At 73.2% G+C, this 57099-nt stretch carries 50 protein-coding genes and 3 tRNA genes (1 of these 53 only partly in view); 24 read left to right on the top strand and 29 right to left on the bottom strand.

Features of this window, described 5'->3' with window-relative positions; genetic code table 11:
- The 3 genes from pgm to NJC10_RS07625 form a co-directional block, all read left to right on the top strand.
- Positions 1 to 591 carry the final stretch of a phosphoglucomutase (alpha-D-glucose-1,6-bisphosphate-dependent) gene (gene pgm, locus NJC10_RS07635; protein WP_319075671.1) on the top strand. It extends 1128 nt beyond the left edge of the window, so only the last 591 of its 1719 coding nucleotides appear in the window; its start codon lies off the left edge, out of view; its stop codon occupies positions 589 to 591.
- A 334-nt stretch (positions 592 to 925) separates the two neighbouring features.
- A complete protein-coding gene (locus tag NJC10_RS07630; protein ID WP_404466050.1) occupies positions 926 to 2335 on the top strand; it encodes an aldehyde dehydrogenase family protein in 1410 nt (469 codons plus the stop codon).
- 1 nt (position 2336) lies between these two features.
- Positions 2337 to 2891 carry a hypothetical protein gene (locus NJC10_RS07625; RefSeq protein WP_298710780.1) on the top strand — a complete coding sequence of 185 codons (555 nt, stop codon included), beginning with the start codon at positions 2337 to 2339 and terminating at the stop codon, positions 2889 to 2891.
- Between the two features lie 3 nt (positions 2892 to 2894).
- Here the strand turns inward: NJC10_RS07625 and NJC10_RS07620 are convergent, their stop codons facing one another.
- Positions 2895 to 3740: a glycerophosphodiester phosphodiesterase gene (locus NJC10_RS07620; RefSeq protein ID WP_319075808.1), complete on the bottom strand. Its 846-nt coding sequence runs from the start codon at positions 3738 to 3740 to the stop codon at positions 2895 to 2897.
- Between the two features lie 171 nt (positions 3741 to 3911).
- Here NJC10_RS07620 and NJC10_RS07615 point away from each other — a divergent pair, with 171 nt between their 5' ends.
- Both NJC10_RS07615 and NJC10_RS07610 read left to right on the top strand, forming a co-directional pair.
- Positions 3912 to 5024: a hypothetical protein gene (locus NJC10_RS07615; protein WP_319075668.1), complete on the top strand. Its 1113-nt coding sequence runs from the start codon at positions 3912 to 3914 to the stop codon at positions 5022 to 5024.
- A gap of 116 nt (positions 5025 to 5140) precedes the next feature.
- Entirely contained in the window at positions 5141 to 5689 is a 549-nt protein-coding gene (locus tag NJC10_RS07610; protein ID WP_248116655.1) for an NYN domain-containing protein, read from the top strand.
- An 18-nt stretch (positions 5690 to 5707) separates the two neighbouring features.
- Here the strand turns inward: NJC10_RS07610 and NJC10_RS07605 are convergent, their stop codons facing one another.
- Entirely contained in the window at positions 5708 to 6175 is a 468-nt protein-coding gene (locus tag NJC10_RS07605) for an Lrp/AsnC family transcriptional regulator (protein ID WP_319075666.1), read from the bottom strand.
- A gap of 120 nt (positions 6176 to 6295) precedes the next feature.
- On the opposite strand from NJC10_RS07605, the gene NJC10_RS07600 reads away from it, so the two are divergent.
- The 3 genes from NJC10_RS07600 to NJC10_RS07590 all read left to right on the top strand — a co-directional run bounded on the left by NJC10_RS07600 (position 6296) and on the right by NJC10_RS07590 (position 10481).
- The gene (locus tag NJC10_RS07600) at positions 6296 to 7726 is read left to right on the top strand and encodes a DUF6421 family protein (RefSeq protein WP_319075664.1); all 1431 of its coding nucleotides are present in this window, start codon (positions 6296 to 6298) and stop codon (positions 7724 to 7726) included.
- A gap of 40 nt (positions 7727 to 7766) precedes the next feature.
- Positions 7767 to 8840 (top strand): threonine aldolase family protein, encoded by a 1074-nt coding sequence (locus tag NJC10_RS07595; RefSeq protein WP_319075662.1) that lies wholly within the window; start codon positions 7767 to 7769, stop codon positions 8838 to 8840.
- A gap of 216 nt (positions 8841 to 9056) precedes the next feature.
- Positions 9057 to 10481, top strand: a complete 1425-nt coding sequence (locus tag NJC10_RS07590; RefSeq protein ID WP_248116820.1) for an amino acid permease — start codon at positions 9057 to 9059, stop codon at positions 10479 to 10481.
- Positions 10482 to 10521: 40 nt separating this feature from the next.
- Here the strand turns inward: NJC10_RS07590 and NJC10_RS07585 are convergent, their stop codons facing one another.
- The gene (locus NJC10_RS07585; RefSeq protein WP_319075660.1) at positions 10522 to 11367 is read right to left on the bottom strand and encodes an HAD-IIB family hydrolase; all 846 of its coding nucleotides are present in this window, start codon (positions 11365 to 11367) and stop codon (positions 10522 to 10524) included.
- Between the two features lie 57 nt (positions 11368 to 11424).
- Between NJC10_RS07585 and NJC10_RS07580 the strand changes: the two genes are divergently transcribed.
- Positions 11425 to 12507 carry a malate dehydrogenase gene (locus NJC10_RS07580; RefSeq protein WP_319075658.1) on the top strand — a complete coding sequence of 361 codons (1083 nt, stop codon included), beginning with the start codon at positions 11425 to 11427 and terminating at the stop codon, positions 12505 to 12507.
- Positions 12508 to 12689: 182 nt separating this feature from the next.
- On the opposite strand, the gene NJC10_RS07575 is transcribed toward NJC10_RS07580, so the two are convergent.
- Complete coding sequence (locus NJC10_RS07575) at positions 12690 to 13610, bottom strand: carbohydrate kinase family protein (protein ID WP_248116822.1); 921 nt, start codon at positions 13608 to 13610, stop codon at positions 12690 to 12692.
- A 106-nt stretch (positions 13611 to 13716) separates the two neighbouring features.
- Between NJC10_RS07575 and NJC10_RS07570 the strand changes: the two genes are divergently transcribed.
- Entirely contained in the window at positions 13717 to 15081 is a 1365-nt protein-coding gene (locus NJC10_RS07570; protein ID WP_319075656.1) for a uracil-xanthine permease family protein, read from the top strand.
- A 25-nt stretch (positions 15082 to 15106) separates the two neighbouring features.
- Here NJC10_RS07570 and NJC10_RS07565 read toward each other — a convergent pair whose 3' ends face one another.
- From NJC10_RS07565 to NJC10_RS07545, 5 genes are all read right to left on the bottom strand, one after another.
- The gene (locus NJC10_RS07565) at positions 15107 to 15928 is read right to left on the bottom strand and encodes a CPBP family intramembrane glutamic endopeptidase (RefSeq protein WP_319075654.1); all 822 of its coding nucleotides are present in this window, start codon (positions 15926 to 15928) and stop codon (positions 15107 to 15109) included.
- 143 nt (positions 15929 to 16071) lie between these two features.
- Positions 16072 to 16908, bottom strand: a complete 837-nt coding sequence (locus NJC10_RS07560) for a hypothetical protein (RefSeq protein ID WP_319075653.1) — start codon at positions 16906 to 16908, stop codon at positions 16072 to 16074.
- 137 nt (positions 16909 to 17045) lie between these two features.
- A complete protein-coding gene (locus NJC10_RS07555; RefSeq protein ID WP_319075651.1) occupies positions 17046 to 17771 on the bottom strand; it encodes a dienelactone hydrolase family protein in 726 nt (241 codons plus the stop codon).
- 164 nt (positions 17772 to 17935) lie between these two features.
- Complete coding sequence (locus NJC10_RS07550; RefSeq protein ID WP_298986784.1) at positions 17936 to 19909, bottom strand: AMP-dependent synthetase/ligase; 1974 nt, start codon at positions 19907 to 19909, stop codon at positions 17936 to 17938.
- Positions 19910 to 20070: 161 nt separating this feature from the next.
- Positions 20071 to 20607, bottom strand: coding sequence for a YceI family protein (locus tag NJC10_RS07545; RefSeq protein ID WP_248116665.1), 537 nt, complete (start codon positions 20605 to 20607; stop codon positions 20071 to 20073).
- Positions 20608 to 21005: 398 nt separating this feature from the next.
- On the opposite strand from NJC10_RS07545, the gene NJC10_RS07540 reads away from it, so the two are divergent.
- Positions 21006 to 21965, top strand: coding sequence for a CoA ester lyase (locus NJC10_RS07540; protein WP_319075647.1), 960 nt, complete (start codon positions 21006 to 21008; stop codon positions 21963 to 21965).
- A gap of 111 nt (positions 21966 to 22076) precedes the next feature.
- Here NJC10_RS07540 and tctA read toward each other — a convergent pair whose 3' ends face one another.
- From tctA to NJC10_RS07525, 3 genes are read right to left on the bottom strand one after another with little or no spacing between them, the layout of a single operon-like run.
- Entirely contained in the window at positions 22077 to 23582 is a 1506-nt protein-coding gene (gene tctA / locus NJC10_RS07535) for a tripartite tricarboxylate transporter permease TctA (RefSeq protein ID WP_319075805.1), read from the bottom strand.
- A gap of 1 nt (position 23583) precedes the next feature.
- On the bottom strand, positions 23584 to 24144 hold the full coding sequence (locus tag NJC10_RS07530; RefSeq protein ID WP_319075645.1) for a tripartite tricarboxylate transporter TctB family protein: 561 nt from the start codon (positions 24142 to 24144) through the stop codon (positions 23584 to 23586).
- On the bottom strand, positions 24141 to 25145 hold the full coding sequence (locus tag NJC10_RS07525) for a tripartite tricarboxylate transporter substrate binding protein (RefSeq protein WP_319075643.1): 1005 nt from the start codon (positions 25143 to 25145) through the stop codon (positions 24141 to 24143). The genes NJC10_RS07530 and NJC10_RS07525 overlap by 4 nt, the downstream gene beginning before the upstream one ends.
- A gap of 167 nt (positions 25146 to 25312) precedes the next feature.
- Here NJC10_RS07525 and NJC10_RS07520 point away from each other — a divergent pair, with 167 nt between their 5' ends.
- A complete protein-coding gene (locus NJC10_RS07520) occupies positions 25313 to 25663 on the top strand; it encodes a universal stress protein (protein WP_319075641.1) in 351 nt (116 codons plus the stop codon).
- 91 nt (positions 25664 to 25754) lie between these two features.
- Here NJC10_RS07520 and NJC10_RS07515 read toward each other — a convergent pair whose 3' ends face one another.
- A complete protein-coding gene (locus tag NJC10_RS07515; protein WP_319075638.1) occupies positions 25755 to 27035 on the bottom strand; it encodes a Glu/Leu/Phe/Val dehydrogenase in 1281 nt (426 codons plus the stop codon).
- A gap of 246 nt (positions 27036 to 27281) precedes the next feature.
- On the opposite strand from NJC10_RS07515, the gene NJC10_RS07510 reads away from it, so the two are divergent.
- Positions 27282 to 27689, top strand: a complete 408-nt coding sequence (locus NJC10_RS07510; protein WP_319075636.1) for a hypothetical protein — start codon at positions 27282 to 27284, stop codon at positions 27687 to 27689.
- 17 nt (positions 27690 to 27706) lie between these two features.
- On the opposite strand, the gene NJC10_RS07505 is transcribed toward NJC10_RS07510, so the two are convergent.
- Positions 27707 to 27793 (bottom strand) — tRNA-Leu (locus NJC10_RS07505).
- A 152-nt stretch (positions 27794 to 27945) separates the two neighbouring features.
- On the opposite strand from NJC10_RS07505, the gene NJC10_RS07500 reads away from it, so the two are divergent.
- Genes NJC10_RS07500 through pknB form a run of 7 tightly spaced genes read left to right on the top strand, consistent with a single transcriptional unit; the run spans position 27946 to position 38067 of the window.
- A complete protein-coding gene (locus NJC10_RS07500; RefSeq protein ID WP_319075634.1) occupies positions 27946 to 28782 on the top strand; it encodes a DUF3662 and FHA domain-containing protein in 837 nt (278 codons plus the stop codon).
- Entirely contained in the window at positions 28779 to 29369 is a 591-nt protein-coding gene (locus NJC10_RS07495) for an FHA domain-containing protein (protein ID WP_319075632.1), read from the top strand. The genes NJC10_RS07500 and NJC10_RS07495 overlap by 4 nt, the downstream gene beginning before the upstream one ends.
- Before the next feature lie 4 nt (positions 29370 to 29373).
- Positions 29374 to 30942, top strand: coding sequence for a PP2C family serine/threonine-protein phosphatase (locus NJC10_RS07490; protein ID WP_319075630.1), 1569 nt, complete (start codon positions 29374 to 29376; stop codon positions 30940 to 30942).
- Complete coding sequence (locus NJC10_RS07485; protein WP_319075628.1) at positions 30942 to 32378, top strand: FtsW/RodA/SpoVE family cell cycle protein; 1437 nt, start codon at positions 30942 to 30944, stop codon at positions 32376 to 32378. Before NJC10_RS07490 ends, NJC10_RS07485 begins: the two co-directional genes overlap by 1 nt.
- The gene (locus NJC10_RS07480; protein ID WP_248116692.1) at positions 32375 to 33820 is read left to right on the top strand and encodes a peptidoglycan D,D-transpeptidase FtsI family protein; all 1446 of its coding nucleotides are present in this window, start codon (positions 32375 to 32377) and stop codon (positions 33818 to 33820) included. The genes NJC10_RS07485 and NJC10_RS07480 overlap by 4 nt, the downstream gene beginning before the upstream one ends.
- On the top strand, positions 33817 to 35814 hold the full coding sequence (locus tag NJC10_RS07475; RefSeq protein WP_319075625.1) for a protein kinase domain-containing protein: 1998 nt from the start codon (positions 33817 to 33819) through the stop codon (positions 35812 to 35814). The genes NJC10_RS07480 and NJC10_RS07475 overlap by 4 nt, the downstream gene beginning before the upstream one ends.
- A 21-nt stretch (positions 35815 to 35835) precedes the next feature.
- Entirely contained in the window at positions 35836 to 38067 is a 2232-nt protein-coding gene (gene pknB / locus NJC10_RS07470; RefSeq protein WP_319075623.1) for a Stk1 family PASTA domain-containing Ser/Thr kinase, read from the top strand.
- A 48-nt stretch (positions 38068 to 38115) separates the two neighbouring features.
- On the opposite strand, the gene NJC10_RS07465 is transcribed toward pknB, so the two are convergent.
- Entirely contained in the window at positions 38116 to 38772 is a 657-nt protein-coding gene (locus NJC10_RS07465) for an aminodeoxychorismate/anthranilate synthase component II (RefSeq protein ID WP_319075620.1), read from the bottom strand.
- 164 nt (positions 38773 to 38936) lie between these two features.
- Here NJC10_RS07465 and NJC10_RS07460 point away from each other — a divergent pair, with 164 nt between their 5' ends.
- Positions 38937 to 39248, top strand: a complete 312-nt coding sequence (locus NJC10_RS07460) for a cell division protein CrgA (protein WP_248116700.1) — start codon at positions 38937 to 38939, stop codon at positions 39246 to 39248.
- Between the two features lie 195 nt (positions 39249 to 39443).
- Here the strand turns inward: NJC10_RS07460 and NJC10_RS07455 are convergent, their stop codons facing one another.
- Positions 39444 to 40307, bottom strand: a complete 864-nt coding sequence (locus NJC10_RS07455; RefSeq protein ID WP_319075617.1) for a rhomboid family intramembrane serine protease — start codon at positions 40305 to 40307, stop codon at positions 39444 to 39446.
- Positions 40308 to 40411: 104 nt separating this feature from the next.
- Positions 40412 to 40945: a peptidylprolyl isomerase gene (locus NJC10_RS07450; RefSeq protein ID WP_282442663.1), complete on the bottom strand. Its 534-nt coding sequence runs from the start codon at positions 40943 to 40945 to the stop codon at positions 40412 to 40414.
- A 207-nt stretch (positions 40946 to 41152) separates the two neighbouring features.
- On the opposite strand from NJC10_RS07450, the gene NJC10_RS07445 reads away from it, so the two are divergent.
- Positions 41153 to 42322, top strand: a complete 1170-nt coding sequence (locus NJC10_RS07445; RefSeq protein WP_319075614.1) for a hypothetical protein — start codon at positions 41153 to 41155, stop codon at positions 42320 to 42322.
- Positions 42323 to 42384: 62 nt separating this feature from the next.
- Here NJC10_RS07445 and NJC10_RS07440 read toward each other — a convergent pair whose 3' ends face one another.
- Positions 42385 to 42609, bottom strand: coding sequence for an amphi-Trp domain-containing protein (locus NJC10_RS07440; protein WP_248116708.1), 225 nt, complete (start codon positions 42607 to 42609; stop codon positions 42385 to 42387).
- Between the two features lie 55 nt (positions 42610 to 42664).
- On the opposite strand from NJC10_RS07440, the gene NJC10_RS07435 reads away from it, so the two are divergent.
- Positions 42665 to 43702 (top strand): nucleoside hydrolase, encoded by a 1038-nt coding sequence (locus tag NJC10_RS07435; protein WP_413466415.1) that lies wholly within the window; start codon positions 42665 to 42667, stop codon positions 43700 to 43702.
- Here NJC10_RS07435 and NJC10_RS07430 read toward each other — a convergent pair.
- The gene (locus tag NJC10_RS07430) at positions 43651 to 44418 is read right to left on the bottom strand and encodes a queuosine precursor transporter (RefSeq protein ID WP_319075610.1); all 768 of its coding nucleotides are present in this window, start codon (positions 44416 to 44418) and stop codon (positions 43651 to 43653) included. The genes NJC10_RS07435 and NJC10_RS07430 overlap by 52 nt on opposite strands.
- A 126-nt stretch (positions 44419 to 44544) precedes the next feature.
- Here NJC10_RS07430 and NJC10_RS07425 point away from each other — a divergent pair, with 126 nt between their 5' ends.
- Positions 44545 to 45132 carry a hypothetical protein gene (locus tag NJC10_RS07425; protein ID WP_319075608.1) on the top strand — a complete coding sequence of 196 codons (588 nt, stop codon included), beginning with the start codon at positions 44545 to 44547 and terminating at the stop codon, positions 45130 to 45132.
- Positions 45133 to 45143: 11 nt separating this feature from the next.
- Here NJC10_RS07425 and NJC10_RS07420 read toward each other — a convergent pair.
- The 10 genes from NJC10_RS07420 to dnaA form a co-directional block, all read right to left on the bottom strand.
- Positions 45144 to 45216: transfer RNA gene (locus tag NJC10_RS07420), tRNA-Ala, on the bottom strand.
- A gap of 25 nt (positions 45217 to 45241) precedes the next feature.
- Positions 45242 to 45415, bottom strand: coding sequence for a DLW-39 family protein (locus NJC10_RS07415; RefSeq protein WP_248116717.1), 174 nt, complete (start codon positions 45413 to 45415; stop codon positions 45242 to 45244).
- A gap of 56 nt (positions 45416 to 45471) precedes the next feature.
- Positions 45472 to 45545: transfer RNA gene (locus tag NJC10_RS07410), tRNA-Ile, on the bottom strand.
- 126 nt (positions 45546 to 45671) lie between these two features.
- A complete protein-coding gene (locus tag NJC10_RS07405; RefSeq protein ID WP_248116719.1) occupies positions 45672 to 46172 on the bottom strand; it encodes a DUF3566 domain-containing protein in 501 nt (166 codons plus the stop codon).
- Positions 46169 to 48862, bottom strand: a complete 2694-nt coding sequence (gene gyrA, locus NJC10_RS07400) for a DNA gyrase subunit A (protein WP_413466414.1) — start codon at positions 48860 to 48862, stop codon at positions 46169 to 46171. Before gyrA ends, NJC10_RS07405 begins: the two co-directional genes overlap by 4 nt.
- Positions 48863 to 49154: 292 nt before the next feature.
- Positions 49155 to 51296, bottom strand: coding sequence for a DNA topoisomerase (ATP-hydrolyzing) subunit B (gyrB, locus tag NJC10_RS07395; RefSeq protein WP_319075604.1), 2142 nt, complete (start codon positions 51294 to 51296; stop codon positions 49155 to 49157).
- A gap of 330 nt (positions 51297 to 51626) precedes the next feature.
- Positions 51627 to 52199 carry a DUF721 domain-containing protein gene (locus NJC10_RS07390; RefSeq protein ID WP_248116721.1) on the bottom strand — a complete coding sequence of 191 codons (573 nt, stop codon included), beginning with the start codon at positions 52197 to 52199 and terminating at the stop codon, positions 51627 to 51629.
- Entirely contained in the window at positions 52192 to 53403 is a 1212-nt protein-coding gene (gene recF, locus NJC10_RS07385) for a DNA replication/repair protein RecF (protein WP_319075603.1), read from the bottom strand. Before recF ends, NJC10_RS07390 begins: the two co-directional genes overlap by 8 nt.
- 19 nt (positions 53404 to 53422) lie before the next feature.
- Positions 53423 to 54538, bottom strand: a complete 1116-nt coding sequence (gene dnaN / locus NJC10_RS07380) for a DNA polymerase III subunit beta (RefSeq protein WP_319075602.1) — start codon at positions 54536 to 54538, stop codon at positions 53423 to 53425.
- A gap of 800 nt (positions 54539 to 55338) precedes the next feature.
- Positions 55339 to 56871 carry a chromosomal replication initiator protein DnaA gene (dnaA, locus tag NJC10_RS07375; protein WP_319075601.1) on the bottom strand — a complete coding sequence of 511 codons (1533 nt, stop codon included), beginning with the start codon at positions 56869 to 56871 and terminating at the stop codon, positions 55339 to 55341.
- Between the last annotated feature and the right edge of the window lie 228 nt (positions 56872 to 57099).

Genomic DNA, 57099 nt, shown 5'->3' with positions numbered 1-57099 from the left:
CTCGTCTCCTCGTCGATGATCGACCGCGTGGCGCGCGACCTCGGGCGCGACCTCGTGGAGGTGCCGGTGGGCTTCAAGTGGTTCGTGCCCGGCCTGCTGACCGGCACGGGCGTGTTCGGCGGCGAGGAGTCCGCGGGCGCGTCCTTCGTGACCTTCGACGGCGACGCCTGGTCCACGGACAAGGACGGCCTCCTGCTGTGCCTGCTGGCCGCGGAGATCATCGCGGTCACGGGCCAGTCCCCGTCCGAGCGCTACCGGGACCTCGTGGCCCTGCACGGCGCCCCGGCCTACGCGCGCATCGACGCCCCGGCCACCGCCGAGCAGAAGGCCCGCCTCAAGGAGCTCACCGCGGACGACATCACCGCCGAGACCGTGGGCGGCGAGCAGATCCTCCACGCCCTCACGACCGCCCCGGGCAACGGGGCGGCGATCGGCGGGCTCAAGGTGGTCACGCAGAACGCGTGGTTCGCCGCGCGCCCCTCCGGCACCGAGGACGTCTACAAGATCTACGCGGAGTCCTTCCTGGGCGAGGAGCACCTGGCGCAGGTGCAGCAGGACGCGCAGCGGCTGGTGGACGGCGTCATCGGCTGAGCGCGGAGGCGCACCCTGCCGCCGCCCAGCCCGCCTGGGTAGCGTGGGCTCCATGAGCAACGGCACCCCCGAGCAGCCCCGTCCCCGCCACGCGAGCGAGGAGCCGGACACGACCCGCACCGACGCCGCCTCCCCCCACGACGGCAACGTCACGGACACCGCGGACACCGCGGACGACGCAGCGGCGACCGGCACCCCGGCCCTCCTGACGACGGCCGGGGCCCTCCCGGAGGGCCTGGCCGCGGACGTCGGCTGGGACCTCGGCGAGGACGAGCCCGAGGAGGAGACCGCCGAGCCCCTGCGCGAGCCGCTGCCCACCGAGGCCCTGCCGATCATGCCTGCCGGCACCCGACCCGAGGAGCCGCACGCCGCCGTCGGGAGGCTGCGCGCCGCCGCCCGCCTGCGCGCCGCCCACCCCCGCACCGTGCGCCTGCACCAGCTGCGCGGGCTGAAGCGGATGCTCACGGAGCAGCAGGAGCGGTTCGTGAACGCCCTGGGCGAGGACCTCGGCAAGGCGCCCACGGAGGCGCTGATGACCGAGGTGATCTCGGTGCGCTCGGAGGTGGACCACGCGATCCTGCACCTGAGCGAGTGGATGGAGCCGCGGCCCGCGAAGCTGCCGCTGACCCTGCAGCCCGCGAGCGCCGAGGTGCGGCCACGGCCCAAGGGGCTCGTGCTGATCATCGGCGCGTGGAACTACCCCGTGCAGCTCACGCTCGCCCCGCTGGTGGGCGCGCTGGCGGCGGGCAACGCCGTGGTCATCAGCCCCTCGGAGAAGGCGCCCGCCACGGCCCGTGCCCTGCAGGAGCTGCTGCCTCAGTACCTGGACTCCGCGCTGATCTCCGTGGTGGCCGGCGGCAGGGACTGCAACACCGCGCTGCTCGCGGAGCCGTGGGACCACATCCTCTACACGGGCGGCGAGCGCGTGGGGCGGATCGTGTACGAGGCCGCGGCCAAGACGCTCTCCCCCGTCACGCTGGAGCTGGGCGGGAAGTCCCCGGCGGTGGTGACGCCCGCGCGCAACACGGGGGCGATGGCCCGCCGCCTCGCGTGGGCCAAGTTCACCAACGCGGGCCAGACGTGCGTGGCCCCGGACTACATCCTCGCCGTGGGCGAGGAGGCCCACGCGCAGGTGGTGGCCGAGCTGCCGAAGGCGATCCGCGAGTTCTACGGCGCGGAGCCGCGCGAGTCCAAGGACTACGGCCGCCTCATCTCCGCCGAGCACGCCCAGCGCCTCGCGGACATGGTGGAGAAGGACGTGGCTGCCGGCGCCGAGGTGCTCGTGGGCGGCGAGGTCGACCCGGCCGCGCGCTACATGGCGCCCACCGTGGTCACGGGCGTGCAGCCGGACGGTGCGCTCATGCAGGAGGAGCTGTTCGGCCCCGTCCTGCCCGTGTTGAAGGTGGGGGCGTTCCAGGACGCGCTGGACTTCATCGCCGACCGCCCGCACCCCCTCGCGGCGTACCTCTTCACGGACCGCCCGCGCCTGCACCGCGCGTTCGACGAGCAGGTCCAGGCCGGCGGCCTCGGCTACGACGTCGCCCTGCTGCACGCCGGCATCACCACGCTGCCCTTCGGCGGCATCGGATCCTCCGGCATGGGCGCCTACCACGGGCAGGCGGGCTTCGAGACGTTCTCCCACCTGCGCCCGTCCATCACGAAGTCGGACCAGGTGGACACGCTCAAGACCGCGTACCCGCCGTACGGCTGGATGAAGCGCAAGATGATCCCGAAGATGCTCTGACATGGACAGCCGGCTGCGCCGCCTGCCGCCGGCCCTGGTGATGACGGGCCTCCTCGCCGTCACCGGGTGCGGCGCCGGGCCGACGTCGGGAGGGTCATCGGAGGGTGCCGGCGCCGGGTCCCCGAGCGGGGCGACGCCGTCGCGCATCTCCGCCTCCGACCTCGCCGCGCCCGGCGCGGCTCGGGGCCGGGGCGGCGATCTGCCGGTCGGCACGCAGCCCCACGCGGTGACGTCCCTGGCCTGGGACGGGCGCCCCGTGGCGACGGGTCCGTGGACGAGCGTGGACGTCGACACGGGCGCGCCGTTCACGTTCACCGCTCGGGAACTGTGCGGGCAGCCGCGCGTGGACGTCCTGAGCGTGACGCCGGACGGGTGGCAGGCGCACCCGAGCGAGGGCCAGCCGGCCGTCGCGTGCCTGCCCGAGGACGAGACCGCCTCGGCAACCGAGGCGGTGCGTCGGCTCTTCGACGGCCCGGTGGCCGTGGACGAGGCGGAGGACGGCGCGCTCACCCTGACGCGGGCCGGCGTCGAGCTGGTGCTGGCGCCGCGACGGTGAGGCTCAGCGCTGCGGCCAGAGGCCGCGGCGCGTGAAGACCTCCGCGAGGACGTCGGCACGGTCGGTCATGACGCCGTCGACGCCGAGGTCCAGGAGCCGCTCGATCTCCTCGGCCTCGTCCACGACCCACACGTGCACGGGCAGGCCCGCAGCGTGGCAGCGGCGCACGAAGTCGGCCGTCACCACCCGGATGCGCCCGTTCCGGATCGGCACCTGCACGCAGTCGATGTCGAGGGCGTGGCGGCGCAGCCACCCCGTGAGGCCAAGCGGGCCGAGCAGGACGAGCGCGGCGATGGCGGCGGCCCCGCCCGACGTCGCGATGCGGTGCGGGCCGTGCGCGCGCTCGGCGTGGCCGAGGGCGGTGAGAGAACGCCGGAAGAGGCGGCGGCGGGAGTCGTGGAAGGACGCGACGAGCACGCGGTCCCACGCCTCGTGCTCGGCGAGCAGGTGGGCCATGGCGGGGGCGGCCGCGCGGTCCTTGAGGTCCACGTTGAGGCGGGCCTCGGGGAGTGCGGTGAGGAGGTCGGCGAAGCGCAGGAGCGGCTCGCCGCCGACCGTGACGGAGTGGAGCTGCTCCCACGTGACGTCGGAGATCCGGCCGCGGCCGGTGGTGACGCGGTCCAGGGTCTCGTCGTGGAAGACCACGAGCACGCCGTCCTTCGTGGTGCGCACGTCCAGCTCGAGGTAGGCGAAGCCCGCATCACAGGCCGACTGGAACGCCGCCAGCGAGTTCTCCCGCTCGTTCCCGGCGCCGCGGTGCGCGAAGCCGAGGGGCCGGCCGGCACGGCCGGGCAGGGAGTCCGCGAGGTAGGCGGGGGCGGGACGGGGTGTTGGCCGGGGCGCACGCAGGGAGCGCGCGGGACGGGCACGCGGGGACGGCGACGGGCCTGAGAACGGCACGGTTCGGCGGGTCACGGGGTCAGGGTAGCGGGCGCCCGGAAACCTCCCGTTACGAGTCCGACGGCGACGAGGGTGCTTCCTAGACTGGACCCACCTCGTCCCCGTCTTCAGGAGCCCTCCGTGCCCCGCACCTCGTCCCGCTCGCGTGGCCGGGCCGGGCCGTCCTCGCGCCCCGTCCACCACCGCTTGATCTGGGTCGACGTCGCCCGCGGGCTCGCCCTGATCAGCATGATGATCGCCCACACCGCGCCCACCGGCGGCCCCGGCGGTGTCCTCAACCTCACCGAGCACCTCACGGCGGCCCTGTTCGCGGCGCTCGTGGGCGTCTCCGCCCGCCTCGAGGTCCAGCACCTGGGCATCGGCCGCGCGGCGGCCCGCGCGGTCATCCGGGCGCTCGTCCTCGCGGCGTGCTCCTGGCTCGTCGGGTTCTTCGGCGCCCAGGTGCACGACATCCTGGGCCACCTCGCCGTCGTCGCCCTCCTCACGGGCCTGCTCGCCGCGCTCCCGCTCGCCGCGCAGCTCGTCCTCGCCCTCCTCTCGGGGTCCGGCGGCGTCGCCCTCGTGGCCCAGGGCACGACGGCGGCCGTCGCCGCACTCCTGCCGCTGGCCGACGCGGTGGGCCTGCCCGCGGACCGCCTCGCGACGGGCGTGGCCACGATGCTCACCGACGCGCCCTACCGCCTGCCCCTGCTGCTCGCGTGGGCGCTGCTCGGATCGGTCGTACTGCGCACCCTGCACGGGACCCGCGAGGACCCGGCCCGCCGCATGCGCGTGGACGCGGTGTGGTGGGCGGTCGGCGGGGCGGCCCTGGCCGGCGTCGTCCTCGCGTCCTCCCGCGCGAGGACCGGTGCGATGCCCGTCCCGTACTCCGGCACCGTGCCCGAGGTCCTCGTGGACACCGGCCTGGTGCTGCTGGTGCTGGGACTGTGCGCCGCCGTCGTGCCGAACCACGCGAACCCCGCCACCGAGCTGCTCTCCATCCCGGGAGCGATGACCCTGTCCGTGTACGTGGCGCACCACGCCTACCTCGGGTGGGTGGCGCACCTGGCGGGGCCCGGCCCGTGGCGCACTCCCGGCGGCGCGGACGACACGTGGTTCAACGTGGTCGTGCTGATCCTCGGCGCGATCGCGCTGCCGCTGCTGTGGCGCACGTACGTGCGGTCGCGGCCCTGGCGGGCGGGCCCGATCGAGGGCGTGGCGCGCCTCGTGACGGACCGGATCGGCGGCCGCTGATGGCCCGCCGCGCCGACCTTCCCGCGGGCTCGCTCGAGACGCCCGCCGTCGAGTTCCACCCCGCCACCGCCACCGCCCCGCGGACCGCGTCCGCCCCGCGGGGTAGCCTCGAGACCGTGAGCGAGCGAACCACCTACCTGCTGGTCGACGGCGAGAACATCGACGCGACCCTCGGCACGTCCATCCTCCAGCGGCGCCCCCAGTCCGACGAGCGGCCGCGCTGGAAGCGCCTGCTCCACTTCATGCAGGACCACTGGAACCAGCCCGTCAAGGGCCTGTTCTTCCTCGCCATCGACGGCGAGATCCCGATCCCCTTCGTGCAGGCGCTCACCGCACTCGGCTACCAGCCGATCATGCTGCGCGGCGAGGGCAAGGTCGTGGACCTCGGCATCCAGAAGACCATGGCCGCGCTCCAGGCACGCGAGGACGACGTCGTCCTCGTCAGCCACGACGCCGACTTCGCCCCACAGCTGGCCGACCTGGCCTCCACCCCGGGCCGCCGCACCGGCATCATCGGCTTCGAGGAGTTCCTCTCCGGCATCCTGCGGGCCATCCCGGGCGTGGAGTTCTTCGACCTCGAGTACAAGGTCGAGGCGTTCGACTCGTCCTTGCCGCGCCTGCGCGTCATCGACGTCGCCGAGTTCGATCCGCTCGAATTCCTCTGAGCCACCGGGCCCCGTGCGTCAGCGCACCGGGCCGGGCTCCTCGAGGGGTAGCATCGGGCGGTGCTCGTAGAAGGTCTGCAGCACCACGGTGGTCCGCGTGTTCACGGAGGCCACGTGGCGGATCTCGTTGACGAGCGCCTCGAGCCCGCGTGGCGAGCCCACCCGGACGAACAGCATGTACGCCGCGTCCCCGGCCACGGAGTGGCAGGCCTCGATCGCGGCGATCCCCTCCAGGAGCTGCGGCGCGTCGTCGGGCTGCCGGGGGTCCAGCGGCGTGATCTCGATGAAGGCCGCGAGCGGCTTGCCGACCGCCTCGGGGTCCAGCAGCGCCCGGTATCCGGTGATCACCCCGCTCCCCTCGAGCTTGCGCAGCCGCGCTTGCACCGCGGACGAGGAGAGGCCGACCCGCTCCGAGAGCTGGGCGAGGGTGGCACGCGGATCGCGGGAGACCTCCGCGGCCAGGCGCACGTCGACGGGGTCGTCCATGGGCCGAACGCTAGCAGGCACGCCCCGTGTGCTTGACATCACACCCGTGAGGTGATGATTCTTCTGTCTACAGCCCGGATCGCGGGAGATTTACCGGCGACACAGCGACAGGAGGCGTTCATGACCACTTCTCTGCCCACGGAGCAGGCCATTATCGGCGAGCCGGAGGTCGTCGAGGACGCCCGCCACGCCGAGTCCCACCCGGCCTGGCTGCGGCTCAAGGCGGCCGCCACGGCACTCCAGGGACTCCAGGCCAAGGACGGCTCGGTGCCTGACCCCGTCGACCACCCCGCCGCCCGCGACCACGTCGCCGTGATCACCGCCGCCGTCGCCACGCTGGCCCCGCTCTTCCCGCACGACGCCGCCTACCTCGCCGCCCTGCCCCGCGACTTCGCGCGCTGGGAGGCGGACGGCTTCGGCGTGCCCGACTTCCTGGACTCCCTCGGGGCGTTCCAGCCCCAGGAGCACCGCGTGGACGGCATCCGTCACCTCGTGGTCTTCCCGATGTACACCCAGAACGGCTCGCCCGACCGACACGTCGAGGCCCTGATCGTGGAGGCCATCTGGCCGGAGTTCATCGCGGACCTCGAGGCCGGCGACTACGGCAACAAGCTCTTCCTGTCCCTGCGGCTGATCGACTTCACGCCGGGCTACGACACGAACTCAGCGGTGCTGTTCCCCGAGACCGTGGCGATGCGCGAGATCCCCACGTTCACGTGGGGCGCGATCTTCCAGGACCGCGAGGCGGCCCGCTTCCGCCGCGTCGTCGCCGCGGCCGCGGACATCACGAAGCTGGACCTGCCCGCCGACGCCGCGGAGCTCGTGGCGGACCAGGACCTCGCCGAGAGGACGTTCGTCATGTGGGACCTCATCCACGACCGCACGCACATGCGCGGCGACCTGCCCTTCGACCCGTTCATGATCAAGCAGCGCATGCCGTTCTTCCTCTACACGCTCGAGGAGATGCGCTGCGACCTGACCGCGTTCCGCGAGTGCGTCCGGATCGAGCAGGCCCTCACCGCCCGCGCGGAAGCCGGGGAGGACCTGACCGAGACGGAGCAGGCGACCCTGCGTCACGCGAAGCTCGTGCAATACGCCGTGCTCTTCGACCGCGTCTTCCGCTTCGCGCTCACCGGCTCCCGCGTGCGCAACTACGACGGCCTCGGCGGCCAGCTGCTCTTCGCGTGGCTCCACCGCCGGCACGTGGTGGAGTGGCGGGACGTGAAGCTCAGCGTGGACTGGGAGGGCCTGGCGCCGGCCGTCGTCGAGCTCGGCGACGCGATCGACCGGCTGTACTGGGAGTCCATCGACCGCCCCAAGACCGTGCACTGGCTCAAGGCCCACGAGCTGGTCGCGTCCGTGGTGGCCCCGCATCCGGCCTCGGCGTGGGCGCAGGGCCTCCCCCAGGACGTGCTGGCGGGCCCGCCGAAGGGGCTCACCGACCTCGTGCTCGACGACGAGTTCCCGCTCTCCATGTTCTTCGAGGCGCTCGAGAAGAAGATGCGGGGCGTCATCGCCTCCACGGCCGGCATCCGCGCCACGGACGCCTGAGGCGCGTCGCACGATGACCACCCACCGGAAGGGGACCGACATGCAGAGGATCCACGACGCCGAGAGCCGCGGGTTCGCCTCGGACAACTACTCCGGGGTGCACCCGGAGGTCCTCGCGGCGATCGCCGAGGCCAACGGCGGCCACCAGACCGCCTACGGCGAGGACGCCTACACCGCCCGGCTGCAGGAGGTGGTCCGCGGGCACTTCGGCGAGCAGGCGCAGGCCTGGCCGATGTTCAACGGGACGGGCGCGAACGTCGTCGCCCTGGAGTCCATGCTGCCGCGCTGGGGCGCGGTGGTCTGCGCGGACACCGCCCACATCCACGTGGACGAGGGCGGCGCGCCGGAGAAGGCCGCCGGGATCAAGCTCCTGCCCGTGTCCACCCTGGACGGCAAGCTCACCCCGGAGCTGATCGACGCCGAGGCGTGGGGATGGGGGGACGAGCACCGGGCCCAGCCCCTCGTCGTCGCGATCACGCAGTCCACCGAGCTCGGCACCCTGTACACGCCGGAGGAGATCCGCGCGATCACCGAGCACGCGCACGCGCGCGGCATGACGGTGTTCCTGGACGGGGCGCGGATCGCCAACGCCGCGGCCGCGCTCGACCTGCCGCTGCGCGCGTTCACCACGGACGCCGGCGTGGACGTGCTCTCCCTGGGCGGCAGCAAGAACGGGGCGCTCGCCGCGGAGGCGATCGTGGTGCTGAACCCGGACGCCGTGCAGGGCCTGGCCTACCTGCGCAAGCACCAGATGCAGCTCGCGTCCAAGATGCGCTTCGTCTCGGCGCAGCTGATCGCGCTCTTCGACGGGGACCTGCACCTGCGGATCGCCGGCCACGCGAACGCCATGGCCCGGCGCCTCAGCGACGCCGTGGCGGCCGGCATCGCGGACGGCTCCCTCCCCGGGGTGGCGCTGACCCAGAACACCGACGTCAACGCGGTCTTCGCGACCCTGCCGGCCGGCGTCGCGGACCGGCTGCGCCGGTCCTTCCGGTTCTACGACTGGGACCCCGCGACGGGCGAGGTCCGCTGGGTGTGCAGCTTCGACACCACGGAGGAGGACGTCGACGCGTTCGTCGCGGCCCTGCGCGAGGAGCTCGCCGCGGCGGGCTGACCCGAGGGCGACGCGCGCCGCGGCCGCGTCCGGGTGTAGAGTTCTGCGACCTCGAATCCGGGGTGGAGGCGCCCGACGTGCGCCCGCCCCCAGCGACGAAAGACCTCCGTGGACTCCAGAGACACCCCCGGCTCTGCCCTGCCGGCCGGCAGCACCGCCGCCGGCCCCGCCGCCAGCACCGCCGCCCTTCCCGCCCCGTCAGAGGCGCACAACGGCCTGCGCCGCACCCTGGCCGCCCGCCACCTGATGATGATCGCGATGGGCGGCGCCATCGGCACCGGCCTGTTCGTGGCCTCCGGCAACAGCATCGCCACCGCCGGCCCCGGCGGCGCGCTGCTGGCGTACGTCGTCATCGGCTTCATGGTGTTCCTGCTCATGCAGTCCCTCGGCGAGATGGCCACCTACCTGCCGGTCTCGGGCGCCTTCGAGGAGTACGCCACCCGGTTCGTCAGCCCCTCGTTCGGCTTCGCCATCGGCTGGAACTACTGGTACAACTGGGCGATCACGGTGGCCGCGGAGCTCGTCGCGGCCGCCCTGGTCATGCGCTACTGGCTCCCGGACGTCCCCTCGTGGGCCTGGTCCGCGCTCTTCCTGGCGATCCTCTTCGGCCTCAACGCGCTCTCCACCCGGGCCTACGGCGAGTCCGAGTTCTGGTTCTCGCTCATCAAGGTCGTCACCGTGGTGGTCTTCCTCGTCCTCGGCGTCATGATGATCGCCGGCATCCTCGGCGGCGCCGCCCCGGGCTTCGAGAACTGGACCACCGGCGAGGCCCCGTTCGTGGGCGGCGCCCCGGGCATCCTCGCGATCTTCCTGGTGGCCGGCTTCTCCTTCCAGGGCACCGAGCTCGTCGGCGTCGCGGCCGGCGAGGCGGAGGACCCGGAGAAGAACGTCCCGAAGGCCATCCGCACCGTGTTCTGGCGCATCCTGCTCTTCTACGTCGGCGCGATCACCGTGATCGGCTTCCTGATCCCGTACACCAGCCCCAACCTGCTGGGCAGCGGCGTGGAGGACATCTCGATCTCCCCGTTCACCCTGGTGTTCGAGAACGCCGGCGTGCTGGCCGCGGCCGCCGTGATGAACGCCGTGATCCTCACAGCGATCCTCTCCGCCGGCAACTCGGGGCTGTACGCCTCCACCCGCATGCTCTGGGCCCTGGCCGACTCGGGGAAGGCCCCGCGGTTCCTCGCCAAGGTCAACCGCCGCGGCGTTCCCATGAACGCGCTGCTGGTCACCACCGCCGTCGGCGCCCTGTGCTTCCTCACCACCCTCGTCGGAGACGGGGCCGCCTACGTGTGGCTCGTCTCCGCCTCCGGACTGGCCGGGTTCATCGTGTGGATGGGCATCGCGTGGAGCCACTACCGGTTCCGCCGCGCGTACATCGTCCAGGGCGGCCGCCTCGAGGACCTGCCCTACCGCGCCGCGCTCTTCCCGTTGGGCCCGATCGTCGCGCTGCTGCTGTGCACCGTGGTGGTCCTGGGGCAGGGGTACGGGGCGTTCGGCGAGGGCGTGGACCTGCTCGCCGCAGCCACCGCGTACCTCGGCCTGCCGCTGTTCCTGGCCCTGTGGCTCGGCCACAAGCTGGTCACCGGCTCGAAGCCGGTGCGCGCCGAGGACGCCGACCTCACCCGCGAGCGCTGGTGACCCCGGCGGGCAGGCCGGGCCGGTCGGCCGCGCCCGCCCGTCAGCCCTCCGGCAGCGCCAGCAGCTCCTCGATCGCCCCGGCCACGCCGTCGTCGTCGCAGGCCCCGACCACCGCGTCCGCCGCCGCGCGCAGGCTCACGTGGCCTGAGGCCACGGCGCAGCCGAGGCCCGCCCACGCGAGCATCTCGGCGTCGTTGGGCATGTCCCCGAAGGCGACGACGTCCGCCGGCGCGATCCCCCGGCTCGCCGCGAAGTCCGCGAGGGTGGCCGCCTTGTGCACGCCCGGCGCGGACATCTCCACGAGGGCCACGCCGGGCGCGGAGTGCGTCGCGCTGACGAGCTCCCCGAGCTCGGCGCGCGCGGCCTCCAGGAACGCGTCCGGCTCGAGGGCGGTGGAGCGGGCCATCAGCTTCACGACGACGGCCTCCGCGGGCAGCACGCCCTCGAGGGCAGCCGCGGCCGGCGTGGCGTCCTCGAACGCCGACGCCTCCGTGAACGCGGTCTCCCAGAAGAAGCCGTCCAGTGTCTCGGCGCCGAACGTGGCGGTGGGGTCCAGGGCCCGCAGCCGCTCGACCGCCGTCCACACCGTCCCCCGCTCCATCGGGCGGGACTCGAGCACCTCGCCGGTCGCGGGATCCACCACCACGGCGCCGTTGGAGCAGATCACCGGTCCGACGTCGCCCAGCTGGTCCGCGAGCGCGTCCAGCCAGCGCAGCGGCCGCCCCGTCACGAACACGACGACGACGCCCGCCTCGTGCGCCGACCGCAGCGCCGCGATGGTCCGCGGGGAGAGCCGCCCCGAGCGGGTGTGCGCGTAGCCGATGACGGTGCCGTCCAGGTCCGTGGCGACGAGCCGGGGGCGGCGGATCGAGGTCGGCAGAGGCATGCGTCGAGTCTAGGCGGGGTCCTCGCGAGGGGCGCGGGCAGTTGGCAGGATGAGCGCATGGACACCCAGAGCAGCGCCGCGCGCACCGCCCCCGCCCCCATGAGTGCGGCCCAGACCCCCCGCACCGTCACCGTCACCGGCGCGGCCGGCAACATCGGCTACGCGCTGCTCTTCCGGATCGCCTCCGGCGAGATGCTCGGCGCCGACGTCCCCGTGCGCCTGCGCCTGCTCGAGGTCCCGGCGGCGCTGCGGGCCGCCGAGGGCACGGCGATGGAGCTCGCGGACGCGGCGTTCCCCCTCCTCGCGGACGTCCAGGTCACGGGCGATCCCGCGGTGGCCTTCGACGGCGTGCAGCACGCCCTGCTCGTGGGCGCCCGCCCGCGCTCGGCCGGCATGGAGCGCGGCGACCTGCTCGAGGCCAACGGCGGCATCTTCGGGCCCCAGGGCCAGGCGATCAACGACCACGCAGCGGAGGACGTGAGCGTCGTCGTCGTGGGCAACCCGGCGAACACGAACGCGCTGATCGCCGCCTCCCACGCTCGGGACGTGCCGGCCGACCGCTTCACCGCGCTCACCCGCTTGGACCACAACCGCGCGGTCTCGCAGCTCGCGGCGAAGGCCGGCGTCGCGGTGACCGACGTGGACGGCATCACCGTCTGGGGCAACCACTCGGCCACGCAGTTCCCGGACCTCACCCACGCGCGCGTGCGGGTGGGCGGCGCCGACGGCGGCTGGCGCCCCGCGCTCGAGGTCGTGGACGCCGGATGGGCCGCCGAGGAGTTCATCCCGCGGGTGGCCGAGCGCGGCGCGGAGATCATCAGCGTGCGCGGGGCGTCCTCGGCGGCGTCGGCCGCGAGCGCGACGATCGACCACATGCGCGACTGGTTCCTCGGCACGGGCGTGGGCACGGACGGGCAGGCCCGGCGCACCTCCGCGGCGATCGTGTCCGACGGCTCCTACGGCGTGCCCGAGGGCCTGATCAGCTCGTTCCCGGTGGTGTCCGAGGGCGGGCAGTGGCGGATCGTGCCGGGCCTGGAGCCAGACGCCGCTCTGCTGCCGGACGCGGCTGAGCGCCTGGAGAGGACCGTGGCCGAGCTCGACGAGGAGCGGGAGGCCGTCACGGGGCTCGGGCTGCTCTGAGCGAGCCGGCTGGGGAACGGGCGGGCGCCAGGCGACGGGACGCCGCCCGCCCCTCAGGGTGGTCACGACACGCCGTCTGGAGACATGGCACGCGGCGTGTTGTGACCACTCTGCGTCCGACGGCGTCCGCCCGCGGCGTGTTGTGACCACTCTGCGTCGGACGGCGTCCGCCCGCGTCGTCGTCAGCCCGCGAGCTCGGCCCGCGTCGGCGGGTCGGCGCCCGGGCGGGACGCCGTGATCGCGGAGGCTCGGGAGGCGTAGATCAGCACGGACTCGACGTCGGCCGGGTCCATGGCGTGCAGCCGCTCCCGGTGGGCCGCGCCGAGCAGGGAGCGGTCGTCGAGGGCGGCCAGGAGCGCCGCGGTGAACGAGTCGCCGGCACCCACGGTGTCCGCGACGTCCACGGGGACGATCGGGCGCTCGCGCACGCCGTGTGCAGTGACGGCCACGATGTCCTCGGCGCCGCGCGTCATGACCACGAACGCCGGGCCCATGGCCTGCCACGCCTTCAGGGTCTCGAGCAGCGGCCGGTCCGGGTAGAGCCAGGCGATGTCCTCGTCAGAGGCGTGGACGACGTCGGAGAGGCGCACCGACTCCTCGGCGCGAGCACGGGCGAACACCCGGTCCGGGACGATGCTGGGCCGCACGTTGGGGTCGTAGCTGACGGTGGTCTCCGGGGAGAGCGCCTCGAGCAGACCCATGACCTCGGCGTCGCCGGGGGCGAGCATCGTGGCGATCGAGCCGGCGTGCACGTGCTTGAGGGACCCGCCGGCGGCCGCGCGGAGGTCCCGCACGAGGGCGGCGGCGGGCGGCAGCGTCCAGTCGAGGTCGAACTCGTAGCTGGCGGCGCCCGTCGGGTCCAGGCGCGCGGTGGCCTGCGACGTCGGGGAGGAGTCCGGCTCCAGGAGGCTGCGCACGCCGTTGCCCTCGAGATGGGCGGCGATCATGGCGCCGTACTCGTCCTGGCCGAAGCGGCCGGCGAACAGCACGGGGCGCTCCAGGCGGCTCACGCCGACGGCCACGTTCAGCGGGCTCCCGCCCACGTGCGCTCGGGGCGTGGCGGTGTCCGAGAGGACCACGTCCACCAGGGCCTCGCCGATCACTCCGAAGTACTCAGACACACCTCAAACGGTACCCTACAGACCGACGCGCGCCCCGAGCCGAAGCCCGGTCCGGCGCCCTCATCCACTCCTGAACGGCAAGGCGGCCATGGCCCACAGCACCCCCACCTCACCCGCTCGGCACGCCGACCCCTCCCGGGGGTTCGGCTGGCGCCTCCACGGCGACGGCCGCACCATCACGCCGGGCACCGTCGTCGCCCCGGACGAACGCCTCACCTGGCCACGCACCGTGGGCATCGGCGTGCAGCACGTGATGGCCATGTTCGGCGCCACCGTGCTCGTTCCCGCCATCACCGGCATGCCCGCGACGACGGCGCTGCTCTTCTCCGGCATCGGCACCCTGCTGTTCCTCGTGATCACCGGCAACCGCCTGCCGAGCTACCTCGGCAGCTCGTTCGCGTTCATCGCCCCGCTCACGGCGGCCACCGCGCTCGAGGGCACGGGCGCCGCGCTCGGCGGCATCATGGCGACGGGGCTGCTGCTCGCGGCGATCGGCGTCGTCGTGCACCTGTCCGGCACCGGCTGGATCCACGCCCTCATGCCGCCCGCCGTGATGGGCACCATCGTGGCGCTGATCGGCCTGAACCTCGCCGGCGCGACGACGGCGGCCATGCAGGAGGTGCCCCTGACCACCTTCGGCACGGCGCTGGCGGTGGTGCTCACGGCGGTGCTGTTCCGCGGCCTCGTCGGACGGCTGTCCATCCTCGTGGGCATCCTGGCCGGGTACGTGCTGGCGCTGGCCCAGGGCCAGGTGGACTTCACCGCGGTCGGCGAGGCGGCCTGGGTGGGCCTGCCGCCGTTCCACGCGCCCGAGTTCAGCCTCCAGGTGCTGCCGCTGTTCCTGCCGGTGGTGCTCGTGCTGATCGCCGAGAACATCGGCCACGTCAGGACCGTCGGCCTGATGACCAAGCGGGACCTCGACCCGCTCACCGGCCGCGCTCTGATCGCCGACGGCCTCTCCACCACCTTCTCCGGCCTGGGCGGCGGTGTCGGCACCACCACGTACGCGGAGAACATCGGCGTCATGGCGAGCTCGCGGGTGTACTCGACCGCCGCGTACTGGGTGGCCGGCCTCACCGCGATCGCCCTCGCCTTCCTGCCCAAGTTCGGGGCCGCCGTCGCGACCATCCCGGCCGGTGTGGCCGGCGGCGCCGGCATCATCCTCTACGGCATGATCGGCGTGATGGGCGTGCGGATCTGGGTCCAGAACCGCGTGGACTTCTCCAACACCATCCACCTCATGACGGCGGGCGCGGGCCTGATCGTGGCGATCGCGGACCCGCAGCTGACGGCGGGCGGGCTGGTGTTCGGCGGCATCACGCTCGGCACGATCGCCGCGCTCGTGGTGCACCACCTCATGACGGCCGTGGCCCGCTGGCGCGGCACCGAGCCGGTCCCCGAGGACGAGGACGCCGAGCGGTACGAGGCCACCCAGGCCGGCCGCCTCGGCTGAGGTGGGCGGCGAGCCCTGCCGGGGCTCACCGCGTCAGCAGGTACGCCGCCACGGCCCAGCCGTTCATGATCAGGTGCGCCAGGATGTTCATCGCGATGTTCCGGTACCGCCACCACAGCAGGCCCAGGAACAGGCCCGACGTGCCCTGCACCGCCACGATCAGTGCGGCATCCCGGGCCAGGTCCGTGGACCCGTGCGTGCCGAAGTGCATGAGCCCGAACAGCACGCACGTCAGCGCGATGCCCGCCGCGGGCCCCAGCCACACCTCCAGCCGCGTCTGCAGCCAGCGGCGGTAGAACAGCTCCTCGCCCACGCCCGCCGTCAGCGCCGTCACCGCCGCCCCGAGGAGCAGGAACGTCAGGTCGTCGCCGGAGAAGTCCGCGGCCGGCACCCACGGCGCCGCCTGGGACAGCCACGCCCACACCACGACGACGGCGAGCGGCGCCCACCAACGCCACGCCCCTCCAGCGCGGAGCACTTCCACCCCGCCACGCCACACGAAGCGCAGCGCGAGGGCGGGCAGCACCATGAACAGCAGGGCCTTCGAGAGCACGAAGTCCACGTCGGACAGCGGCGAGAGGCCGAGCCCGATCGTGAGCACGGCCAGCCCGACCAGGAAGGCCGTGCCGTGCCGGAACGCCCGCGCCTCTCCCATCACCGCCGGTTGGGACGTCCGACGGGGCGGCAGCAGGAGGGTCAGAGCGACACCCACCACGGGCGGCAGGAACACCTGCCACAGGGGCAGGGTCGGGGCGGAGGGGTCGGCGGAGACGGTCAGCCCGTTCGGATGGCCCAGGACCACTGACCCCACAGAGAGCGCATACGCCAGGGCGCACGCGGCCAGCACGGCCGTGCGCAGCGTCCGGGAGGCCCGCCCACCTCGGCCGCCCCCGTCGACGCCGCCTGCGCCGTGCGCCCCCTTCACCGCGGATGGGCCCCACGGCGCAGGGCTCGTCCTGTCGGCGGTGCTCGTCATGTCTGCCCGCCGGGTCATCGCGAGCTCCCGGGTCGCCGTCCCCGGCTCACGCCGACGAACGTCTGGACCAGCGGCGTGTCCGCCTCCTTGAGCCAGGCCAGGCCCACGTCCCAGCCGGGATGACGGGGGTCGCCGGCCTCGTAGGCGGCCCCCTCCGCGGACACCTCGCCCTCCATTCCCGTGTCCTCGACGGCGGCCTCGCCCTCGAGCTCCTGGAGCATCGCTTCGGCCTCGCGGTCGGCGCGGGACTTGCCCACGACGTCGTCCAGCGCGCTGGCCACGGGCAGCACCACGACGTCCTTGCGGCCGAACATGCGCGCCACGGACATCGGCAGCACGACGTGCCCGGTGCCGGACGCGGCGATCTCGATGGCCATGCGCTCGCCCGCGCCCGGCACCTCGGCCGGGTCCAGGGGGTCCTCGCTCGGGGCCGGGGCGAAGCGGGCGGGCTCGAGCTCCTCCTCGGGGTCGAGCTCGGCCATGGGCACGGGGCCGTCCGCGTCCACGTCCCACGCGGAGAGCAGGTGGTCCTTGCCCACGCACACCACGGGCAGCTCGGAGTACGAGGTGACCGTGTGCACGTGCCGCAGATCGACGCCGGCCGCGGTCAGCACCTCGTCCAGGGTGCGGTCGCGGCGCCACCGCACGTACCCCAGCTGGGGCAGCGGGTGCAGCGGAAGCCCGTAGGCGTCATGGGCGAGGTGCGCGAACTGCGCCGACTCGTCGTGGTTGACCAGCTTCACTACGCGCTCGCGCGAGCTGAACCGTCCGACCCACGTGGACGGCGTCGCCCCGGGGATGGTCGCCAGGAACAGCGTCTCGGGCGGGTTCTCCGCGACGTCGAAGCGCACCTTCGCCGCGGGGGCGTCGCGACGGCGGCCGGCGCCGCCCTTCGCCCCGCCGGCCTTGCCCGCACCCGTCTTGCCGCCGGGCCGTCCGGGCCGCGCGCCTCCGCCGGAGCGGGAGGGGCGGCCGCCTCGTGCGGGGCTCAGCGGACCTTCTCCTTCAGGAAGGAGACCGCGCGGCCCCAGGCGAGCTTCGCTTCGGCCTCCTGGTAGTTGCCCGCCGGGTTCTCGTCGTTGTGGAAGGCGTGGTCGGCGTCGTAGTAGAAGTACTCGACCTCCGCGCCGGACTCCTCGCGGATCTGCTGCTCCTGCTGACGGGCCTTCTCCACGGGGAACATCTGATCGCGCTCGGCGTAGTGGCCCTGGACCGCGGCGCGGACGCCGGAGAAGTCGCCGGGCACGCCCTGGCCGACCCCGTAGAACGGCACGGCCGCGGACACCTTCTCGCCCTGCTGGGCCGCGAGCGCCAGCACGAAGCCGCCGCCCATGCAGAAGCCGATCGCGCCGACGGTCTCGGAGGTGACCTCGTCGCGGGAGAGGAGGTAGTCGACCGCGCCGGCCAGCTGGCGGGCACCCTCCTCGGCGGGGAGGTTCTCCATCATCTCGCCGGCCTCGTCGCCGTCATGGGCGATCCAGCCGCCGTAGAGGTCCGGGGCGAGGGCCACGAAGCCCTCCTCGGCGAGGCGGTCGCACACGTCCTTGATGTGGTCCACGAGGCCCCACCACTCCTGGATCACGATCACGCCGTGGCCCTGGCCGGACTCGGGGAGGGCAAGGTAGCCGTGGCCCTGCTGGTCGCCGTCGCGGGAGGCGTCCTTCGTGGGCAGGTTGAACGAGACGTTCTGGTGCGGGGTCTTGGAAGCCATCATGCGCCCCACCCTACGGATCGCGCCCGGGGTGCGGCGAGGGCTGGTCGCACTCCGCGCTGTGGTCACGACACGCCGCGCACGCTCCGGGGCGGACGGCGTGTCGTGACCACAACGCGCCGGCGCGCCGGAGCGCCGAAGCGTCGGAGCGTCAGCGCTTCAGCACCTCAGCGCTTCGGCAGCAGGTGCGCGATCCGCTCCGCGAGCGCCGAGCGCTTGAGCTTCTGCGTGGGCGTGAGGAGCGCGGCGAGCTCCTCGGGGTCCGGCAGGAGCACCTTGTAGGAGCGCAGCCGCTCGGGCACGGGGACCTTCGCATTGGCGGCGTCGATGGCCGCGCCCACCGAGTCGCGGATCCGCTGCTCGGAGACCTCGATCATGCGCCCGGCCTCGTCCCTGAACCGCTCCGCGGTCTCGGCGCCGTCCCGCAGGCGGGCGGACACGGCGTCGGGCACCTGCCAGTCCGGCAGGTGACGCTGCACCCACGCGGCGAGGGCCTCGCGGTCCAGCAGGATCATGGCGGTGGGGTGGTCCAGGCCATCGCCGATCACCACGGCGTGGCCGACCGCGGGGTGCAGCTCCACCTCGCGCTCCCACGCGGCGGGGTTGATGGTCTTGCCGTTGGCGGTGACGATCACGTCCTTGACGCGACCGGTCACGGTGAGCCGGTCGTCGTCGTCGAGACGGCCGAGGTCCCCGGTGCGGAACCACTCGCCGTCGAACGCGGCGGCGGTCTCATCCTCGTCGGTGTACCCGGCGAACACGCCGGGGCCGCGCATCTGGATCTCGTCGTCGTCAGCGATCCGCACGGACATCCCGGGCAGGGGCAGGCCCACGGTGCCGGGGACCACGTCCCCCTCGCGATGGCCCACGGCGGGGGCGGTGGTCTCGGTGAGCCCGTAGCCCTCGAACACGGTCAGGCCCATGCCGGTGAACAGGCGCAGCAGGTCCGGGTCGAGCTTGGCCGCGCCGCACAGCAGGTGGGTCACCCGGCCGCCGAGCAGGTGCCGCACCCGGCGGTAGAAGAGCCGCTCGTAGAGGGCCAGCTGGGCGCGCACGGGCACCAGGAGCTTGGGGTCCTCGCCCAGCACCACGCGCCCCTTCGCGACGGCGGCCGCCCGGGCGCGCTCCCAGAGCACGCCCACGGAGAGCGGGCCCACGCGGGTGCCGCGCGCCTTCTCCTCCACGCCGAGCACGATCTTGGACAGCACGCCGGGGACCACCATCACGAAGGTCGGGCGGATCTGCCCCATGGACGGCACGGCGGCCTTCGGGTAGCCCACGTGCGCCACGGACATCCCACCGTGCAGGCAGATCATCTGCACGGCGCGGGAGAGCACGTGCGCCAGCGGCAGGAACAGCACGGTGGAGCCGCCCGGGTGCACGAACCCCCGGTAGGCCTCGGCCACGTTGAGCACCTGGTGGACGAAGGACCGGTGCAGGATCCTCGTCCCCTTGGGCTCCCCCGTGGTGCCGGACGTGAACACGATCGTGGCGACGTCGTCCAGGCCTCGGGCCGTGCGGGCCGCCTCGAGCGCCCCGTCGGTGACGTCGGCGCCGAGCGCCTCGAGGGCGCGCAGGTCGCCGGCGGGGGCGCCGTCGGCGTCGGCGTCGTCCAGGGTCCACACCGCGGACCCGTGGGGGCCGCGAGCGGCGCCGTCCCGCGCGTCGAGGGCCTCGCGCAGCGTGGCTGCGGCGGCCCGGGAGCCGGCGAAGGCGGCGCGCACGCCCACGACGTCGGCGATCGCCGCCATCTGCGTGGCCGGGGCGGAGTCGAACATGGGGACCACCACGGCGCCCGCGTAGAGGCAGGCGAGGTCCATCAGGGTCCACTCGTACCGGGTGGCGGAGACGATGGACACGGCGTCCCCCGGGCGGATCCCCAGCGCGATCAGGCCCTTGGCCAGCGCGCGCACCCGGGCGTGGAACGCGGCCGTGGTGACCGGCTCCCACGGGGCGTCGAACGGCGCGGCGGGGTGGCGCACCTGGAAGGCCACCACGTCGGGGTGCCCCGCGACGCGGCGCTCCAGGACGTCGGTGATGTTGCGCAGCTCGGCGGCGTCGGCGAGGGCGGGCATGTCCACCTGGCGGCGGGGGACCGGGGAGGCGGACGGGGCGGCGGGGACCGGGGAGGCGGAGTCCATGGTGACGATTCTCGTGCATCCGCGGCCCGCTGACCTGCACCCGGTCCGGCCACGGCGACGCCGGCCGCCCCGGAGTGGGGGCGGCCGGCGTCGTGGGGTGTCCGGGGGGGGGGGAGACGATCAGCCCCGGACGTCTGCGGGTCCGGCGGGCCGGGCCCGGATCAGGCCTGGACGAACTCGGCGTCGATCTCGATCTTCACCTTGTCGCCCACCAGCACGCCGCCGGCCTCGAGCCCGGCGTTCCAGGTCAGTCCGAAGTCCTTGCGGGAGATCTCGGTCTTGGCCTCGAAGCCCACGCGGGTGGTGCCGAACGGGTCGGTGGTCTGGCCGCCGAGCTCGACCTCCAGCTCGACCTGCTTCGTGGTCTCGAGGATGGTGAGGTCGCCGACCAGGACGAACTCCTCGCCGTCGAAGCCGCGGACCTCGGTCGAGCGGAAGGTCATGGTGGGGTGCTTCTCCACGTCGAAGAAGTCCTCGCCCTTGAGGTGGCCGTCGCGGTTGGCGTCCTTGGTGTCGATGGACTGCATGTCCACGGTGATGTCCGCGGAGGAGCGGGCGAAGTCCTCGGCGACGGTGAGGGTGCCGGAGACGGCCTGGAAGGTGCCGCGCACCTTGGAGATGCCCGCGTGGCGGACCGTGAAGCCCACCTCGGTGTGGGAGGCGTCGAGGTTCCAGGTTCCGGGGGTGACCTGCGTCATGGGGATGCTCCTTCAAGGATGTTCGGATCTGCGGTCACAGGGTGCTCCCCCGTGCTTGTTTCAAATCTAAACATCTCTCTCCATCGCGCGTCCAGGACTTGCACGTGAAAGTCAGAAACACTCCGTCACACTTCACGTGTGAACCGCGGAATCTCGTCGTTCGCGCGCCGGGGGCGCGGGCATCGTCGTCGCGACCGGTGTCCTGTAACCTGGGCCATACGTGCCGCCCACCCGCGGCCGCTCCCGGCGCCGACCCGCGCCGACGACGACGGGCCCCCACCTGGTCCTCCCCGTCCGACCGATCCGCGTGAGGCACCCCGCCCGCGGACCGTCCGACGACGACACCAGCCCCGGCGACCCGCCCCCGCGTCGCCCTCCCGCCTGAAGGAGGCCCAGCCATGACCGTCACCCTCTCCCCCTCGCCCACCCAGCCGTTCTCCCCCGTGCCCGGCCAGCGGATCGACCCCGAGCTCGCCCGCTCCTGGCTGCTCGTGAACGCCGCGCAGCCCGAGCGCTTCCAGCCCGCGGAGGACTCGGCCGCGGACATCGTCATCCTGGACGTCGAGGACTCCGTGGCCCCCGCGGACAAGCCCAAGGCCCGGCAGGACACCGTCGACTGGCTCACCTCGGGCCACACCGCGTGGGTGCGCCTCAACGGCTACGGCTCGAAGTGGTGGGAGGACGACGTCGCGGCGCTCGCCGCGACCCTGCCCGCGCACCTGGGCGGGCCGGTCGCAGAGGGCGGCCTGGCCGGCGTCGTGCTGGCGATGGTGGAGTCCACCGACCACGTGAACGAGACCGCGAAGCGGCTGCCGGGCGTGCCCGTGGTGGCGCTCGTGGAGACGGCACGCGGACTGCAGCGGATCGACTCGATCGCCGCCGCGAAGGGCACGTTCCGCCTGGCGTTCGGCATCGGCGACTTCCGCCGCGACACCGGCCTGGGCGAGTCGCCGATGGCGCTGGCGTACACGCGGTCCCAGTTCACGATCGCGGCGAAGGCCACGGGGCTGCCGGGCGCGATCGACGGGCCCACCGTGGGCTCCACCGGCGTGAAGCTCGCCGAGGCGACGGCGGTGACCGCGGAGTTCGGCATGACCGGCAAGCTGTGCCTCGCGCCGGAGCAGTGCGCGGCCGTGAACGAGGGGCTCAGCCCGTCCCAGGAGGAGCTGGCGTGGGCCCACGAGTTCCTCGCGGACTTCGAGGCCGACGGCGGCGAGATCCGCAACGGCTCCGACCTGCCCCGCAAGGCGCGCGCGGAGAAGATCCTCGGGCTGGCCGCCGCGTTCGGGGTGCACTCCACGCGGTATCCGGACCAGGACAACGCGATCACGGCGCCGTCGGACACGTACCACTACTGAGCGGGGCCGTCGCCCACCAGAAACGCGGGTTGAGTTGTCACGGGTGCGGAGGCCGCACACCGGTGACAACTCAACCCGCGTTGCCTCGGGGGGCGTGGATCCCGCCTCCGCTCAGACGTCCCGGCGGGTGCGGCTGACGACGGCGGCACGCACCGAGAACGCCAGGACGACGGCCAGGATCCCGTAGATCACCCACGTGATGGGGCTGGAGACCAGGATGGTGGGATCGCCCACCGAGCTCAGCAGCGCATCCCTGAGGCTGGTCTCGGCGAGCGGCCCGAGGACCATGCCGATCATCAGCGGGGCGAGCGGGTAGCCGTAGCGGCGCATGAGGAAGCCGAGCACGCCGAGGGCCAGCAGCATGAGCAGGTCGAACACGGCGCCCGTGGTGGCGTAGATCCCGAGCCCGCAGAACAGGGTGATCCCCGCGTACAGGTAGTGCTGAGGGATGAGCAGGAGCTTGGCCCACAGCTGGGCGAACGGGAGGTTGATGGCCAGGAGCACCACCATGGCGATGAAGAAGCTGGCCAGCAGCGCCCACACGAGGTCGGGCGAGCGGTCGAACAGCAGCGGGCCGGGCTGCAGGCCGTACTGCCGGAACGCCGCGAGCATGATCGCGGCGGTCGCCGAGACGGGCAGGCCCAGCGTGAGCAGGGCGCCCATCGCCATGCCGGTGGTCGCGTTGCCCGCGGCCTCCGGGGCGGCGAGGCCGCGGATGGCGCCCTTGCCGAACATCGGGACCCGGCGGCGCCTGTCCAGGCGGCGCTCCGCGGAGTAGGCCAGGAACGTGGGGACCTCGGAGCCGCCGACGGGGACGATGCCGAACGGCAGGCCGATCGCGGTGCCGCGCAGCCACGCGGGGGCGGCCTCGCGGAACTCGGCCCCGGAGAGCCACGGCCGGCCGGTGCGGCGGATCCGCAGGTCCCTCCGCTCGCGGCGCACGCGGGAGGCGACATGGAACACCTCGCCGAGGGCGAGGACGGCCACGGTCACGGTCACCAGCGGGATCCCGTCGAAGAGCTGCGAGGAGCCCATCGTGAACCGCTCGGTCCCGGTGACGCCGTCGATGCCCACCACGGCGATGCCCAGCCCGAGCACGAGCGATGCCAGGCCCCGAAGCACGGAGTCGGCGACCACGGAGGAGGTGGCCACGAAGGCGAACAGGGCGAGCGCGAAGTACTCGGCCGGTCCGAAGCTCGTGGAGAACTCGGCCAGCACGGGCGCCAGGAACACCACGCACACCGAGGCGATGATGCCGCCGATGAACGCGCCGATCGCCGCCGTCGCGAGCGCCTGGGCCGCGCGCCCGTCCTGGGCCATGCGGTGGCCCTCGAAGGTGGAGGCGATGGCCGAGGCCTGCCCCGGGGTGTTCATCAGGATGGCCATGGTCGAGTCGCCGAACAGGCCGCCGAAGTACACGCCGGCGAACAGGATGAACGCGGCCGTGGGCTCGAGCGCGAACGTCATGGGCAGCAGCAGGGCCACGGCCATGGACGACCCGAGGCCGGGCATGACGCCCACGGCGGTGCCGAGCAGACAGCCGAGCACCACCCACAGCAGGTTCATCGGGGTGAGGGCTCCCGCGAAGCCCTCCATCAGAAGACCGAGCGTCTCCATGTCAGAAGCCACCTCCCAGGATGCCCGAGGGCAGGGTCAGACCGAGCACGACCGCGAACGCGAGGTACGCGAGCGAGGAGACGAACAGGGCCACGAGGATGTCGAACACCGGCCGCGGCGAGCCGAAGGCGCGGGCCACGGTCCAGAACAGCAGGGCGCCGGCCAGGATCCAGCCGAGCCACGGCAGCAGCAGAGCGAACGCCAGGAAGCCCAGGAAAACCCAGGCCAGGGCGGAGAAGTCGGAGTGGAAGCGGGTGAGGGGACCGGCCGGCTGGCCGACCTCGCCGTCCGCGTCCGCCTGGCCCTCCGGGGACTCGCGCGTCACCACCACCTGGACGGCGAGGGCCACGGCGAGCACCAGCCCGACCGCCGCGAGGATCAGCGGGAAGAACGAGGGGCCGGGGAAGTCCATCCCCTCGGTGTCCATGCGGAGCGAGCCGATCAGCAGGTAGAGGCTGAACGCCGCCAGCACGCCGGGCATGACGAGGGCCGAGAGGCCGGTGGCACGCCCCCAGCGGGAGCGCTCGGGCGAGACGGCGGGGACGGTGGTCGAGTCGCTCATCGGATCTCCTCCGTCAGCCTCTGGATGCGCTGGACCTCGTCGTCGATGAACGTCTCGAGCTCCGGCCCGGTCAGGGGCACGAGGTTCCAGTAGTTGCGCTCCACCGCGTCCGCCCACTCGGGGGTCTGCAGCGCCTCGGTGACGAGCGCCTCGAGATCGGCCCGGTCCTCGGTGGAGATCCCGGGAGGGGCGAAGACGCCGCGCCAGTTGGTCAGCGTCACGTCGTAGCCCTGCTCCCGCAGCGTGGGGATGTCCTCGACGCCCGTGAGTCGCTCCGGGGCCACCACGCCGAGCGCCCGGAGGCGGCCGCCCTGCACCTGGGGGTACATGTCGGCGAAGCCGCCCGCCGTGGCCTGGGCGGTGCCGTTCAGCAGGGCCTGGATCGCCTCTCCGCCGCCGTCGGAGTTGATGTAGGTGGTCTCCTCCACATCGATCCCGGCCTGCCCGGCGAGGTCCGCCATGACGAGCTGGTCGAAGGATCCGCCGCCGGTCCACCCCACGTGCGGCGGATCCGCGCGCCATGCCTCGATGAGCTCGTCCATGCTCTGGTACGGCGAGTCGGCGGGGACCACCACGAGGTTGTACTCCTCCACGGCGCGGGCGATCGGCGTGACGTCGGACAGCTGCGGTCCCGCCCCCCGGGCCGCGTGGGTCGCGATGTGTCCCGTGCCGCCCACCATCAGGTTGTTCGGCTCCTCCAGCGTGCTCAGCTGGCCCAGGCCGATGGTGCCGCCGGCGCCGGGGATGTTCACGACCTGCACGTTGTTCACCAGGCCGTTCACGCGCATCGCCTGCTGGAGCTCCCGCTGGAACGAGTCCCAGCCGCCGCCGGCCGCGGCCGGGGCGATCAGGGTGAGGTTGGTGCGGACGTCCGTGCCGCCCGAGGCCGAGCCGATGGAGAACGCGCTGGCGGCGATGACGGTGATCACCGCCACCACGGAGAACAGGAGGCGGCCGAGGCCGCCGCGGCGAGGCGGATCGGCCGTCGAGGAGGAGGGCATGCTGGGGTCCTTCTGACGAGACCCGGCAGGGCGGAGACGTCCGCGCCGACGGGTCTTGGTGCGAGTGGTGGTGAGACGGTATCAGCGATGTGGGTCACATTTGATCGAGGGCGTCACATGTCTCCTGGAGGGGACAAACGCCCGACCCATCGCGCACAGTGGACCCCATGACTATCGTGATCGCCGGCACCGGTTCCCCCGAGAGCGCCGCAGCCCACCGGGCCGCCCTGAGTGAGGCCGCCCTGCGCGGCGAGAACCTTGTGTACTTCTCCCTGGACGGCACGGAGCCGGACCCGTCCGAGGCGGGGGACGCGGGCGTCGAGGTGTCCGTGGAGCATGCACAGGAACGCGGACGGGACGCCGTCGGAGATCTGCTGGACCACGCCGAGCGCATCGGCGCGACGCGGATCGTGGTGGGCGTGAAGCACCGCTCCCCCGTGGGCAAGCTCCTCCTGGGCTCCGCCGCCCAGCAGCTCATCCTCGAGGCCCGCGTGCCCGTGCTCTGCGTGAAGCCCTGACCCGCACCCCGGTGACGACGTCGGCCCCACGCCTCCGAGGGGGAGACGCGGGGCCGAGGTGCAGTGCACAGGCGCCCTCAGGCGCCCCCGATCACGGGTAGAGGCCGCGCAGCAGGTGCGCGTCGGCCACCCGCTCCACCGCGGTCACGGTGGCGGCCTCACGAAGGGTGAGGCCTCGCTTCTGGCTGGCCTCAAGGAGCGCGTCCCACGCGGTGACCATGCGCTTCTCGAGGCGCTCGTCCACCTCCTGGCGGGACCACCAGTAGGCCTGGTTGGCCTGGGCCCACTCGAAGTAGGAGACGACCACGCCGCCCGCGTTGGCCAGGATGTCCGGCACCACGAGGACGTCGTTCTCGGTCAGGATGCGGTCGGCGGCGGAGGTGGTGGGCCCGTTGGCGCCCTCCACCACGATCCGCGCCTTCACGTCGCCCGCGTTCTCCTCGGTGAGCACACCCTCGACGGCGGCCGGGACCAGCAGGTCCACGTCCATCGTCAGCACGGCGGCGGCGTCCATCGGCTCGGTGTCCGGGGCGTCCACCACGCTGCCGGTCTCCAGCATGTGCGCCAGCAGCGAGTCGTAGTCCAGGCCGTTCGCGTTGTGCACGGCGCCGTACTGGTCCGAGACCGCAACGACCTTGACGCCGGCCTCCGCAAGGAACTCGACCGCGCCCGCACCGACCTTGCCGAAGCCCTGGACCACCGCGGTGGCGCCCTCGGGCTTGATGCCGCGGTGCCGCAGGGCGGCGAGCGCGACGTGCACGACGCCGGCCGACGTCGCCGACGCGCGGCCCAGGGAGCCGCCCAGGGCGACGGGCTTGCCGGTGACCACGCCGAGCGTGGTGTGGCCGCGGCTGGTGGAGTAGGTGTCCATCATCCAGGCCATCATGCGCTCGTCCGTGCCCACGTCCGGGGCGGGGATGTCCTGGTCCGGGCCGATGATCGGCAGGATCTCCGAGGTGTAGCGGCGGATGACGCGCTCGAGCTCGCCGGCCGAGTACTGGCGCGGGTCAATGCTGACGCCGCCCTTGGCGCCGCCGTACGGCACGTCCAGGAGGGCGCACTTCCAGGTCATCCACATGGCCAGCGCGCGGACCTCGTCGAGCTCCACGTGGGGAGCGAACCGCACGCCGCCCTTGGCGGGGCCGCGGGAGAGGTTGTGCTGCACGCGGTAGCCGCGCAGCACCTCGACCTCACCGGAGTCGCGGCGCAGCGGAATGCTGACGGACATCTCGCGGCGGGGGGTGGCGAGGAGCTGGTGCAGGCCCGCGTCGTAGCCCAGGGTGGCGACGGCGGCGGCAAGCTGGTCCTTTGCGTCGTCCAGGGGGGAGCGGGGCGCCGGCGCCGTGGCGGCGCCGGTCGGGGTGGTCGTCATCGTTGAACGTCCTCGGGAGTGGGGGATGGGGCCACCGGCAGTCCCTCGATCAGGTCCCCGCATCGTCGAGGGTCCCGGGACCGGCCGGAGCGCACGGCGAGGCCTGCGGAACGAGGACTCGGGCGTGCCTCGCCAGCGTAGTGGGCGACGTCGGCGTGCCCCAGTGCTGACGAGCTGCGATGTGCGTGACGTGGAACGCCGCCGGCGGGACGGAAGAACCCCCTGGGCTGGATCGGCTCCTCCCCCATGCCCTCCTCCCGCTCCTCCGAGTCCGGCACGGCGACGCCGAGCACCCCCGCCTCTGCGTCCGCGGCCCCGTCCGACGCTCAGGGCACCGCCCGGGCCGCACTGGACCAGCTGGCCGTGAAGGGCCGCGCGCCGAAGACCGGCGACAGCCGGGAGGAGTTCGGCCCGGCCTGGACGGACGTGGACCGCAACGGGTGCGACACGCGCAACGACATGCTCGCCCGTGACGTCGCGGAGCAGCGGACGGCGTTCGCCGACGACCCGCTGAACCTGCTGGCCGTGGACGGGCCCGCCCACATGCAGATGTCGGATTCGGACGCCGCCTCCTGGCTGCCGAAGGACAAGGCCTGCCGCTGCGACGACGTGGCGCGGCACCCCGCGGGACGACGAAGGCCCCGGATCGGATGATCCGGGGCCTTCGCAACTGGTGCGCGAGGGGGGACTTGAACCCCCACGTCCTTTCGAACACTGGCACCTGAAGCCAGCGCGTCTACCTATTCCGCCACTCGCGCGAGTGGCTTCCTGCTCGTGATCCGCTTTTCACACGAACCGCCGCAGGCAGCGAGGGATACTCTACCCGCACGCCCGGCCGCCCCGCAAATCCTCTCGCCACGGTCCGGCCCCGTACTATCGGAGGCGACGACTGTGGAAAGGGGCCCCATCGGTGGGACTTCTGGACAACCTCGAACACGGCCTGGAGAAGGCCGTGCGCTCCGCGTTCTCCGCGGGCGGCTCACGCTCGGTGAAGCCGGTGGAGATCGCCACGGCGCTGCGGCACGCGATGGACGACGAGTCCTTCGCCCTGTCGGAGGGCTATACGGTGGCGCCCAACGACTTCGTGGTCCACTTCTCCCCCGCGGACTTCGAGCGTGCCCGCGCGTGGGGCAGCCCCTTGGCGAGCCAGCTCTGCGACGAGGTCATCCGCCACGCCGAGACCCAGGGGTACGGCCTCCCCGGCGCGGTGCGCGTGGCCTTCCACGCGGACGAGGCGGTCCGCCCCGGCAGCCTGCGCGTCGTCTCGCACCTCGACGACGGCTCCTCGAGCTCCTCCTCCCCCGCCGCTCCGGCGCCGACTGCACCCGCACCGCCGCCGGCACCGGCAGCACCGCAGCCCGCACGCCGGCCGGCCCCGCGCCGAGCCGCTGCGCCGGCCGTCCAGCCCACCGTGGTCCTGCCCCGCGAGCCGGCCCAGCCCCGCGTTCCCGCACTCGAGCTGGACGGCGTCCACCACCGCATCGACGCCACGGACGTGGTGCTGGGCCGGTCCGCCGAGCGCGCCGACCTCGTGGTGCCGGACACCTCGGTCTCCCGCGAGCACGCGCGCCTCGTGCGGGTGGGCGCCACGGTCACCCTCATCGACCTGGGCAGCCGCAACGGCGTGCTCGTCAACGGCCTTCGCGTCGACGGCTCCACCACCCTGCGCGAGGGTGATCGGATCACCGTGGGCCAGACCGAGCTGGTCTTCCACGCCGCTGCGCCGACCGGAGGGACCCGGGCATGAACGAGCTCGCCATCGCCGTGCTGCGCCTCGGCCTCCTGCTGGCCCTGTGGATCCTGATCATCTCGATCGTCCTCTCCCAGGGACGGGACCTCGTGGTGGGCCGACGCAACAAGACCCGCTTCGAGCAGGCCCGGCGCGACGCCGAGGTCCAGGCCCCCGTCGCCCGGGTGGCCGCCGGCCCCGTCCCGGCCACCGCCGGAGCCTCCGCGGCCGGGTCCTCGCCCGCGGCGCCGTCGTCGTCCCCCGCACACGCCGCGCCCGCCGCCGCGAGCGCCCCCACCCTCCCTGCCCCGCGCCTGGCCCGCACCCTGCGCGTCGTGGAGGGCCCGCTCGCGGGCCGCACGGTGGAGCTGGACGGCCGCCCGCTGCTCATGGGGCGCGCGCAGGACGCAGGCCTGGTCCTCGTGGACGACTACGCCTCCGGCCGCCACGCACGGCTCTTCCCGCAGGGCACCCGCTGGTTCCTCGAGGACCTGGGCTCCACCAACGGCACCGCCGTGGACGGCGTGCCCGTGACCCGCGCTCTGCCCGTGGGCCCGGAATCGGTGATCCGCATCGGCAAGACCGTCATGAGGCTCGAGGCCTGATCCGATGACCCTCGTCCTCCGCTTCGCCGCTCGGTCCGACGTGGGACGCGTGCGCTCCAAGAACGACGACTCCGCCTACGTGGGCCGTCACCTGGCGGTGCTCGCGGACGGCATGGGCGGGCACGTGGGCGGCGACGTCGCGAGCGCCTCCACGGTGCTGGACCTGGCCCCGCTGGACGACGTCGGCTACAAGGACCCGGGCACGGTCCTGCCGGACGAGATCCAGAACGCGAACCTGATCCTCAACGAGCTCGTGCACGCCAACCCCAAGCTGGCCGGCATGGGGACCACCTGCACCGCCGCGCTCCTTGCCGGCGAGACGCTGCACATGGCGCACATCGGCGACTCGCGGGCCTACCGCCTCGCCGACGGCGCGTTCTCCCAGGTCACGCGCGATCACACGTTCGTGCAGAAGCTCGTGGACGAGGGCCGCCTGGAGGCTGCCGAGGCGCAGTTCCACCCCAACAAGAACGTCCTCATGCGGGTGCTGGGAGACGTGGACGCCTCCCCCGAGCTCGACGTGTTCGACGTGCCCGTGGCGGCCGGCGAGCGCTGGCTGCTCTGCTCCGACGGACTCACGGACGTGGTCACGGTGGAGCGCATCCACCAGGAGCTGGCCGAGGGCGAGGCCCTCAACACCGTGGTGGACAACCTCGTGGACCTCACCCTCAAGGGCGGCGCCCCGGACAACGTCACCATCGTGGTGTTCGAGGTCGCGGAGGGCACGCCCGAGGAGCTCGCCCCGCCGCCGGAGGTGCACCTCTCGGAGGACGCCCTGGCCGTGGCCCAGGCGCCGGAGGCCGGCGCGGTGTCCGGGCGCCTGCTGCGCGAGGACCTCGCGGCGCGGCCCCACCTGATCGTGGGCGCCGCCTCCTCTGCGGTGAAGACCGACCGCATCCCCGTGGTCACCCGCAGCTCCACCCGCCGCCGCGCGGCCGCCCTGCTCGGCGAGACACCCGCCCCGGAGAACCGTCCCCGCCGGACGGCCGCGCTCCTCACGAGCGGCGGCGAGTCCGTCACCCCCGCGCCGCTCGACTCCGCTGACGGCCCGTCCGACCGTCCCGGGACCCCCGGGGAGGCGGAGGCCGCGTCCGCGTCGGACACCGCGGCGGCGGGCGCCGTCGGGACCCCGGAGGGCTCCGCGACCGCGCAGTCCCCGGCGGACGGCGCCGACGGCGACAGCCGCCGCAGGCGCGACGGGAAGCCGACGCAGTACCGCCGCGGCTGGTTCATCCCCGTGTTCACCACCCTGCTGGCCCTCCTCCTCGCCGCCGTGGCGCTGTGGGGCTACCTGTGGACCCAGACCCAGTACTACGTGGGCGAGGACGCCGGGCAGGTGGCCGTGTACCGCGGCGTCCCCCAGCACCTGGGCCCGCTCGACCTCTCCCATGTGGACCGGCGGACCGACCTGTCCGTGGACGGCCTCCCCTCGTACGCCCAGGAGCGCGTCCGCTCCGGCATGGCGGCCCGTGACCTCGGCCACGCCGAGCAGATCGTGACCGAGCTGAGCGAGTCCCTCGCCCCCGGCGCCCCCGCGCCCACGGGTGAGACCCCGGAAGGAGGCGAGCGCTGATGCCCGACGTCATCTCCCCGCCGCGGCCGCGCCGCACCACCGAGCTGATCCTGCTGGTCTTCGCCCTGGCCGTGGCCGTCGGCGCGGACCTGCTGGGCATCCTGGGCGCGGGCGGCACCGTGACCCGCACGGACCTCGTGCCCCTCGGGGTCTTCGCCGCGGCCACCCTCGTGATGCACGTCGTGCTGCGCCTGCGCGCGCGCTACGCGGACCCCTTCATCCTGCCGATCGCCGCGCTGCTCAACGGCCTGGGCATCGCCGTGATCCGCCGGCTCAGCGAGGACACGCGCGGGGCCAGCGCCGACTCGCAGCTGATGTGGTCCGTCCTCGCCGTCGCGGCGGCCACGGCCCTGGTGTTCCTGGTGCGGGACCACCGGCTGCTGCGCCGCTGGCCGTACCTCTTCCTGGCGGCCTCCGCCCTCCTCCTGGTGCTGCCGCTCGTGCCCGGCCTCGGTCTGAGCGCCAACGGCGCCCGCATCTGGGTGAACGTCGGCTTCGGCACCTTCCAGCCGGGCGAGATCGCCAAGATCACGCTGGCCATCTTCTTCGCCGGGTACCTCTCCGCCAACCGGGACCTCATCCTGCTGGCCGGGCGGCGCGTGGGCCCGCTGACGTTCCCCCGGGTACGCGACCTCGGCCCGCTCGTGGCGGCCTGGCTCGTGGCGCTCGGCGTGCTCGTGTTCCAGCGGGACCTCGGCTCGGCGCTCCTCTTCTTCGGCATGTTCATGGCCATGCTGTACATCGCCACCTCGCGGTTCTCCTGGATCCTGCTGGGCCTGGGCCTGGTGGCCGCGGGCGCGGTGCTGGCGTTCCTGTTCATGCCGCACGTGACCGCCCGCTTCCAGATCTGGCTCCACGCGTTCGACCCGGAGATCTACCACCGGGACTTCGGCGGCTCCTACCAGGTGGTCCAGGGCCTGTTCGCCATGGCCTCCGGAGGCCTCATGGGCACGGGCCTCGGAGCGGGCAACCCCACCCAGGTGCCGCTGTCCTTCTCGGACATGATCCTCGCCAGCATCGGCGAGGAGCTCGGCTTCGTGGGCCTGGCCGCCGTGCTGGTCCTCTACCTGCTCCTCGTCACCCGCATGATGCGGGCGGCCCTCGGCGTGCGGGACGCGTTCGGCAAGGTGCTCGCCTCCGGCCTGGCCTTCACCATGGCGTGGCAGGTCTTCGTGGTGATGGGCGGCGTCACCCTCGTGCTGCCGCTCACCGGCCTGACCACGCCGTTCCTGGCCGCAGGCGGCTCGTCCCTGCTGGCCAACTGGATCATCGTGGGCCTCGTGCTGCGCATCTCGCACGCGGCCCGCCGGCCCGTCGTGGTGGACGCCATGGTGAACGCCTCGGGCCCCGGCGCCGGCCACCTCGACCCGGGCGCGGAGCTGCCGCGCGCCGCCGTCGCCTCCGGCTCCTCCTCCACGGGGGGTGGCCCGCGATGAACGAGGCGATCCGACGCACGTGGACGGTCATGGTGGCCATGTTCCTGGTGCTGGCCGCAGCGGCCTCCGTGATCCAGGTGGTGGCCGCGGACCGGCTCAAGCAGAACCCCCTGAACTCGCGCCAGATCTTCCTGGAGTTCGGCGCACCACGCGGGCCCATCCTGGTGGACGGCGAGCCGATCGCCGAGTCCGTGGAGTCCGACGACGCCTTCACCTACCAGCGCGTCTACCACGACACCGCGCTGTATGCGCCGCTGACCGGCTTCTACTCGCTCACGTACGGCACGGAGGGCCTGGAGAAGGCCATGAACGAGCAGCTCGCGGGCACCCCCACCTCGCAGTTCATGGACCGTGCCGTGGAGATCATCACGGGCGCCACCGCGGAGGGCGACCAGGTGGAGCTCACGATCGACCCGGAGGCCCAGCGCGCCGCCTACGCCGCGCTGCCCGAGGGCGTGCGCGGCTCCGTGGTGGTCACGGACCCCGAGACGGGCGAGATCCTCGCGATGGCCTCCCGCCCGGGCTTCGACTCCAATGCCCTCTCCTCCCACACGCGTGCGAAGGCCCAGGAGGCCATGTCCGCGCTCGAGGCGATCCCGGGCGCGAGCGCGTACCGCAACCGTCCGTCCGAGCAGACGGTCTCCCCCGGCTCCACGTTCAAGCTGATCGACGCCGTCGCCATGCTGGAGTCCGGCGACTACGCCCCGGACGACGTCCTGGACGTCCCCGCGCGGTGGACCCTGCCCGGCACCTCGGCGCAGATGGGCAACTACGACGGCGGCCAGTGCGACGGCATCGAGAAGGCCACGCTCACCACGATCATGGCCCAGTCCTGCAACACCCCCTTCGCGATGGCCGCCGTCGAGCTCGGGGAGGACGCGATCCGCGACACCGCCGAGCGCTTCGGCTTCAACGAGGAGGGCTCGATGCCGCTGCCGATCGCCGCGTCCCGCTTCCCCGAGGACCTCGACGACGCGTCCCTGGCGCAGTCCGCCATCGGGCAGCGCGACGTGCAGGCCACGGCCCTGCAGATGACCATGGTGGCCGCGGGCATCGCCAACGAGGGGATGGTGATGGAGCCGCAGCTGGTGCGGGCTGTACGCCGCCCGGACCTGACCACGGTGGAGGAGTTCAGCCCCCGGGAGCACGGCCGAGGCACGGACGCGGACGTGGCGCGGCAGATCACGGGGATGATGGAGGAGGTCGTCCGCAGCGGCACCGCGACGGGCGCGGCCTCGGACAGGATGAGGATCGCGGCGAAGACGGGCACGGCGGAGATCGGTGACAGTGAGAACGTGCACTCATGGATCACCGGCTTCGCGCCGGCGCAGGACCCGCAGGTCGCGGTGACGATCGTCATCGAGGACGTGGACACGAGTTTCGGACACCGGACAGTGGTGGAGGGCATGAAGAGCATCATGGAAGCGGTGGTCGCAGAATGAGGCCGACATCGGGGATCACCCTCGGGGGCAGGTACCAGCTGACCGATCGGATCGCGATCGGCGGCATGGGCGAGGTCTGGAAGGCGCGGGACAAGGTCCTGGGCCGGATCACGGCCGTGAAGATCCTCAAGGAGGAGTACACGGGCGACCCCAACTTCCTGCGCCGCTTCCGGGCCGAGGCCCAGCACACCGCCCTGCTCAACCACCCCGGCGTGGCCAACGTGTACGACTACGGCGAGGAGAAGGGCTCCGCCTACCTCGTCATGGAGCTCGTGCCGGGCCAGCCGCTCTCCGCGATCCTGGAGAAGGAGACCTCCCTCTCCCCGGAGCGCACCCTGCGGATCATCTCCCAGACCGCCGCGGCGCTCTCCGCCGCCCACGCGCAGGGCCTGGTGCACCGGGATGTGAAGCCCGGCAACCTCATGATCACGCCCTCGGGCCGGGTGAAGGTCACGGACTTCGGGATCGCGCGTCTCGCGGACCAGGTGCCGCTGACGGCCACGGGGCAGGTGATGGGCACCGCCCAGTACCTGGCCCCCGAGCAGGCCACGGGCCAGCAGGCCACCGGGTCCTCGGACATCTACTCGCTGGGCATCATCGGCTACGAGGCCCTCGCCGGCCGCCGGCCGTTCACGGGCGAGTCCCAGATCGCGATCGCCCTCGCGCAGGTCAACGACACCCCTCCGCCGCTGCCGGACACCGTCCCCGCGCCGGTCCGCGCGCTGATCATGTGCATGCTCTCGAAGGACCCGAGGGAGCGTCCCTCCGACGCCACGGCCCTCTCCGACGCGGCGGACGCCCTGCGCCAGCGGGACACACGGGCCGCCGTCGCCGCCGCGCCCGTGCTGGCCTCGTTCCTGGAGGAGCAGGGCGTGCCGGCCGAGGCGGACCAGGAGACCGCCACGCTCGACTACGCGGGCATGCGCGCGACGCATCAGAGCGGCTCCGAGGACGGCCGGGAGGGCGGGGACGGCCCAGCCACCGCGGAACTGCCCGTGGCCGCCGAGTCCGCGACCCAGGCCGACCAGGACATCTCCGCCACGCGCCCGGCGGACACCCGCCCCTCGCCCATGGTGGCGCCGGCCGAGGAGTCCTGGGGCGCCCCCGCGGCGGCGCCCCGGTCGGGCTCCGCGCCCGCGGGCCGGCGCCGAGGACCCCGCTGGCCGCTCATCGCCCTCCTCGCCCTCCTCGTGTTCGCGGTGCTCGGCGCCCTGCTGTGGCCCCTGATCATGGGGGCGCGCGACGGCGGCGCCCCAGGCTCCTCCCCCTCGGCCTCGGCCGTCCAGGTGGACGCCGAGGCCTACCGGGGCCGCCCCGTGGCCGAGGTGCGCCCCGAGCTGGAGCGGCTCGGCCTGACCGTGGCGCAGGAGGACCGTGACGACCCGCAGCCGGAGGGCACCGTGGTGGGCGTGAACCCCGTGGGCCCCCTGCAACGCGGCCAGACCGTGACCCTGGCCGTCTCCACCGGCGCCGGGACACTCCCCCAGGACCTCGTCGGCCAGCCCGTGGACACGGTGGTCGCGCTGCTGCGCGAGCGCGGGTTCAGCGTGGACCGCGTGGACGATCCGGAGGCCGACGGCGCCGCCGGCGAGGTGGTCCGCGTCGTGCCCGGCTCGGGGGAGCGGCACCGCTTCGACACGCCCGTCCAGGTGATCGTGGCCACGGCCGGCTCGGGGACCGCCCCCGCGGCCCCGCCGGTGGAGCCGGCCCCGGCGTCGTCCTCGGCCCCCGCCGCGCCGCCGGCCGCGCCCAGCACCTCCCAGCCCGCCGAGAGCACCCCGGCCGCCCCGGTGACCCCCGAGGCCTCCCCGACCTCCTCGGCGGCCGAGCCCCTCCCGGAGCCGACCACGGAGGCCCCGGCCCCGACTCCCCCCGACCCCTCGTCGGCCGAGACGAGCACCCCGTCCCCCGCGGACGGGGACGCCTCCTCGCCCGGCGTGGCCGACCCCTCGGCCACGGACGTCCCGACGTCCACGGCGACCCCCGCCGGCTGACGCCGGCCGACGGAGGTGCCCGTGCCCGGACCCCGCATCCTCAACGACCGCTACCGGATCAACGAGCTGATCGGACGCGGCGGCATGGCCGACGTCTTCCGCGGCCGGGACCTGCGCCTGAACCGGACGGTGGCCGTGAAGCTGATGCGCGCGGACCTCGCCCGGGACGCCCAGTTCCAGGCGCGGTTCCGGCGCGAGGCCCGCGCCGCCGCCGCCCTCAACCACCCCTCGATCGTGGGCGTGTACGACACGGGCGACGTCTGCATGAGCGAGGACCAGCACCATCCCGTCGACTGCCCGTTCCTTGTCCTCGAGCACGTCTCCGGGCGGACCCTGCGCGAGGTCCTCGACGACGGGTGCGTGCCATGGCGGCGCGCCGCCGCGTGGACGGTGGGCGTGCTCGAGGCCCTCGAGCACTCGCACGCGGAGGGGATCGTCCACCGGGACGTGAAGCCCGCCAACGTGATGGTGACCCCCGCCGGGGACGTGAAGGTCACGGACTTCGGACTCGCCCGCGCCCTCGCGGACACCTCGGCGAACACGTCCCAGCAGACCGTGGTCGGCACCGCCCTCTACCTCTCCCCCGAACAGGCCACGGGGCGCGCGGTGGACGCCCGCGCCGACCTGTACTCGGCGGGCTGCGTGCTCTTCGAGCTGCTCACAGGACGGCCGCCGTTCACGGGGGACACCCCTCTGGCGGTCGCCTACCAGCACGTGCGCGAAACCCCTCCCGCGCCCTCGGAGGTGGCCTCCGGGCTGCCGCCGGCGCTGGACCCCGTGGTGCTGCGCGCCCTGCGCAAGGACCCGGCCGAGCGGTACGCCTCCGCCACCGAGTTCCGCCGTGCCCTCGAGGCCGCCGTCGCCGACCCCACCGCGCTCCCCCTCGCCGAGGACCTCGCGCAGGGTCCGCCCGACGACGCGGACACCCAGGCTGTGGCCGGGCACGCCGTGGCCGGCACCTCCCTGCCCGGAGCACCCTCGGCCGCCCAGCTCGCCGCCGCGGCCTCCGTGGACGGACGCTCCCCCAGCACCGGCTCGCACCACGCGGTGGCCCCGGCCCACCCGACCACCGTCCCCCTGGCCCTCGTGCCCGCAGCCCCGACGCCCGCGGGCTCCCATGCCGCGCCGCCGCCGCCCGAGCCGGGGACGTCCCGCCGTCGGCTCCTGGCCCTCGTGGGCGCCATGGGGGCGGTGCTGCTGCTCCTGGCCGCCGTCCTCTCCCTGACGCTGGGCGGGCGGGGCCTCGGCCCCTCGACGGTGCCGGACCTGCGGGGCCGGACCGAGGCGGAGGCCGTGGCGGCGCTCTCGGACGCGGGCCTCACCGCCGCCGTCGTCCCGGTGTTCCACGCCTCCGTGCCCGCCCAGCACGTGGTGGACACCGATCCTGCCGCCGGCGCCGCCGTGGACCGGGGCGCCGAGGTGCGCGTGCACGTCTCCCGCGGCCCCGCCGACGTCGTGGTCCCGGAGTCCCTGCAGGGCGCGCCCGAGTCCACGGTGCGCGCGGAGCTGGAGCGGCTGGGACTGTCCGTGTCCTCCGTGGAGTACCAGGACGCCGGCGGGATGGCGCGGGGCCGGCTCGTGCGCACGGACCCGTCGCTCGGCAGCGGCGTGGACTCCGGCACTCCCGTGGTCCTCTACCTCTCCTCCGGCATGGTGCCGGTCCCGGACCTGGTGGGGATGACGGTGGAGGACGCCCAGGCGACGCTGCGCCGGACGGCCCCGGACCTGGCGACCCGCGTCCAGTCCGACGGGGGCGGGGCCGTGGCCACCGGCGTCGTGGTGGGCCAGGATCCGCCCGCGGGGACTCGCGTGGACACCCGGTCCGCGATCACGCTGACCACGTCCTCCTCCGCGATCGCGAGCGTGGAGGGACCCGCCCTGGTGGAGGACCCGGCCGCGCCCGCCCCGTCCTGGATCGAGCCCGAGCCGACGCGGGACCCCCCGCCGGCGGAGCCGCCCGCCACCGCCCCGCGGCCGGATCCGACCACCGCGGCCCCGGCGCCTCCGAGCGACCCGCGGCCCAGCAGCGACGACCCGGAGCCGAGCACCTCCGTCGAGCCGACCCCGGACCCGAGCACTGAACCGCCGAGCGATCCCGTGCCCGGCCCGGACCCCTCGGAGCCCTCACCCAGTGGCCCGGCACCCGACCCGGAGCCGGATCCGACCGCACCGGCCGATCCGGACCCCTCGACCTCGGGCGGCGTGGAGCCCGTGGTCCCCGAGCCCTCGATCGAGCCGACGCCCTCCACGTGAGCCGCGGGGCGGCGGGGACCGCTCAGCCGTCCTCGTGGGCCTTCGTGGTCAGGCGTCCTCGCGGACGAGCGGCGTGAGCTGCGCGCCGCGCTCGGCGGCGCCGTCCAGCCCCACCGACTCGAGCCAGTTGCCCAGCATGCGGTAGCCGCCCTCGGTGAGCACCGACTCGGGGTGGAACTGCACGCCCCACAGCGGGGCCGTGCGATGCGCGAGGCCCATCACGACCCCGTCGTCGGTCTCCGCGGTGATCTCCAGGACGGACTCGTCCACCGTGTCGCGCACGGCGGCGAGCGAGTGGTAGCGGGTGGCCGTGAAGCGCTCCGGCAGCCCCGAGAAGGTCGCGTGCCCGTCATGGCGCACCACGGACGTCTTGCCGTGCATGAGCGTCTCGGCGTGCGTCACGGTCGCGCCGAACGCCTCCGCGATCGCCTGGTGGCCCAGGCACACGCCGAAGAGCGGCCGGCCGCCGTCGGCCGCGGAGCGGATGAGGTCGAGGGAGACGCCGGCGTCGGCGGGCGCGCCGGGCCCGGGCGAGATGAGCACCGCCGTGTGCTCCGCGGCCAGGGCGAGGACGCGCTCGGCGTCCACCTCGTCGTTGCGGATCACGGTGGTGCGGGCGCCCAGCTCCTGGAGGTAGCCCACCAGGGTGTAGACGAAGCTGTCGTAGTTGTCGACGACGAGCACGGAGACCGGAGAGTCGCTCACGAGGGCCGCTTCTTCCTCCCCGCCGCGCGAGGGCGGGGTGCATAGACTGGCCCGGCACGCCGCGCGCCGGTCCTTCGGCAGGTCAGGGAAGGATACCGCGTGGCCCCTGGACCCCCACGTCCCACCCGCGACGCCCGGACCCGGGCAGCAGAAGGAGCATCACCGTGGCAGCCCCCTCCGGCAAGCGCAAGGACTCGGCCCGCCGCAAGCGCGCCGAGCTCGAGAGGGCCCGTTCCGGCGCCCGCGCCTCCTCCGTGAGCACCGACCTCGGCGTCGTCGACGCCGGGCCCGCTCCCCTGCCCCGCTGGTACAAGGCCGTCATGTTCGGCCTGATGATCCTCGGCCTGCTGTGGGTCTGCACCTACTACCTCACGCAGGGGCTCTTCCCGCTGGTGGGCCTCGGCGGCTGGAACATCCTCATCGGCTTCGGCCTCGCCCTTCTCGGGTTCCTCATGATGTCCCGCTGGAGCGAATGACACGGGTGTGATTCTCCACAGCGGTGGACAACCCTGTGGAGAACTTCTTCGGCCCGCTGACGCGGCTGAAGCTGTTGTCCCCGGGTTTGTCCACAGGTGTGGACGGTGAGTGGGCCACTCCTGCACAGGGCCCCTGTGGACAGTCCGCCACCGCGGGGCCGGCCTGCCGGCCCGCGTGGCGCGGACCGGCACGGCTCACATCACCAGCGCGTCGAGTCCGATCCGGGAGGCCCCCAGTGCGGTGAGGCCCCCGAGTGCCGCCAGCGCGACCACGAGGCCCGCCACCTGGGCGCCCACCCCGCCGCGCCCCCGCCCGGGAGTGCCCGGCAGCGGGCCGAGCCGGGTGAGGACCAGGGCGACCGCCGCTCCCGTGAGCAGGCCGCCCACGTGCACCTGCCACGAGATCCCCGGCAGGGCGAAGGAGGCCGCGAGGTTCAGGCCGATGAGCACCGCGATCGAGCGCACCTGACCGCCGCCGATCCGCGTGAGGAGGAAGAGCGCCGCGAAGAGCCCGTAGACGGCGCCGGAGGCGCCCACCACCGGCTGCAGCGGGTCGGAGGTCCACAGGGCGAACACAGCTCCGCCGACCGCCGAGATCGCGTACAGGGCGAGGAATCGCCACAGGCCCAGCACCGGCTCGAGCACGCGGCCGATCACCCACAGGGCCAGCAGGTTCAGGGCCAGGTGAGTGGGCCCGGAGACGTCGTGCACGAGGGCGTAGGTCAGCAGGCGCCACGGCTCGAAGGCCAGCGGCGAGGTGTAGAGGCCTGCGTACCAGAGGGACGGCGTCACGCCGGTGACGGGGTCCCGGTACAGCCACTGCAGCGCGTACACGAGGGCGGTGAGCACGATGAGGCCGGTCGTCATCGGTGCCGCGGTCAGGGCGCCGAGGACGCCGCCGCGCCCATGGGACGCCCGCGCGGGGTCGGACGACGGCGTCGCGGCGGCGCCGCTGCCGGGTGCCGCGGCGCGGGCCGCGCAGTCCGCGCACACCATGGCGCCGCCGGCGGGGCGCTGGCACTCGAGGCACGCGGGGCGGCCGCACGCGGGACAGGCCACATACGCCGCACGGCCCGGATGCCGCGGGCACACCGGGGGTGTGCCGTGCGCGGACTCCGGGCCGTGCGGTCCTTCGGGGGTTGTGCTCACCGGGAGCGGGCCGCTCAGGCCTCGGCGATCTCGATGGACTCGATCACGACGTCCTCGAGCGGGCGATCGCGCGGGTCCGTGGCGACGGCGTTGAGCTGGTCCACGATCTCCTTCGAGGCCTCGTCCTTCACCTCGCCGAAGATGGTGTGCTTGCCGTTGAGCCAGCCGGTGGGCACGGAGGTGATGAAGAACTGCGAGCCGTTGGTGCCGGGGCCGGCATTGGCCATGGCGAGCAGGTAGGGGCGGTCGAACTGGAGCTCGGGGTGGATCTCGTCCCCGAACTGGTAGCCCGGGCCGCCGACGCCCATGCCCAGCGGGTCGCCGCCCTGGATCATGAAGTCCTTGATGATGCGGTGGAACACGGTGCCGGAGTACAGCGGGGCGCCGTTGTTCTTCTCGCGGGTCTGGGGGTGGGTCCACTCCTGCTCGCCGGTGGCGAGGCCCACGAAGTTCTTCACGGTCTTCGGCGCGTGGTTGCCGAAGAGCTCGACGACGATGTCGCCGTGGTTGGTGTGGATGGTCGCGGTGTGCGTTGCGTTGGCGGTCATGGGCGTCATTGTTCCACCCGCGGCCCCCGCCTGCCCCGGCTCGACCGACGCGCCCTCCGCGTCTTCGCGGTGGGCCGAATCGCGGCGCCCCGGCGGGGCGGTGCTCGAAGAAGGGGCGCGCTCGGACCGTGCCATGGCCACCGCACGCCACTAGGCTGATCTGGAGACGACCAGTCCAGCGAACATCCGACTGCACGGGAGGCAGACATGGCCCGCAAGAACCCGACCACCGACTCCGCGATCCAGCACGACGGCGGGACGGACACGTTCCTGACCCGCCAGGGCGAGATCCTGCGCCACTGGGCCGAGCCCAGGATCGAGGCCGCCCTCGCGTGGGGCGAGGCCGGCACCGCCTTCGGCGAGGTGGGCACCACCGTCGCCGCCGAGGAGGGCCGCCGCCGCGCCAAGGACGTCAAGCAGGACATGGCCCCCCTGGCCGAGCGCGCCGGCAAGGCCGTGGCCGGCGGCCTGGGCGCCGTCGCCCCCGTGGTCGCGAAGCAGAAGGACGGCCTGCACGAGTTCTTCTCCGCGCTCCAGGACCAGGCCGCCGAGCTGGGCGAGGAGTTCACCAAGGAGGCCGAGTCCGCCCGCAAGGCCGCGAAGAAGGCCGGCAAGCGCGGCGAGAAGAAGACCAAGCAGGTCCGCAAGGATGCCCGCGGCGCCGCCAAGAAGGCGGACACGAAGGCCGACGTGCTGGGCTTCCTGACCGCCCAGAAGGCCGGCAAGGCCAAGGACGCCGCCGCGAAGGGCGGGCTCACCGCCGCCGGGCTCCTGGCCGCCGCCGTCGCCGCCGTCCAGGACCAGGGCGAGAAGCTGGCCCCGCAGGTCCAGGAGCGCCTCGCCGAGGCCTCCCGCTACGCCGAGCAGCGCCGTGAGGAGTTCGCGCCCGTCGCCGCCTCGCGTCTGGCCGACGTGGCCGGCAGCGCCCGCCAGACCGCGCACGACGTCCAGGTGCCCACCTCCGTGGAGCAGGCCCTGATCGCCCTCACCGGGGACAAGAAGATCGTGGCCAAGCTGCGCAAGGGCGCCGAGCACTACGCCGGCCAGACCGAGAAGGACCTCAAGCGCACCGCGCGCAAGGCCGACCGCTCCGAGCGCGCGGGCGGCCGCGGCTGGATCGTCGCGGGCATGGCCGCCGCCGCCGCGGGCGCCGGCTTCGCGATCTGGAAGCTCACCAAGCCGGTGCAGGACCCGTGGGCCGCGCCGACCCCCGGCCCCATCACCGCCAACATCCCCGTGGTGGAGCGCGGTGCGGCGAACGACCCCTACGCCAAGCAGCGCGAGGCCGTCGCCGAGGCCACGGGCCACCGCGTCGTCGGCCAGGGCCAGGCCGTGGCGGACGCCGACGCCCGCGTGCTGGGCGAGCCCACCCGCTGACATGACGAGGCCCCGCCGGATCGCTCCGGCGGGGCCTCGACGTCGTGGGGGCCGTCAGCCGGTCACCAGGACAGGCTGATCTCCAGCTCGGACGTCCCGCCCTGCTCGACCTCCACCTCGACCTCCAGCTCCACCCGGTCGGGCACGGCCACGACGACGTCGCGACCGCCCTGCACCACCCGCACCTCGTTCTGGCGTGAGAGCTGGTCGGCGATCTCGCGCAGGCGCGCGGCCGCCTGCTCGCGGGTCATGGACTGCTTCTGCTCGTTCTCGAAGAGCTCGCTCATGAGGCCGAGGCTAGCGGGCGCGGCGGCGGAAGGCGATAGGGTCCGGACCGTGAGCATGCGCGTGCTGGTGGACATGGACCCGGGCATCGACGACGCGTGCGCGCTGATCCAGCTCGTGGGCGCCGGCGCCGAGATCGCGGCGGTGACGGCGGTGGGCGGCAACGCCTCCGCCCGGCAGTGCGCCCTCAACGCGGCCGGCCTGCTGGAGGTCCTGGGGCACGACGACGTCGAGGTCGCCCTGGGTGCGGAGGCCCCCCTGCGCCGCCCGGCCGAGACCACCCCGGAGACGCACGGGCCGCAGGGGCTGGGCTACGCGCGCGTGCCGTGGCGCGAGGAGCGGATCTCGGCGCGCCCCGCGCTCGACGTGTGGCTCGAGGAGCTGCGGGCACATCCTGGCCAGAGCGTGCTGCTGTGCACTGCTCCCCTGACGAACCTGGCCCTCGCCCTGCGCGCCGAGCCGCGCCTGCCGGAGCTGGCGAAGCAGATCGTGATCATGGGCGGCGCCTTCCACCACCCCGGCAACACCACGCCCACCGCGGAGTGGAACACGTGGTGTGACCCGGACGCGGCGAAGGAGGTCTTCGCGGCCTTCGAGGGGCTGCCCGAGGAGCGGCTGCCGATCGTGTGCGCGCTCGAGACCACGGAGCGGATCGAGTACACCCCCGCCCTGCTGGACGCGCTCCTCGCGGACGCCGGCCGCTCCCCCGTCGGGTGGAGCGCGGACCGTGCCCGGCAGCCCGGCCCCCTCGCGGGGACCGGGAGCGCCGTGCTGGACGTGCTGGCCGACGCGCTGCGGTTCTACTTCGAGTTCCACCACGACTACGACCAGGGCTACGTGGCGCACCTGCACGACCTGTTCGCCGCGCAGGTGGCCACGGGTCAGGCGGAGATCACGACGGCGGTCACGGTGATCGACGTGGAGGCAGACTCGGACCTGCTGCGCGGCACCACGGTGCACGACGACCGCGGCATCTGGGGCCGCCGCCCGAACGCGCGGCGCGTCACGGGCAACGACCCCGATGCGGTGTTCGCGGCGTTCGCTCAGGCGGCCGGCGAGGCCTCGCGGTGGATCTCGAAGCCGGGGGCCCGGTAGGTGGGCTCCCGCTTCTTGAGGGCTCGGATGATCAGCAGGGTGACAGGCACGATGAGGATCTCGATGAGCGTCTTGTACGCGAAGCCGGTCACCGTGTAGTTCACCAGTTCCAGCAGCGAGATCTTGCCGGCGAAGGCGATCGTGCAGAAGATCAGCGTGTCGAAGAACTGGCCCACGATCGTGGAGAGGATCAGCCGGAACGCCACGTGACGCTCCCTCATGCGCTCCTTGAGGCGGACCACGATGGTCGCGTTGAGCAGCGAGCCCACGAGGAAGGCGACGAAGCCGGCGATCGTGATGCGCAGCATCGGCGAGAGCGCCTGGTCCCAGACCTCGAAGCCCTCGACGGGCGTGGTCCAGGAGACCACCGTGTAGGTGAGGGCGGCGAGCACGAGCATCGCGAAGCCGAGGACGATGGCGCGGCGGGCCCGACGCCAGCCGTACACCTCGGCGAGGATGTCGCCGACGATGTACGCGAACGGGAACAGGAAGGCGCCGCCGTCGAAGATGAGGGGGCCGCCGTCGTAGAAGAGGTCCGAGATGACCGGGACGGTGGGGCCGTAGAAGAGCTTGGCGGCGGTGACGCCGGAGAGGATGAGGAGGGCGACGAAGACGCCCACGAAGATGTCGTAGTAGCTGTGGGGCACCGCGGCGTAGGACGCGGGGCCCTGCCCAGATGCGGGCTGGTCTGTGGTCGGGTGTTCGGTGGTGTTCACCGACCCATCCAACCATCCCGCGGGGCAGGCCCGGCGCGACGGCGGCGGTTCGCGTTGTCCACAGGGCATCCCGGAGGCGTGGGGCGGGCCGCTAGCGTCGGCGGCATGGAGGGGAGGAGGCGAATCGTGGGAGGGGCCGTGGTCACCGTGCTGGGCCTCGCCCTCCCGGCGTGGGGGGTGCTGGAGGCGTGGACCGGCAGCCCGCTCCTCGGCACGCGGGATCGCCGGCAGGTGACCTTGATGCTCCTCCTCTGCGGCGCCGCCTGGTGGTCGGCCGGACGTGTCCTCCTCCGCCCGCCGCGCGCAGCGCCCCCGCCGCTGCACGGGCCGCCCCGCAGCCCAGAGGAGGAGGCGAAGCGGCGCCGGATGCGTCTCGCCGTGACGGCACTCCTCGCGTATGCCGTGGTGCACACCGCGTGGGAGGCCACGCCGGGTGCACCGGTCGCCGCGGGCTACCTGGCCGTCACGGGCGGGCTGGTCCTCTGGGCGGGCCTCGTGATGTCCCTCCCGGGCGTCGCCGCCTGGGCGCGGCGTCAGCGGGCCTCGTGGACCGGGGAGGGCCCGGCGCCGGACGCCCTCCTGACGGTCCCCGGGACGTCCGTGGTCCACTTCGTGGACCGGTCAGCGCGCGGCGGGCGCACGGGCGAGATCCGCAGAGACGGCGAGGGCCCCGCCGGAGCCGATCGTCTCGATCGTCCGGCGGGGCCCTCGTGATGGTCCGTCCGTGGAGGCAAGGGGACTCGAACCCCTAACCCCCTGCTTGCAAAGCAGGTGCGCTACCAATTGCGCCATGCCCCCGAGCGGTCCGCTCCACGTCTCCAGTTCAGGAGGCGGGTCGGTCCTTCGGCGCCGGGTCCGCGTGGGACACGCTCTCCGGCAGGCCATCCGTGGCCGAGGCCCAGATGTCCTTCCCCTCACGGTTCGCCCGCCACGTGCGGGCTCCGTAGGCCGCCGCGGCGGCGGCCGCCACGAGGGCGACGCGGGCCAGACGATCCATGGGAAACCCTCCGGGTACGAACGGAGCCCCAGCGGACCGGGGCTCTGTGGTGGGAGTGGGCGTACCAAGACTTGAACTTGGGACCTCTTCGTTATCAGCGAAGCGCTCTAACCGCCTGAGCTATACGCCCTCACCGTCGTTCTCGGCAGAAGCCGTTCACAACAGGAGATGACACTACACGAGCGCGGGCGCCCGGCGCAAATGCGCGCGGACGCCCACCGCCGTCGGCCCGTACGGGAGAGACCGACGGCGGCGGTCAGTCGTCCGTGAGCGTGACGCCGATGCCGCCCACCAGGGACGCGCAGAGGTTGTACAGCAGCGCGAACACGGTGGCGAGAGCGGTCAGCAGGATCACGTTCAGCACGGAGAGCACGGTGGCCAGGGAGGTCACGGTGCTCAGCGGCGCGAGGCTCTGAACCGTGAAGCGGCCGGCCTCCACGCCCAGGACGGTGCCCAGGATGCCGTTGACCTTCTCGAACACGCCCGTGACGTCGGCGAGCGAGTAGAGCGCCACGGAGGCCACCACGGTCAGGATGCCCAGGGCCACGGAGAGCAGGAACGCGAGCTTGAGCACGGACCACGGGTCGATCCGGCTCAGCATGAGGCGCGCGCGGCGCACCTTCGCCTTGGGAACGGCGCGGACCAGGTTCTCCTGCCCCGCGGACGAGGTGGCCTTGCGGACCGGACGGGAGGACCTCTCCGTGCCGCCCGCGGCCCGGCCGGAGCCGGACGGGCGCTGCGCTGCGGACGTGCTCACTGCTCTCCTCCGTCTGCATCCTCAGCATCGGACGCCTCGAGGGCGCCGTCGGCCGCGGCTACGGGGTCGTTCTGATCGGCTGCTGCGTCCAAGGGTACATCCGGGCCCGTCACGTCCTCGGAGCCGCCCTCGGAGGCCTCGTCGGCTCCCGTCTCCACCCCGGCCACGACGCCCAGGCCGGCCGTGCTGACCGCCGGATCCGCGGCGTCGCCGAGGGCCTCGCTGGCCGCCTCGGGCGCGTTCGCCTCGGCATCGGCCTCCGCGTCCGCCTTGGCCACCATCTCCTGCTCGTTGTTGAGCGTCACGGCCACGATCCGGTCCTTCTTGTCCGGCTTCGCGAAGATCACGCCCATCGTGTCGCGGCCCTTGGCGGGCACGCCCGCGACGGCGGAGCGCACCACCTTGCCGGAGGCCATCACCACGAGCACCTCCTGATCCTCGTGGACGACGAGGCCGCCGGCGAGGCCGCCGCGGTCGTCGACGAGCTTGGCCACCTTGGTGCCCAGGCCGCCTCGGCCCTGCAGGCGGTACTCGTCCACGCGGGTGCGCTTGGCGTAGCCGCCGTCGGTCACGGTGAACACGTACGCGTCGTCGTCGCCCTCGGCCCGGATGACGTCCATGGCCAGCAGGGAGTCGCCGCCGCGGAACTTCATGCCGGTCACGCCGGAGGTCGCGCGGCCCATGGGGCGCAGCGCCTCGTCCGTGGCGGTGAAGCGCAGGGACTGGCCCAGGCGGGAGATGAGGACGAGGTCGTCCGTGTCGGAGACCACCCGGGCCGAGACGAGCTCGTCGCCCTCGCGCAGCTTGATCGCGATCAGGCCGGCGGTGCGGTTCGTGTCGTAGTCCAGCAGCGGGGTCTTCTTCACGAGGCCGCCCCGCGTGGCGAGCACGAGGTAGGGGGCCCGGGAGTAGTCCGTGAGCGGCTGGATCTGGGCGATCCGCTCGTCCGGCTGGAACGCGAGCAGGTTGGCCACGTGCTGGCCCTTCGCGTCCCGGCCGGCCTCGAGCAGCTCGTACGTCTTGATCCGGTACACGCGGCCGAAGTTCGTGAAGAAGAGCAGCCAGTGGTGCGTGGACACCGTGAGGAAGTGCTCCACCACGTCGTCGCCGCGCAGGGTGGCCCCGCGCACGCCCTTGCCGCCGCGCGCCTGGGAGCGGTACTGGTCGATCCGGGTGCGCTTGACGTAGCCGCCGCGCGTGATGGAGACGACCATCTCCTCCTCGGGGATGAGGTCCTCGATGGACATGTCCCCGTCGAAGCCGGCCACGATCTCGGTGCGGCGGTCGTCGCCGTGCTTGGCCACGATCTCCGCGAGCTCGCCGGAGACCACCTCGCGCTGGCGCTGCGGGCTCTCCAGGATCTCCGTGTACGCGGCGATCCGGGCCATGAGCTCGTCGTACTCGTCCTGGATCTTCTGGGACTCGAGCGCGGCGAGCTGGCGCAGCTGCATCTGCAGGATGGACTGCGCCTGGACGTCGTCGATGTCCAGGAGCTCCTTGAGCGCCTCGCGCGCCACCTCGGCCGAGGCGGAGCGGCGGATGGTGGCGATGACCTCGTCCAGCATGTCGAGCGCCTTGAGCAGGCCGCGCAGGATGTGGGCGCGCTCCTCGGCCTTGCGCTTGCGGAACGCGGTGCGGCGCACGATCACGTCGATCTGGTGCTTCACCCAGTGGTGCACGAAACCGTCGAGCGAGAGGGTGCGCGGCACGCCGTCGACGAGCGCGAGCATGTTCGCGGAGAAGTTGGACTGCAGCTCGGTGTGCTTGTAGAGGTTGTTCAGCACCACCTTGGCCACGGCGTCCCGCTTGAGCACGATCACGAGGCGCTGGCCCGTGCGGCCCGAGGTCTCGTCGCGCATGTCCGCGATACCGCTGATCTTGCCGTCGCGCACCATCTCCGCGATCTTCGCGGCGAGGTTGTCCGGGTTGGTCATGTACGGCAGCTCGGTGACCACGAGGCACGTGCGGCCCTGGAGCTCCTCCACGTTCACCACGGCGCGCATGGTGATGGGCCCGCGGCCGGTGCGGTAGACCTCCTCGATCCCCTTGCGGCCCAGGATCTGGGCGCCCGTGGGGAAGTCGGGGCCGTGCACGCGCTGCAGCAGCGCCTCGAGCAGCTCCTCGCGCGTGGCCTCGGGGTGCTCGAGGTACCACTGGACGCCGGAGGCCACCTCGCGCATGTTGTGCGGCGGGATGTTGGTGGCCATGCCCACGGCGATGCCGGAGGAGCCGTTGACCAGCAGGTTCGGGTAGCGCGCGGGAAGGACGACGGGCTCGAGCTGCTTGCCGTCGTAGTTCTCCTGCATGTCGACGGTGTCCTCGTCGATGTCCCGGACCATCTCCATGGCCAGCGGGGCCATCTTGGTCTCGGTGTAGCGCTGGGCCGCCGCGCCGTCGTTGCCGGGCGAGCCGAAGTTGCCCTGGCCGAGCGCGAGCGGATAGCGCTGCACCCAGTCCTGGATCAGGCGGACGAGGGCGTCGTAGATCGCCGTGTCGCCGTGCGGGTGGTAGTTGCCCATCACCTCGCCCACCACGCGGGCGGACTTGTTGAAGGAGCGGTCCGGGCGGTAGCCGCCGTCGTACATCGCGTAGAGGACGCGGCGATGCACGGGCTTGAGGCCGTCCCGCACGTCCGGGAGCGCGCGGCCGACGATCACGGCCATCGCGTAGTCCAGGTAGGAGCGCTTCATCTCGGACTCGAGGTCCACGGGCTCGACCTTGTCGGCCGCGCCCTCGGGCAGCACGTAGTGCTCGATGCCCTCGCTCACCTCAGCCGGGACCGCGGCGGCGTGCACGCCGCCCTCCGGGGCGGTGCCCTCGGGCATCCCGGTCTCGGGCGTCTCGTTCTCCGGCGACTCGTTCTCCGGGGGGGTCATCTCGCTCACGCGGGTCCTCTCGTCCTCGTCAGCTCATGCAGGGGGAAGTCCGGGGGCCCGACGCGCGGGGCACCCGTGGGGTGCCCGCCCGCGTGTCGGGCGCGGATCAGATGTCCAGGAAGCGGATGTCCTTGGCGTTCTGCTGGATGAAGCCGCGGCGGGACTCGACGTCCTCGCCCATCAGCATGGAGAACACGGCGTCCGCGGCGGCCGCGTCCTCCATGGTCACCTGCAGCAGGGTGCGGTGCTCCGGGTCCATGGTGGTGTCCCACAGCTCCTGGTAGTTCATCTCGCCCAGGCCCTTGTAGCGCTGCACGCCGTTGTCCTTGGGGTAGCGCCAGCCGCGGGCCAGGCCGGCCCCGATCGCGGCATCGCGCTCCTCGTCGGAGAACACGTAGTCGTGCGGGGCGTTGGACCACTTCACGCGGTACAGCGGGGGCTGGGCCAGGAACACGTGGCCCGCCTCGATGAGGGGGCGCATGTAGCGGAACAGCACCGTGAGCAGCAGCGTGGTGATGTGCTGGCCGTCCACGTCCGCATCGGCCATGAGCACGATCTTGTGGTACCGCAGCTTGGAGAGGTCGAACTCCTCGCCGATGTTGGTGCCGAACGCCGTGATCATGGACTGGATCTCGGCGTTGCCGAGGGCCTTGTCCAGGCGGGCGCGCTCCACGTTCAGGATCTTGCCGCGCAGCGGGAGGATCGCCTGGGTGTCCGGGTTGCGGCCCTGCTTGGCCGAGCCGCCGGCGGAGTCGCCCTCCACGATGTACACCTCGCAGCGCGCCGGGTCCTTCGAGGAGCAGTCGGCGAGCTTGCCGGGCATGCCGAAGGACTCGAGCGGGGACTTCCGCCGCGCGTGGTCGCGCGCCTTGCGGGCCGCCAGGCGGGCGTGCGAGGCCTGGATGGCCTTGCGGATGATCTCCTTCGCGGTGCCCGGGTTCCGCTCGAGCCAGTCGCCCAGGTGCTCCGTGACCACCTTGGACACGAAGCCGCGGGCCTCGGAGTTGCCCAGCTTGGTCTTCGTCTGGCCCTCGAACTGCGGCTCTGCGAGCTTCACGGAGAGCACGGCCGTCAGGCCCTCGCGGATGTCCTCGCCCGTGAGGTTGTCCTCCTTGGGCCTGAGGATCTCCTTGTCCCGCGCGTACCGGTTGATGAGGGCGGTCAGGGCGCCGCGGAAGCCCTCCTCATGGGTGCCGCCCTCATGGGTGTTGATGGTGTTGGCGTACGTGTGCACGGACTCCGAGTAGGCGCCCGTCCACTGCATGGCCACCTCGACGGCCATGGAGCGGTCCCCGTCCTCGGCCTCGAACGCGATGACGTCCTCGTGCACGAGCTCCACCTTCTTGGAGGAGTTCAGGTGGCGCACGTAGTCCAGCAGGCCGTTCTCGTACCGGTAGGTCACGGTGCGGCGCTGGGGCGCGGGCGCGGCCTCGTCGAGGCCGTTCTCCTCGAGGGCGTCCCCGGCGGTGCCCTCCCCCACGATCTCGTCGTCCTGGACGGCGTTGTCCTCCTGGACGCGCTCGTCCGTGAGCGTGATGCGCAGGCCCTTGTTGAGGAACGCCATCTGCTGGAAGCGGGCGCGCAGCGTCTCCCAGTCGAACTCCACGGACTCGAAGATCTCCGGGTCCGGGTAGAAGGTCTGGACGGTGCCGGTGGCGTCCGTCTCCTCGCCCTTCACGAGCTCGCCCTGCGGCACGCCGCCGTTCGCGAAGCTCATGCGCCACGCGTGGCCCTGGCGGCGCACCTCGGTGTCCACGCGGCGGGAGAGCGCGTTGACCACGGAGATGCCCACGCCGTGCAGACCGCCGGACACGGCGTAGCCGCCGCCGCCGAACTTGCCGCCGGCGTGCAGGATCGTCATGACGACCTCCACGGTCGGCTTGCCCTCGGTGGGGTGGACGTCCACGGGGATGCCGCGGCCGTTGTCCTCCACGCGCACGCCGCCGTCGGCCTGCAGCGTCACGTCGATCCCGTCCGCGTACCCGGCCAGGGCCTCGTCCACGGAGTTGTCCACCACCTCGTACACGAGGTGGTGGAGGCCGCGCGGGCCGGTCGAGCCGATGTACATGCCGGGGCGCTTGCGCACGGCCTCGAGGCCCTCGAGGACCGTGATGGCGGAGGCGCCGTAGTCGCCGGGCACCTTGCGGTCGCGCGGGGCCGGCGCGGCCTCGGCGGAGGCCTGCGGCGTCTCGGGCTGCGGCGTGGCCGCGGGCACCTCGGCCGGGTTCTCGGGCGTTGCGTCGCTCACGGGTGCTGGTCACTCCTCAACGTCGGCGGCATCCTCACGTGGCATCCCGCGCGCGGGCGCACGGCCGGGGGGCGGACGGCGCCGCGGTCCTGCGGGAGGACGCGGACGGGCTGCTGCGGGGGCGGAGCGTCGGATGGGACCGGGGCTCCGCAGTTCCCCACCAGTCTAGGCGCTTGCCGCCCTCGTGCCCGCCACATCGCGGAAGGCGGAGGCCGAGACCGCCCCTGAGCGGCCCCAGAGACCACTCAGGAGGGGTGCGGGATCCCGTCCAGGACACCCGGGCCGTCTGACGGGCCCTCCGTGCGTCAGAGGGGCGCCTACGGTCCCGGGTCACCCGTAGGTGTCACGGGGGCCGCGGCCGCCCCGCACGGTGCGCGGGCCCTTCCGCCAGCTCGGCGCCTGCGGGCCGAGCGCCTCGAGGCGCGTGACCACGCCCGGGCCGAGCGCCTCGTCGAACCGCTCGAGCAGCACCGGCGCCATGAGCCGCAGCTGCGTGGCCCATGCCGTGGAGCTGGTGCGCACCCGCACCACGGAGTTCTCGAAGGACTCGGGGCGGCAGTGCAGCGCGATCTCCGGGCCCACCAGCTCGGTCCAGCGCGTCAGCACGGAGCCCACGGCCACGGGCGTGGACCAGCCGCGGTCCCGGATGAGGCGGGAGAAGACGTCGGAGACCTCGGCCGGGTCCCGGTCCGCGCCGGAGAACGGCCGGCGACGCCGGACGCCGTCGTCGTGCCCGCGGGGGCCGCCGCCCGTACCCGCCATCGACGCCGCGAGCCCCGCGCCGCTCCCTCGTGTGCGCAGGGGGGCCTCTCCGCGCTCCCGGGCGGCGTCGCGGACCCGGCGCAGCTGCACGAGGGCGAGGTCCGGGCGGTCCGGGGTGAACGGTGGCTCCGGCTCAGCCATCGCGGCCGCCCTCGCGGGGGGCGCGGATGTCTCCCTCCACCGGGTCGGCGGCCGGCACGGCCTCGGATCCCTCCGCGTCCTGACGGATGAGGATCCGCGGCCCGGTCAGCTCCGCCGGGATGTCCTCGACGGCGGCGCCCGTGACGATCACCTGCTCCGCGCGCCCCACGAGGCGGGCCAGGCGCGAGCGCCGGGCGGAGTCGAGCTCCGCGAAGACGTCGTCGAGGATCAGCACGGGACGGCCGTCCGGATCCGGGTCGTCGGCCACGAGCACGTCGTACGCCGCGAGGCGCAGGGCGAGCGCGAGAGACCAGGTCTCCCCGTGCGAGGCGTAGCCGCGCGCCGGGGCCGGGCCCAGGAAGAGGGTCAGCTCGTCCCGGTGCGGGCCCACGAGGGTGAGGGCGCGGGCCTGCTCCTCGTCGCGCTGGGCGAGGAGGGCCGTGGCCATGTCCGCGGCCAGCTCGGCCACGGAGGGGACCTCTGCGTGCGTGCCGCGGGCCAGCGGGACGGTGGAGTCATAGGCGTAGGTCGCGGCCTTGGAGCCGTTGGTGAGCGCCGCGTACATCTCCTGGAGCGGGTGGGCCAGCAGGCGCAGCACGTGGAGTCGGCCGTGCAGCAGCCGGGCTCCGGCCGCGCACAGGTGCTCGTCCCACACCGCGAGGGTGGACTCCTCCTCCGCGCCCCAGCGCCGGGCACGCCGCGCGGACTTCAGCAGCGCGTTGCGCTGGCGCAGGACCCGCTCGAAGTCCGAGGCGGCCTCGCCCAGGGCGGGGCGCAGCTGCACCATGAGCTGGTCGAGGAAGCGACGGCGGCCGCCCGGGTCCTGCGTGACGAGGCCGAGGTCCTCGGGGGCGAACACCACGGTGCGCAGGATGCCGAGGCCCTCCTTGGCCCGCACGGGGGCGCCGCGGTTGATGGCCACCCGGTTCGAGCGGCCCGGGAGGATCTCGAGCTCGAGCGCCACCGTGCGCGAGCCGCGGTGCACCCGGCCCGCGATCCTGGCGCCGGGCTGGCCGAAGCGGATGAGCTGCGCGTCGGCGCTCACCCGGTGGGACTGGTGCGACCCCAGGTAGCCGATGGCCTCCACCAGGTTGGTCTTGCCCACGCCGTTGGCCCCGAGCAGGACCGTGGAGCCCGGCTGCATCTCGAGGTCGGCCCACCGGTAGGACCGGAAGTCCTGGACGGTCAGGCGGGACAGGTGCACGGGGTGGGGGCCGGGCCCGTCAGGCCAGGCGCACCGGCATCACGAGATACCGGTAGTCGGAGACGGTGCCGGCGTCCTCGGAGACGCCCGTGAGCAGCGCGGGCTTCGGAGCGGCGGTGAAGGAGAAGCGCACCTGCGGCTGGTCCACGACGGCCAGGCCCTCGGACAGGTAGGACGGGTTGAAGGCGACCGTGATCTCCTCCCCCTCGAGGGTGCAGGGCACGGACTCGGTGGCGCTCGCGTCGTCCCCCGTGCCGGCGTCGAGGCTGACCTCGCCCTCCCGGAACACCATGCGCAGCGCGGTGTTGCGCTCGGCCACGAGGGCGACGCGCCGCGAGGCCTCCACGAGGGCGCCGGTCTCCACGACGGCCTGGATGGGACTCGACTCCGGGAAGAGGGAGCGGATCTTGGGGTACTCGCCGTCCACCAGCACCGAGGTGGTGCGGCGGCCGCCGGAGGCGAAGCCCACGAGGTCCACCTTCTCGCTGACCATGATCTCGAGGTCGCCGCCGCCCCCGAGGGACTTGGCCACCTCGGTGAGGGTACGGGACTTGACCAGCAGCGAGGTGGAGATCGAGGGGTCCGCGGGGGTCCAGCGGATCTCCTTCATGGCCAGCCGGTAGCGGTCCGTGGCCAGGAACGTCATGGTGTCGCCGTCGATCTCGACCTTCACGGCGGTGAGGATCGGGAGCGTGTCGTCCTTGGAGGCGGCCACGGTCACCTGCGCCACGGCGTGCGCGAAGGCCGCGCCGTCCACCGTGCCGACGGCCGCCGGCAGCTCCGGGAGCGCGGGGTAGTCGCCCACCGGCATGGTGGCCAGGGCGAAGCGGGAGGAGCGGCACGTCACCACGACCTTGCCGCCGTCGAGCTCCACGGTGACGGGGGCGGCGGGCAGCGAGCGGACGATGTCGTTCAGCAGGCGCCCGGACACGAGGACCTGGCCCTCGGCCTCCACGTCCGCCTCGATCTCCAGGCGTGCCGAGGTCTCGTAGTCGAAGCTGGCCAGGGAGACCAGGCCGTTCTCCGCCGTGAGGAGCAGGCCGGAGAGCACCGGGACGGGGGGCCGCGGGGAGAGCGAGCGGGCGGTCCAGGAGACGGCGTCGCTGAGGATGTCGCGTTCGACGGTGAACTTCACGAGCTCTGCACTGCCTCTCTGGCGGGGACGTCGGTCATGGGAGACCCGTCCCTCTTCGGCGCGAGCGCCGGCGGAGGGGATGGGAGGCCTCGGCGGTGACGGACTCGGGCGTGCGGTGCGGGACCGCGGTTCGGCGAGCCGTCACGTGAACGTCAGCATAGGCGCTCGGCGCGGGCGGTGTCAGTTCACCCCCGCTCTGTGGAGGGCTGCCGAGGACGTGTCATTCAGGGGCCCGGCAGGGGCCGGGAGCGGGGCGTGGCGCAGGGAGCCTTGATGTTGCTTGACAGGATCTCTACGGAAGGGTCAGTAGGGGTAATAGCACGTGTGGATTCTGTGGACAACCACGATGTGCGGCGTCAGGCCGCCGATCTCGCTGTGGGGGGCGTGGGGATTCCGTCCCGTCGGGGGTGTGCACGGCCGGTGGATGAGCCGATCGCAGCCCACCGACGTCGTCCACAGGGGTGTGGGAGGTTGTGCGGTGCGCTGCACCGTTTGTCCTCCGGCCGTCCACAGTTCTGTCCACAGACCTTGTCCACAGCTCGCTGGATCCGCGGAATCATGCGGTTCACGCCTGTGGACGCCTGTGGATGACGGTGGAGAACTCCTCGCTCGAGGCCGGCTCCCCACCCTGTGCGCGGCCACCGTCCCCAGGGGTGTGGACTGCTCGGAATCGGCGCGGGGATCCCGCGGGGACGGGGCGCGCGTTGTCCACAGCGGGGGCGCTTCTCCACAGGGTTGTCCACAGTGGTGGACAATGTGGATGGAGTCTCAGGCTCCGGTTGAAGGGGATCGGACGTCCCTCAGGCGCCGCGCTGCTTGCGCTTGATCTCGTTGGTGAGCTCGGTCACCTGGTTGTAGATCGTGCGACGCTCGGCCATGAGCTCGCGGATCTTGCGGTCCGCGTGCATCACGGTGGTGTGGTCGCGTCCGCCGAGCTCCTGGCCGATCTTCGGCAGGGACATCTCGGTCAGCTCGCGCAGCAGGTACATGGCGATCTGGCGCGCCGTCACGAGCGTGCGCGTGCGGGACTTGCTGGTCAGCTCCTCGAGGGTGAGGTTGAAGTACTCCCCCGTCGCGTGGAGGATCAGCTCCGGCGTGATCTCCTGCGCCGAGTCGTCCGTGATGAGGTCCTTGAGGACGTGCTCGGCCAGCTCGATGTCCACCGGCTGACGGTTCAGCGAGGCGAACGCCGTCACGCGGATGAGGGCGCCCTCGAGCTCGCGGATGTTGGTGGAGATGCGGGAGGCGATGTACTCGAGGGCCTCCGGCGGGGCCACGAGCCCCTCGGCCTCCGCCTTCTTGCGCAGGATCGCGATGCGGGTCTCCAGGTCCGGCGGCTGGATGTCCGTGATCAGGCCCCACTCGAAGCGGGAGCGCAGGCGGTCCTCGAACCCGGAGAGCTGCTTGGGCGGCAGGTCCGAGGTGATGACCACCTGCTTGTTGTTGTTGTAGAGCGTGTTGAAGGTGTGGAAGAACTCCTCCACGGTCGCTTCCTTGTCCGCCAGGAACTGGATGTCGTCGATCAGCAGGATGTCCACGTTGCGGTAGAGCTGCTTGAACGAGGCGCCCTCGTCATGGCGGATGGAGTTGATGAAGTCGTTGGTGAACTCCTCGGAGTTCACGTAGCGCACGCGCAGGCCCGGGTAGAGGCGGCGGGCGTAGTGCCCGATCGCGTGCAGCAGGTGCGTCTTGCCCAGTCCGGACTCGCCGTAGATGAAGAGCGGGTTGTAGGCCTTCGCCGGCGCCTCCGCCACGGCGTTCGCCGCGGCGTGGGCGAAGCGGTTGGAGGAGCCGATCACGAACGTCTCGAAGTGGTAGCGCTCGTTGAGGCGGCTCGTCTCGGCCGAGGTCGACGGCGGCGCCGGCGTGGGCGCGCCGGCGGCGGGACCGCCCGGGGCCGGGGCCTCGGGCGCGGGGTCCTCCTGGCGACGCTCGAAGCCGGGGAGCTCGGCGGCGACCGCGCGACGGCCGGGCCGGGAGTCGGGGTCCGGGGTCGGCTCGGCGCTCACGGGCGCGCCGGCGAGGGCGGAGCGGCGGGCCTCCGGCTCGGGGGTGCGGGGCGGCTGCAGGTTCGCGTCGATGGAGATGGCGAGCAGGATCTCCTCGCGGAACACCGCGGTGAGGGCGTCCGTCAGGGCCTCGGCCACCTGGGCGCTCTGGAGCGTCTCGCGGGTGGTCTCGTTGGGCACCGCCAGCAGGAGGGTGTTGCCGATCTGCCCCTGCGGCTGGGCCAGGTAGACGTAGCCCATGAGACGCGCGCTGACCCGCGCGTCGTCCTCCAGCGTGCTCACGACGGAGCGCCACGACGTCAGCACGGCCTGATCTGCCACCACGGAGACTTCCTTTCCTGGGGCAGCCCACCAAAGGTGAGGAGACTGCGGCGAACGGCGTCCATCGGACTCGGTGAGGGGAGTCTAGCGACTGTCCACAGGGTTGTGCACAGTCGGTGGACAACCCTTATCCTCCTGTGGACGACCCCGCCCGCCCGCCCCCGCCGCCCACGCTCGCCCGCGCACCCCATTAAACCAAGCGTACCAGGGACCAAGACATGTCAGGTACCC

It is taken from the genome of Micrococcus sp. M4NT, assembly GCF_033790745.1.
Lineage (GTDB): Bacteria > Actinomycetota > Actinomycetes > Actinomycetales > Micrococcaceae > Micrococcus.
Note: the sequence above shows the minus strand (reverse complement) of the source record. Positions and strands in the feature narration are given on the sequence as shown.

Bases quoted from the DNA above. Each gene is read 5' to 3' on its own strand.
- NJC10_RS07585 (WP_319075660.1), bottom strand. From the start codon at position 11,367: ATGCCTCTGCCGACCTCGATCCGCCGCCCCCGGCTCGTCGCCACGGAC.
- NJC10_RS07525 (WP_319075643.1), bottom strand. From the start codon at position 25,145: ATGCCCTCCTCCTCGACGGCCGATCCGCCTCGCCGCGGCGGCCTCGGC.
- NJC10_RS07540 (WP_319075647.1), top strand. From the start codon at position 21,006: ATGACCGTCACCCTCTCCCCCTCGCCCACCCAGCCGTTCTCCCCCGTG.
- NJC10_RS07390 (WP_248116721.1), bottom strand. From the start codon at position 52,199: ATGGCTGAGCCGGAGCCACCGTTCACCCCGGACCGCCCGGACCTCGCC.
- NJC10_RS07555 (WP_319075651.1), bottom strand. From the start codon at position 17,771: ATGATGGCTTCCAAGACCCCGCACCAGAACGTCTCGTTCAACCTGCCC.
- NJC10_RS07440 (WP_248116708.1), bottom strand. From the start codon at position 42,609: ATGAGCGAGCTCTTCGAGAACGAGCAGAAGCAGTCCATGACCCGCGAG.
- NJC10_RS07480 (WP_248116692.1), top strand. From the start codon at position 32,375: ATGAACGAGGCGATCCGACGCACGTGGACGGTCATGGTGGCCATGTTC.
- NJC10_RS07530 (WP_319075645.1), bottom strand. From the start codon at position 24,144: ATGAGCGACTCGACCACCGTCCCCGCCGTCTCGCCCGAGCGCTCCCGC.
- NJC10_RS07435 (WP_413466415.1), top strand. From the start codon at position 42,665: ATGCGCGTGCTGGTGGACATGGACCCGGGCATCGACGACGCGTGCGCG.
- NJC10_RS07520 (WP_319075641.1), top strand. From the start codon at position 25,313: ATGACTATCGTGATCGCCGGCACCGGTTCCCCCGAGAGCGCCGCAGCC.
- NJC10_RS07630 (WP_404466050.1), top strand. From the start codon at position 926: ATGCCTGCCGGCACCCGACCCGAGGAGCCGCACGCCGCCGTCGGGAGG.
- NJC10_RS07490 (WP_319075630.1), top strand. From the start codon at position 29,374: ATGACCCTCGTCCTCCGCTTCGCCGCTCGGTCCGACGTGGGACGCGTG.
- NJC10_RS07445 (WP_319075614.1), top strand. From the start codon at position 41,153: ATGGCCCGCAAGAACCCGACCACCGACTCCGCGATCCAGCACGACGGC.
- NJC10_RS07600 (WP_319075664.1), top strand. From the start codon at position 6,296: ATGACCACTTCTCTGCCCACGGAGCAGGCCATTATCGGCGAGCCGGAG.
- NJC10_RS07450 (WP_282442663.1), bottom strand. From the start codon at position 40,945: ATGACCGCCAACGCAACGCACACCGCGACCATCCACACCAACCACGGC.
- NJC10_RS07605 (WP_319075666.1), bottom strand. From the start codon at position 6,175: ATGGACGACCCCGTCGACGTGCGCCTGGCCGCGGAGGTCTCCCGCGAT.
- gyrA (WP_413466414.1), bottom strand. From the start codon at position 48,862: ATGAAGCGCTCCTACCTGGACTACGCGATGGCCGTGATCGTCGGCCGC.
- NJC10_RS07415 (WP_248116717.1), bottom strand. From the start codon at position 45,415: ATGGATCGTCTGGCCCGCGTCGCCCTCGTGGCGGCCGCCGCCGCGGCG.
- NJC10_RS07580 (WP_319075658.1), top strand. From the start codon at position 11,425: ATGGACACCCAGAGCAGCGCCGCGCGCACCGCCCCCGCCCCCATGAGT.
- NJC10_RS07485 (WP_319075628.1), top strand. From the start codon at position 30,942: ATGCCCGACGTCATCTCCCCGCCGCGGCCGCGCCGCACCACCGAGCTG.
- NJC10_RS07495 (WP_319075632.1), top strand. From the start codon at position 28,779: ATGAACGAGCTCGCCATCGCCGTGCTGCGCCTCGGCCTCCTGCTGGCC.
- NJC10_RS07545 (WP_248116665.1), bottom strand. From the start codon at position 20,607: ATGACGCAGGTCACCCCCGGAACCTGGAACCTCGACGCCTCCCACACC.
- NJC10_RS07475 (WP_319075625.1), top strand. From the start codon at position 33,817: ATGAGGCCGACATCGGGGATCACCCTCGGGGGCAGGTACCAGCTGACC.
- tctA (WP_319075805.1), bottom strand. From the start codon at position 23,582: ATGGAGACGCTCGGTCTTCTGATGGAGGGCTTCGCGGGAGCCCTCACC.
- NJC10_RS07550 (WP_298986784.1), bottom strand. From the start codon at position 19,909: ATGGACTCCGCCTCCCCGGTCCCCGCCGCCCCGTCCGCCTCCCCGGTC.
- NJC10_RS07510 (WP_319075636.1), top strand. From the start codon at position 27,282: ATGCCCTCCTCCCGCTCCTCCGAGTCCGGCACGGCGACGCCGAGCACC.
- NJC10_RS07595 (WP_319075662.1), top strand. From the start codon at position 7,767: ATGCAGAGGATCCACGACGCCGAGAGCCGCGGGTTCGCCTCGGACAAC.
- NJC10_RS07625 (WP_298710780.1), top strand. From the start codon at position 2,337: ATGGACAGCCGGCTGCGCCGCCTGCCGCCGGCCCTGGTGATGACGGGC.
- NJC10_RS07515 (WP_319075638.1), bottom strand. From the start codon at position 27,035: ATGACGACCACCCCGACCGGCGCCGCCACGGCGCCGGCGCCCCGCTCC.
- NJC10_RS07570 (WP_319075656.1), top strand. From the start codon at position 13,717: ATGGCCCACAGCACCCCCACCTCACCCGCTCGGCACGCCGACCCCTCC.